Below are 57,671 nucleotides of genomic sequence, written 5' to 3'. Positions count from 1 at the left end.
AAGCTGCCCGGCCTGGAGAACGCCGAGGTGTCCACCAAGGTGACCTCCACCAAGCCGGTGGTGGCGGAGCGCGCCGTGTACTTCAACTTCTTCGGCAAGCAGGGCGGGCACGACTCGGTTGGAATCCCGGGAGGAATCATCGAATGAACTGATCGGTCCGCATCCACGACGGCGCCGCCGTCACGGGTCGCGGGGCTCTAAGAGGACATGGTATCCGGGGGTGCCCGGAAGGGCACCCCCTCTCGTGAGCGGCCACGGCGGCTTCCGTACTGGTAAACCGAGGGGAGCGGGAAAAGGTCGGGAAACGAAGGCTGATATAATGAGCGCGAGATGGAGCTCAGGGATTATCTTAACGTAATTGCCCGGCGGAAGTGGATAATCATCGGGGCCACCGTTCTGGTTGTGGCGGCGGCGCTGGTCTTTTCCCTACTCCAGAAGCCGCTCTACGAGTCGCGGGTGACCATCCTGGCGGACATCAATCGGGCTGGCGAATCGGCCACCCAGGCCCTCTACAGCTTGGCCTACGGCGACCCCAACACCTTCATCCAGACCCAGGCGGAGATCATCAAGACCCGTACCATGGCCCGCGACGTCCACGACCGGCTGGAATACCTTTACGAGGAAGCGGAATATGACCGCCGGGAGGGCAAGGATGTCTTCATCCCCTCCTCCCTCCCCTCCCCCGAGGACATGCTGGCCAGGGTGAAGGTGGATCGCACCCAGAACACCAACGTCTTCCAGATCATTTTCACCGACCACAACCCCATGCTGGCCCGCGACGTGGCCCAGGCCTACGCGGACGAATACATCGAGGACCGCCAGCTCTCGGCCATCAAGCAGATCAGCGAGGCCCGCCAGGAGGTCTGGAACCGCATAACCGAGCTGGAGGCCCAGATACAGGACATCGCCCAGCGGGTGAAGCAGTACACCAAGGAGACCATCCCTCCCGAGCTGGAGGCCGAGGCCAGCCAGGCTGTCAACCTGTGGGCCACGCTCTACGAGAAGTACATGAGCCTGCGCATCGCCGAGGCCCTCGAGCAGCGCGGCCTGGAGATCATCGAGACCGCGGAGCCGGGGGAGAAGGTCAGCCCGCGAACCACACGCAACGCCGTGCTGGCCCTCTTCCTGGGGCTCATCCTGGGGGTAGGCCTTGCCTTCCTGGCCGATTACCTTGACGTCACCCTGAAGACGCGCGAGGACTTCGAGCACCACTACGGCACCTCCATCATCGGCGAGATACCCGGGTTCGGGACCTCGCCCGAGGAGGAACGGGAGATAATATACTTCACCGCCCCGGACAGTTCCGCCGCGGAGGGATTCCGCAACCTGCGCACCAACGTGCAGTTCCTCAACCTGGAAGGTGAAACCCGGGTGATCATGGTCACCTCTGCGAGCCCGGAAGAGGGAAAGACCTCGGTGGCCGTCAACCTGGGCGCGGCGCTCTCGGAAATGGGGAAGAAGGTGCTGGTGATGGAGGCCGACCTGCGGCGTCCGGTCCTGGACGAGTTCATGGTGGAAAAACCTGCCAAAGGACTCACGGAGGTGCTCGCCGGCGCGGCCGGGATTGAGGAGGCTGTCATCTCCGTCGGCAATACCAATTTTCACCTCATGATCTGCGGGGTGAAACCCCCCAACCCCGCCGAGATGGTCGCCTCCCAGTCCATGCGCAACCTCCTCGAGCGCCTGCGCGGAGACTACGACTACGTCATCGTGGACTCCCCGCCCGTGCTCTCGGTCTCCGATTCCGTGGCCATGGCCCCCATGATGGACGGGATTATCCTGGTGGCCAGTCACGGCATCGCGGAGAGGGAAGCGGCGCGACGGACCGTGGAGCTTCTCTCCAAGGTGAATGCCCGCCTCTTGGGCTTGGTCATCAACAACGTGGAGGCCGCCGGCCGTTACGGCTACGGATATTATTACGCCCCCTATTACCGCTATTCGTACGGGGCCTCTGAGAAAAAGGGGACATCCGCCTCCGTCCGACGCATCATGCGGCGGAAAAGAAAATGACGCGGTCCTCGCGGTGACGTTTCGTGACTCTCTCGTCCGGCCTCCGGAAGTCCGGGTGTTGTGCCCGAAAGCCGGAAGGCTCATGGTTAAAACGAGACCTGCGATCCATCCCTGTCGACTGCGTAGCGTCCCACCGGATACGGGCTTCACGGCGTGGCCTCCGCGCGGCGTTGAAAAGAGGGAAGCTTAATCACGGCATGTCCCCACAGGTCATCGCGGCCCACTGGGCACTCACACGGTCGAAAGGTCGGGGCTCAGGGCCTGCGCCGCGGGTGACATTGCGTTGAGGTCAGGTTGTATTAACCACCTGCAATGGATGTCGTTCCAGGACTCGGAGGTGCTGCCGCCACCGGGGATAAGCGACCGTCCGGAAAGCCGAGGATGCCTCAAGCGTCGCGATGGAAGGCGATTCCGACAGACGAGGAAAGCGGCGCATCCGCCACTGGACACTTTACATCCCGAAGGAACCGGAAAGGAAGGCCAACCGAAAAGACGGATTGGGCACAGGTTTCTCCGATCGAATTCGAACCCTGGAGATCGGCACCGCTTTTTATTCCGGACAAGAGACCGACCTGAAGCCCGGGCCGATAATTAAAGTTTTTTCCGTCTCGGAAGGATAATATTTATGAAAACATTCCTTGGAAGAAAATCGTCAAGAGAACGCCGGCCCTTACACGGAGAGTGGAGATGAGCCACAAGCGTCTCAAGGGCAGAATTTCCGCCCTGTTCCTCTGTTGCGCGGTCTTCCTGCTCGCCACCTTTCCCTCCGCGGCGGATCCCGTGGTGAAGGACACGGCCGCCGGAGATGCCAACTCTTACCTATACGGCGGCAACGCCGGCGAGGTGCTCATGTACGCCTCCACGGCCACCGGCGACGTGAACGGCGACGGCCTCTCGGACCTGGTCATCGGCCACGACCAGGGAGGTGACGACTTCCCCTATCTCTACACCGGCAAGGTCTACGTGTACTTCGGGCGCACGAGCCTTGACCCCGAGGTGGACCTGGGAACGGGAGCTGACCTGGTCATCAACGGTTACTACGGTAGCTTCCTGGGCAACTCGGTGGCCTGCGGGGACATCAACGGGGATGGTGTGGACGACATCCTCATGGGCGCCATTTGGGACAACCCCGGCGGAGCCATGTTCGCCGGCGGCGTCGCCGCGGTGTTCGGCCGCCCGGACCTTGGGGACTGGTCCCCCTGGGACTTCAATGCCCGCCCTCCCGACCTCTACTTCTCCAGCGCCAACGGAGGGGAGATGTGCGGGATGAGCGTCATCTCCGGTGACATCGACGGCGATGGGTTCGACGACGTCCTCTTCGGCGCCCACCTGGGGAACGGCGGCATACATCTCTATGACGGGACGGACTGGAAGGCACAGGGGCGCGCCAACCAGGACTTCATCCACGACCTGCACCTCATCGACGCCAAGCACGGTTGGGCGGTGGGGAAATACATCAGCGCTTACGATACCATCTACCGCTATGACGGGAGCGTATGGCAGGCGGACACCCTCTTCAACAAATTCAAGGTGGACCTCCACGGCGTGACGGCAACCGACACCACCCACGCTTGGGCGGTGGGAGCGGGGGGAAAGGTGCTCTTCAACGGCGACTTCAACAACACCAAGGGCTGGGCGGAGCAGAACAGCGGGGTTGCCGCCACCCTGCGCGACGTCGACGCCCTGGATTCCTCTCGCCTTTGGGCGGTGGGGGACGGGGGGACCATCATCCATACCGAGGACGGGGGTTCCACCTGGACGGCCCAGGCGAGCGGAGTTTCCGTGACCTTGCGCAGCCTCTCTGCCGTGGGCCCCGGAGACGTGTGGGCGGTGGGGGACGGGGGGACCATCCTCCACTACGACGGCGCCTCCTGGTCCCGGGTGAGCCCCAGCCCCACCACGCGCGACCTTCACTCCGTGCACGCCGTGGACGCCACCCACGTCTGGGCGGTGGGGGACGGGGGGACCATCCTCCACTACGACGGCGCCTCCTGGAAGGCCCAGACCAGCCCGGTGGGGGTCAACCTCCGCGGCGTGTCCGCCTCCGGGCCTACTTCCGTCTGGACGGTGGGCGATTCCGGCACCGTGCTCAGGACCGCCGACGGCGGTTCCACCTGGACCAAGGAGGCGGTCCTCTTCACCCAGGACCAGCGAATCGTATTCGCCCTCGACGCCACCCACGTCTGGACCGCCGGGGACGCGGCCACCGGCCGCGCCTATATCGTCTGGGGACGCTCCCTCTGGCCGGAATGGGATTATTACACCAACCCCATCAAGCCCAACAAAGTGATCAACGGGGTAGACCCGCTGGATTCCGCCGGTTTCCCGGTCAGCCTGGGGGACCTGAATGGCGACGTCTGTGCGGACATGCTCATCGGGGCCTTTGATGCCGACGGCCCCGGAGAGCAGCGCGAGGGGTGCGGCGAGGCCTACGTGGTCTACGGGCGCCCCAAGGGCTCCTTTCCTTACTTCATAGACCTAGGCTCGGAAAGCGACTGCACCGTCTTCGGAGCCTCCCCTATGGACGGGCTGCCCTCTTCCGTCTGCCGGCCCCTGAAGGACGTGAACGGCGACCGCTACGACGACCTCCTGCTGGCGGCCATGTGGGCGGATGGCCCGGGAGAATCCCGCCCGGGATGCGGGGAGGCTTACGTCATCCCGGGAGGGAACCTGCCTCCCGTCCAGGACCTCTCCCAGTCCCCGCCCCAGGTGACCTTGTACGGGCCGGAGACAAACGTCGGCGCCGGATACAGCGTGGAGGTCCTGGACTTCAACGCCGACCTCCTGCCGGATATTGCGGTGGGAAGCACCAGCGCGGGTATGGGGACGGAACGCCCCAACTGCGGGGCGGTCTGGCTGGTCAACGGGATCTCTTCCTGGCCTTCCCTGGTGGACCTGGCCGTCTCCTCCTCCCTGGCCATCTACGGCGCGGAGAGCAACGACGCCTTCGGGTTCTGTCTCACCTCCGCCGACCTGGACGGCGACCCGCAGGGTTACCAGGACCTGGTGGCCAGCAGCCCCATGGGTGACGGGCCCGGCAACACGCGGCCCGGTTGCGGTGAACATTTCGTCTTCCTGGGCCACGACAATTTTCTTCCCACCTGCACCGTGACCAATGTGGCCGAGGGAGCGGTCCTGGCCGGCACGGTGAACGTGGAGGTGGAGGCCTACGATTTCCACGGCATCGACCGCGTGGAGTTCAGGGTGAACGGCACCCTCCGCCATACGGACAACACCGCGCCCTATACCTGGGGGTGGGACACAAGGCAGGAACCGGACGGGGCGGGGTACGGACTGCAGGCCACCGCCTACGACGTCAACGGCAACGCGGCCTCGGATTCCCGCCTGGTGAGCATCAACAACGCCGTGCCCCCTCTTTCCAGGACCTGGTACCTGGCGGAGGGGACCACCGCTTGGGGGTTCGAGGAGTACGTTCTTATCCAGAACCCCAACCCCGAAGGCGTCCAGGCCACGGTGACCTTCATGAAGCCGGGCGGCGCCGTGCAGACCGAGGTCTTCCAGGTGGGCGCGGAATCCCGTTTCACCATCTTCGTCAACAACCTGGTCCCCGGAAGCGACGTCTCCACCCGGGTGGAGGCCACCCTGCCGGTGATCTGCGAGCGGGCCATGTACTGGAGAAACCGCTCCGGTGGCCATGACTGCATAGGCGTGACCTCTCCCTCCCGCACCTGGTACCTGGCGGAGGGGACCACCGCTTGGGGGTTCGAGGAGTATGTGCTCATCCAGAACCCCAACCCTGACTGGGCGGGCGTCACCCTGACCTTCATGAAGCCTGGCGGCGCCACCCAGAACCACTCCTTCTCCGTGCCCGGGGAATCCCGCCACACTGTGTATGTGAACGACCTGGTGGAGGAGAGCGACGTCTCCACCCGGGTTGAGGCCACCTTACCGGTGATCTGCGAGCGGGCCATGTACCGCTACGGAATGGACCTGGGACACGATACCGCCGGGACGCCTTCCACCTCCACCGAGTGGTACTTTGCCGAGGGGACCACAGCCTGGGGGTTCGACGAGTACCTGCTGGTGCAGAACCCCGGCTCCCAGCAGGCGGTGGTCAGTTTCCAGTTCATGCTCCCCGACGGCACCGTCCACCCCCATGGCGCGGTGGTTCCGCCCAGTTCGCGCTATACCCTACCCGTGGATTCCATTCCCGGCCTTGAGAACACCGACCTCTCAGTAAAGGTCACCTCCACCCGCCCGGTGATCTGCGAACGGGCCATGTACTGGCGTGGAGCATCCTCTTATGGGGGCCACGACACCATCGGCACCCCCCTGCCCTCAACCCGCTGGTACCTGGCGGAGGGGACCACCGCTTGGGGGTTCGAGGAGTACGTGCTGGTGCAGAACCCCAATCCCGCCCCGGCGACCGTCTCCTTCTCCTTCATGAAACCCGACGGCAGCACCCAGTTCCTCTCCTTCCAGCAGCCCGGCAACTCACGCTCCACCCTCTTCGTGAACGACGTGGTGAAGGAAAGCGACGTCTCCATTATGATCAGCGCTACCTTACCGGTGATCTGCGAGCGGGCCATGTACTGGAGAGGTCGCGACGGGGGACACGTCTCCATAGGCGTGCGTGGATATTGAGCGGGAATCCGGACCGAGTGGCGCGCCCCATTTCCCCAATGGTCACTTGACACGGAGGTGTTTAGACATTGGGTCGTACCGGGCGGGAAAAGGAAGGTCGCCCAGGTCTGGGCCGGGTTCAGAAAACGGGGGGCGAACCCGATAAACCCCATGAAGACAGAAACGCGAGAAGGCGCAGAGGGGCAAGCGCAAGGCCTTCCTCCGGGAAGAGATTGTTTGCAGGGAGACCGGCCCGGCGGGTAATCTGAAAGCGCAAGGCCCAGCATATGATCCTCCGAGACGAGGCGTGCGGAGGAAAGCCGGCCGGTGAACTCGAATTCTCCGGAAAAGCGCTCCGGCGTGGGAAGTGGACGGCGAAGGCATGGAGCTGAAGGATTATATAAGCGTGCTGGTAAACCGGCGGTGGATACTCCTGGGTACCCTGGGGGTCATCGTGGCCGCCACCCTCATCTTCACCTTCCTGCAGGCTCCGGTCTATGAATCGCGGGTGGAGATACTCAGCGAGGTCAGCTCGGCCAGCGAATCGGTGCTGGGGAGTTTTTTCACCTCCGCCCTCTTCGACCCCGACCGCTACATCCAGACGCAGACGGAGATCATTAAAACGGACACCATGGCCCAGGCCGTGGAGGCCCACCTGCAGCTCCTTTACGAGCAGCGGGCGCGGGAGAGGGAGGCCGGTGAAGACGTCTATATCCCGGAAAAGACCCCCGCCTCCCTCGAGCTGGCCTCCATGGTCAAGGTGGAACCGGTGCAGCGTACGAACATATTCGATATCACCGTGCGGAGCAACAACCCCCAACTCTCACGGGACATAGCCCAGGCCTACGCCGAGGAATACATCGCCAGCCGCCAGCTGGCGGCCATCCGCCAGATAAGCGAGGCGCGCAAAGAGGTCTGGAACCGCATCCAGGAGGTGGAGGAGCAGATCCGGGAGGTGGCGGAGCGGGCCAAGCAGTACACCGCTGGGAACCTTCCCGCCGAGCTCCAGGCGGAGGCCCAGCGCGGGGTAAACCTATGGGCAGCTCTCTACGAGAAATACATGACCCTGCGCATAGCCGAGTCTCTGGAACAGCGGGGCCTGGAGATCATCCAGCCGGCGCAGTTGGGTACCCGGACGTCCCCCCGGCCGATGCGCAACGGCGTGCTGGCCTTCTTCCTCGGCCTCATACTGGGAACCGGCCTGGCCTTCCTTGTGGATTACCTCGACGATACTCTGCGCTCGCGGGAGGATTTCGAGGAACACTACGGACTGCCCATCATCGGGGAGATACCCATGGTGTCACCCGAGGACCTCCCTCCCCGCCACATCGTCTACCAGGAAAGGCCCCGCCACCCGGCGGTGGAGGGGTACAGGACCCTGCGCACCAACCTCGATTTCCTGGACCTCCAGGGGGAGCGCAAGGCCATCCTCTTCACTTCCGCCGAACCCGAGGAGGGCAAGTCCACGGTGATGGTCAACCTGGGCGCAGCCCTGGTGGAGACGGGCAAGAGGGTCGTCCTGGTGGAAGCGGACCTCAGAAAACCGGTCCTGGACAAGTACTTCGACGTTCACCCGGAGAGGGGGTTGAGCGGTGTCCTGGCGGGAGGCATACCCCTGGAGGAAGCCCTATGTGAGGTGGGAGGCCGCGGTCTGCTCGTCCTCCCCTCCGGAGTCAAGCCACCCAACCCCGGGGAGCTGACCACCTCCGGAGCCATGAAGGATATCGTCTCCAGGCTGCGTGGGGAGGCCGACTACGTCCTCCTGGATTCCCCGCCGGTGCTGGTGGCCTCCGAATCCATAGCCCTGGCCGCCATGTGCGACGGGGTGATCCTCGTGGCCCGTTACGGGAGATCCAACCGCAACAGTGCTCGCCGCGCCGTCGAGCTCCTGCGTAAGGTGAACGCTCACCTGCTCGGCTTGGTCATCACCGGCATCGCTCCCGCCACACGCTACGGCTACTACCGTTATTACTATTACCAGCCCTCTAAGGAATGAGGAGCTATGGGCTGACGCCACACTAGCCTCGCTACGAATCACCCCTTTCGCCGTAGTGCCGCCGGCTCACTTATCATGGAGCTTCGTCCATGGATAAGCAGGGCGACCTCACACCTGCAACAGTCGCTTCGGCCATAGCTAACGACCCCCCCGCCAAGCGGGGAGGTCCGCCGGCGGCGGAACAAATTGAGCCCACGGTCGCCACAACACCTCGTTCGCCCACTATACGTAGGCTTGAAAAACGTTGGCAGCCACATTAGATGAGGCCTAAAGCCGCGCCAGAACCTACTGATTGATTTACTTCGAGGGGGGGAACGCGGGGTTAGGGCCCCGAGAGGACCTCCAGGGCCTCCACGTCGATGAAGGTGAAGTTGGCCGAGGGATTGCGCCTCCCCGTGCATACCAGCTTTATGGTATGCGCCCCAGGTCCCAGACCGGAGGCCTCGAACACCCTCTGTTTTACGAGGGTCTCGGTGGCGAAGAGGTCCACCACCGCGCGCAGCTCGCCGTCCACATAGACCTCCATGATCCCGTAATTCCAGTGCCGGGTGGAGATGACCGCCACCCCGTCCCCGGCGAAGGTGTAAGCCAGGTAGCTCCCCGCATATGGGGTGACCATAAGGGTTCCCCCGGTCACCTCTGCGTACCTCTCGAGGTACCAGGTGCCCACGTAGCTCATCCCGTCCGCCGTGCAGTCCACTGCCTTGGGGGGGAGCCCGTCCGGGGCGGGCTGACCGCGAAAGGTCATGTCCTCCAACCGCACCGGCCTCGCCACGGGGACCAGGGCGTTTATGGATTTAGGCTCCGCCACGGGGGCCACGGGTTCGGACTTCCTCCCCTCCCTGCCGTTCTGGTCCACGGGAGCCACCGCATAGCTGTTGAACATGGTGCCGTCATCATCGTGGTAGACGGTATCGGACACGATGGCCGCGTTCACGCGTTCGCCGCTATCCCCCTCCCCGCTGTAGCGGTAGATGTTGTACCCGATGACTCTCATGTCCCCTTCCTCCCCCTCCCAGGCGACAGTGGCTCCCTTGTCCACGCTCACCCTTACCTCCCGCGGCGGCGGGAGGTCGGGGTTGAGTATCAGCGCGCGGTCATCTTCGGAAAAGTCCGTTCCGCTGTCCTTGCCCGTCTCCCCCAGACGCAGAAGATAGAGGGATGCAGAAGCGAGCAAAAGCCCTCCCAGAATTGTGAGAAGGAACTTTATCCAGCGAGGTTCAAGCCTGAGTCTCAAAACACCCCACCACGTTCCGTCCAAGCTCTACGATCGTGTCTTGCGAGCCGATTAACTTGTCCCAAGGCCGTAAGACGGCCTTTTAAATTATACCCCGAGGATGGCTGGGCCGCCCATGACGGGCGGCCCTTCTTGTGGGCTACGTTTTTGCGTCCTGCTCTTTTCCGAAAAACCTGCCTTCTCGTCCTTAACTTCCTCGTCCGCGCTACAGCACCTCGAATGCATCCACGTTCACGAAGTAGAGGTTCGTCTCCGGATTGCCGGTGCCCAGGACCTCTATGGTCAGGGTGTGCTCTCCGTATACCAGGCCCGGGACGTCCATCGTCACCGAGCCGAACACCGGGTCGTAGCTGTAGAGGTTCACGGTGGTGATGTACTCACCGTCGATGTACATGGCCGCCGAACCGCATGTCCAGTACATGGCCGAGATCACCTTCACCTGCCGCCCCGTGAACTTGAAGTGCAACCTGTCTCCCGCGCTACCGGCCACCAGTATCCTGCCCCCGGAGGCCTCGGGGTATGCCTCGGAGACCCACAAGCCCTCCACCATCACCCCTGCGGCGTACTCCTCGAAATAGGAGGGTGCGGCGGGTGACGCCTCGGCCACCGCGTACCCGGATTCCGTGCCGAAGACGTTGACCGCGGTCACGGCGTAGACGTTACCCGCAACTCCGGTGGGGTGATAGAAGTGATTTTCCGTTACCGGTTGAGCGGTCAGCTTTTGATAGACACCCCCGCTCATCATGTAGACCATGTAGCCGATCACGTCCGATTCCGGGTTGGGCAGCCAATCCAGGCACACCCCCGGATCGATGGCCGCCGCCGTGAGGCCCTGCGGCGTCTGGGGTGGCAGGTTCTGGTAGGTCACAACCTCCACAGTGTTGGAAGGCGCACTCTCCTCCCCGCTCTTGGAGACCGCGGTCACCCAGTAGACGTAAGTCTTTCCGAGCTCCAGACCGAAATCCTGGTACTGCTCCTTCTTGGTGCTGTCTATGGGGGCCGGATCCCCCACCAGTTCCTCGCCTGCCACCACCCGGTAGATCCGGAACTCGCGCAAGAACTTGGGATGGTTGTTGCCATTCCATTTGAGCAGCACATAGGGCTTCTGCTGGGGCACGAAGGTCCCGGCGAGGTCGGTCGGCGGGTTGACCCCCGTTTCCGGTATGGGGATCTTATCCGGTGGTATGGCCTTCTGCGCTTCGCCTCCATCCACCGGCTTGGATTCCGCGTCGCCTTCCGAGGGCTGCGTTTTCACGCCCTCCTTCACCTTCGGGGAAACTGCAAGAGCAGAAGTCCCTTCGGGTATCGTCACCTCGGGAATCCTGGCGACTTCCCTGCCCGTAAGGGTCACCTTGTCGGCTACCGGTGCCGCCACACCGCTGACCTGCTGCCCGCGGGCGGCCGCCACCGGAACGCCCTCCCTGGCCGCCGGCCCGGTGAAAGCAAGGGAAAGGGAGGCGATGACAAGCAGGGCCGTGAGCGTGGCCCCCGCAAGCTGGTGTTTCCGGTAACCTTTCATCTTGGCTCGCTTTCCCTCGGGGTTCATCTTTTTCTGACTGTCCCTTCCGTCGATTCTTTCTCCGTTCCTCGCTTCAGAGAACGGCGAATAGTTTCTGGGACTTTCAAAAAATCCGGCCATCGGAGCAATATGCCCGTCAGCGGTGTGCTTGGGAGGTTGAACGGGAACCCCTTTCCTCAAGCGAATAAACGGCCTTTTTATGTTCGTTCAGGCTGCCTCGCGCCGCCTTTCACAGCGACCATGACGTATAGGGTTCATACCGAACTCATGTGCCCGTTATGTCCAGATAAAAAGCCTTATGGATGGCGGAAGGAGGGAGATGGCCATTACGCTGCGGGGCCAGGTACGGCGGAAAGGGGGTTCCATATCCTGAACACATATACCCGTTATGTTCGTAAAGACGCTTTGGTGGGCATATCTTCGGAGGGAGAGCGGGTATTTCCCGGCAAGATCAGCGGCAGCGAGCGGCGCCGGGTATGAAGAGGAACAGGGAATAGCAATTGGGCCAGATGTTCTGGCATCCGCCGAGGAAGAACCGGTTGATGCGCAGAACGGTCATGTCCGGTTTACGGTACTCTTTCCTCTTTCCGGCCTGCTTTTTCATGTTCCAAGACCTCAGACAAGACTCCGGTCATGATGTGTGTCTGCCGGCACCGCTCATGGTTCCTGGTTATCGGTGCTCCGTCCTCAAGGTAGGAAAGTGCTCTGCATAATGGACAGATGCTCAAATGCGGGCAGTCCTCGCAAGAAGAGGGGATCTCCTCATCGCTTTTCCTTATCATCCGTAGCACCGAAGAGTTCTCCCATACCGCGGCGAAGCCTTCCTCCGCTACGTTACCTACCACAAGGGGAAAGGCCACGCAAGGATATACGTCACCGTAGGGGTTGACGGCGAAGACGGTGCTTCCGCAGCCGCAATGGCGCCGTCCGGAGGCATCCCCTCCGGGTAGGCCGACAAGGCACCCTTCCATGGCGGGGCCGAGGAAAGAAGGGTCACCCTGTTCCCCGCCGGTGAGAGCCCGCCATCGTGTTAGCCAATACCCGCATTCCAGGCGGTAGAAATCCTCCAGACCGCGATCGTCGAGGCGGAGCCCCGTGGGGGCCGGGTCCCCGTCATTGCGCGGGAATATCAGTGGAGAGAAGACCACCTCCGCCTTCAGGTCCTCAGCGAGGGCGGCCAGGTCATTCATCTCCGGGAGGTTGAAGTTGCCCACCGTCACCTTGAGGATCACGGGGACTCCCGCTTCCCTGAGGAGGTTCAGGGACCTGAGCGTCGCAGCGAAGGAGCCCGGAACGCGGGTCAGGAAATCGTGAGTCCCGGGTCGGGCCCCGTAAAGGCTCACGTCCACCCTCACATTGGGCAGGCCCCGAAGGATGCGTACCATCTTCCCGTCAACCAGCACGGCGTTGGTCTGCACAGTCACCGCGAAGTCGAGTTCCACCGCCCGCTCCAGGAGCTCCGGCAGGTCGGGGCGCAGCAGGGGCTCCCCGCCGGTGAAGGAAAGGTGGAGGCACCCCAACCTCGACAGCTCTTCCAGGAGCCGGTCCCAGGCACGGGTATCCAGTTCCGCATGGCGCGGCGGCAACTGGTAGCAGTGGCGGCACGAGAGGTTGCAGCGGTGAGTCAGTTCCAGGCTTCCCGAATAAGGCACCCGCGAACGGTAGAGCCTGTCCGCGAATTCCCGGTCTTCCCGCCGCAGGACTTCCGTCCCCTCTCCTTTCGGTGTCCGCATTTCGTATCCTCTCCCTTGCCGGCCGCTTTCCACCATCTTAGATGAATTCTTCGACGTACTCCATGACATCGTCCTGCAGCCCGGCGCTCAATCTGCATATCGGGACCGCGGCGCACAAACTTGAAAATACTTCCAACAGCTTGCTTTCCTCATCCGGCATCTCCAGACGGGGCGCCTCGGCAGCGAGAAGCGACACGGCTTCTGCCGGAGCGCACGCGGCAACGCCCTTCTCCTCCCCAGGCCGGAGGACGAAAACCGCCCTGAGGGGCACGCCTCCGTAGGACACCGGGCCCCCTTCCCGGCCGGGCCAAGGGGTCCCGTAGAGCAGGAAACCTTCCTCCGAAGGCGACACGGCCACCAGATCGTCGCCCAGCACCCGGTTCCTGGGAAACCTCCGGGCAAGGGTGGTCTTGCCGGAACGGGTATGGCCGGTGAAGGCCAAGCCCCAGCCCTTCAGCTCGATGCCCGCCGCGTGGAGCATGGTCCCCCCTGTTTCCAGGAGGAGGGCCTGCAGAAAAGCGCGCAGGAAGGCCTGCAGGGCCTCCCTCACCCCCTCCTCCTCCTGGTCCACGCGCCAGGCCGTCCCCAGGTCGGGAAGCCCGAGGCGAGCCTCGCCCCTTCCGGGATGCATCGTCCCCAGGACCTCGCCGCGCCCCGCGCGTTTCACCATGGCCAGTCCTCCGTCGGGAAGGGCCCTCAATCCGAACTGCGGCGGCGTAAAACGTCTCAGGGGGTCAGCCTGGGCTACCTCGTCCTCCGCCAGCTCCACCCACGCCTTGGGTACGCCGTCGTGGAGGAAAGCGGCCAAATCCGGGGAGAGAAGGGGGGAGGGGTCTCCCACCCGCGATCTTATCCGCACCGTGATTCCCGCTACCCGGAGGGTCGCCTCCCACTCAGACAACTTCCGCGACCCCCTTCTCCAGCAGCCGGGAGGCGAAGTCCATCACGTCCCGGAGCGCCTCCTCTTTCTCCACCTCGAACTCAAGGGTCATGGCCTCGGCGATCTCCTCCAGGCTCCTCTCACCGTCCAGCCTGGACCACAGGTAAGATGCGGTGGGGTTGAGATGGAGGACCTCGTCGCTCCGCACGTTCACCAGCACGGCTTCGTCCTCAATCATCCTCCAGGCGATCCCTTTCACCCTCCTCAGCTTCCATCCCGGCTCGAGCATTCCTCCGGGCGATCCAATCTCAACCATCTACCAGCTCCTGGTAACCCTTGGCTTCTCCGTACACCACACGATCCCCCACGCATACCCAGCAATGGCCGCCCATTCCTTCCCCCTCTTTCCTCGCTCCAAAGGCAATCCTGGCCGGATGGCCCTCATGCCTCAGGAGGGCGGCGACGATGAGGGAGCGCACCAGGCAGGAGGGCCTCCTTCCCAATTTCTCGGAGAGGGCGAACCATTTTCCGGCGCACTCCAGAACGGCGCGCTCCCCCGCCCCCGCTCTCCCGGTCTCGATCCTCTCCAGCCTGCGGAGCTCGGCGGTAGGGGAGATACATGCCCTCGCCAGGCGATACGCGGCGAGGCCATGAAGGCGCGCCTTATATGCGAGGCTAATTGCCTTATTTTTCCATGTAGTAAGCGCGAGCTGCTCTTTCATGCTCTAAGTATAGCGCAGCCCCCACCACCACACCTTGAGCCTCATCCCGGGGCGTTTCCCGGGATTCACAGGAAGCCGTCGGTCCCTCGGGATCCGGACGCGGAAAGGGGCGTTAAAAGGCGGCGGTCGTGTCCAGGGCACCCCAAGCGACCTCCGCTCTCGTTCGCGGTCCGCTCTCATTACGTCGGGCGGGAACGATCCCTATCTCGCGGGCTGCCGATTCTCGGGCTCCCTTACAACAGGCCCTTGGCCCTGTGCGCGCACGGTCACTCACCGCCTCGGAGGCCTTACGGCCGTATGTAATCAAGCATGACTTACGCTTCTGCTGCCGCCAAAACCGCATCCTCACAATGCGCGATCCAGGGGAGGAGTTTCAGCATCTTTCCGGCAGGTGCCGTTAGAGTCTCCGGCAGTGGTGTATAAGCCAGAAATCCTATGACAAAGAAAAACCGCCGTTCCGTCCTTTTCTCGAGGTATCCGCAGGAGAGATTGGAGACACGATGGCCTACAGGGACACCGTGAACCTTCCGGAACTGCTGTGCCGGAGACTGGAGGAGGTGGACGCGGACTTGCCGAGGGAGATGATTATGCCGACGGCGCAGGTGCTCATGGACGCCGAGGTGACCTCCATCTGTGGTGCGGAGTACCGGGAGTGAGCGGATGAACGCACAACTCGTGGAATGACCACGTCCGGAAGGCCGCTCCTATATGGGTATAATGCCACTCAAGGCTATATAATTCTGGGTGAGGCTTCGGATGTCCGCGGTTGGCCACGGCGCCCGGGAACGGAAGGTGGTCCTAGGTAGGTGTGCGTAACGCCCGTTCATAAGAAGGGGACGCCAGGCCCCTCACCGCGTGGGTATGGTCACGGCGGGGATCGGTGTACGGCGCAAGCCGTATTCGCCCCATGGAGCAGGGAGGGGTGCTCCCTCCCGTGTCTCAAGCGTCTCGCGTCCGGATCCGGCAACACCAAAGGGCCCCCGAGACCTTAGAGGCGGCGACCGCGGAGCGCGGAATGCCGCGGAGAGGCTCACCCAGGGCTCGACAGAGGTTACACCGGGAGTAAGCGGAATGACGAGTAAAGGGAGGTAAGATCATGGGTTACGAAATCGTGCGCGGTTTTCCGTCCACCTCGAACAACGACTACCAGCTGAACGTCCCCACCATCCTCAGGCATGCGGCGCGTTCCTACGGCGAGGTGGAGATCGCCTCCCGCAACCTGGACGGGAGCGTGTTCCGCTATGATTACCGGGGATGCTACCGGCGGGTTTGCCGCCTGGCCAACGCCCTGCGGAAACTGGGGGTCGGCCCTGGGGACCGTGTGGGGGTCCTGGATTTCAACACCCACCGTTTCGCGGAGCTCTTCTACGCCATCTCCGGACTGGGAGCGGTGCTTCTGCAGATCAATCCTCGGGTGTCCACGGAGGACCGAGCCTACATAATCAACCACAGCGGGGCCAGGCTGATATGCGTCTCCGATTTGCTCATTCCGCTCATCGAACCCATCTCCCAGCAACTGAACACGGTGGAGGGATACCTGGTCATAACCGACCGCGCGGCGGATTCCCTGCAGACCCAACTCCAACCCCTCTACGCCTACGAGGAGCTCCTCCAGGGCGAGGGGGAGGATATCCAATGGCCCATGGTGGACGAAAAGGCGGCCTGCTCCGCTTGCTACACCACCGGAACCACCGGTAAGCCCAAAGGTGTCTATGTCTCCCACCGCGCCCTTTACCTCCATACCCTGGCCGTGGCCATCAACCTCAACCTCACCCGGCACGACGTGATGATGCAGATAACCCCCATGTTCCACGTTCTGGGCTGGGGGGCATTCATCACCGCGCCCCTGGTGGGCGCCAAGCTGGTCTTCCCGGGCATGTACACCCTGGAGATGGCCAACGTGCTGGTGGACATGCTGCTCGCGGAGAAAGTCACCGTGACCTGCGGCGCGCCGGCCATCTTCATGCCCATGCTGGAATACATCCGCAAGATGGACCCCAAGCCCGACCTCAAGGGCTGCCGCATGGTCTCCGGAGCCAGCGAACCGCCCCTGGCCATGATGAAGGAGTACTGGGAGCTGGGCAAGGCGGACGTCATCCACGCCTACGGGGCCACGGAGACCACGCCCCTGGTTTCCATAAACTTCCTGAAGGACTCCCTGCAGGACCTCTCCGAGGAGGAGAGGTGGGACCTCAAGAGGAAGCAGGGCATCCCGGTGGTGGGCATTGACGTCAAGCTGGTGGACGAGGAGGGCAATGAGCTGCCCTTCGACGGCAAGTCCGTCGGAGAGCTGTACATAAGAGGGCCCTGGGTGACCTGTTCCTACCATGAGGACCCGCGCAGCGCGGAGGCCTTCACCGAGGACGGCTACTGGAAGAGCGGCGACGCGGCGGTCATCGACCCCAACTGCTACATCAAGATCGTCGACCGCTTCAAGGACCTGGTGAAGAGCGGCGGCGAGTGGATCTCCACCGTGGACCTGGAGAACGCCATCATGGCTCACCCCGCCGTCCTGGAGGCGGGGGTCATCGGGATACCCCATCCGGAATGGGAGGAGAGGCCTCTGGCCCTGGTGGTACTGCGGGAGGAACACAAGGGAAAGGTCTCCAAGGAGGACATCCTCGACTTCATAGCCCCCAAGTTCGCCAAGTGGCAGCTTCCCGACGAGATCCTCTTCGTGGAAGAGATTCCCAAGACCTCGGTGGGGAAGATCGCCAAGAGAGTGGCCAGGGAGCAGTTCGGGGATTTCTACATGAAGAAGTAGGGAGATCGGCGATCTCCGGCGGACGGGCACTCGCCTTCCGGACGGCCTCCGAACGGCACGGCTTTGACGACACCCAGGTTGCCGCATCCGGACCATACGCCGCGTCGTCTAGCCGGAGAACACCGCGACCCGCCAACGGGAAGGCACGAACGGTGCGCGGGGAGGTCGGCAGATGCGACTCTCTTCCAACGGTGCGGGGGCGAATCCTCGGGCAGGGGACGACTTCCCGGGAACGAACGGGCGGGAAACGGCTGTGTCTCCGCCGCCGGGTTTGCCCGACGAACCGGGCACGTAAAAGGTGTCGCATTGTTCAAGCGGGCGTTCCCGCGCCCGGGTCGATCCAGGAGACGACCTTGCCTTCCGGGAGCGACAAACAGGCCGAACGGGACGAGCTCTCGACGTGCGTCTCCGAGTACATGCCGTGCCGACCGACATGGAAGGCGAAGGGTCCCTGGAAACGGGGTGAGTAAGCCGGCCATGGCCCGCAATCCGGAGGGGCACCCGACCCGGAAGGCGCAGAGGTATTCCGGAGGTCTAGAAAGGTTGGAGCAAGAAACGATGCCCTTCCTTTCGGTGGGCACTTCCGGATCCAAAAATATCGGAGAGGCCTTTGCGGTAAAACATGGGTATCGAGTGTTTGCAGGCGATGATCGCTATACTCCGGTCCGAGGTGAAAGGCGCCACTCCGGGCACATGTAGGGAAGAACTTGGAGCAAGGTGAAGCACGGTTAAGTTGAGGTTCTCCATGTGAGTCGTTTGGGGTTCTCCCGCACGAACGATATAGGCGATGCCGACGGCTTTCTCCTGGCCGCCGTCTCCTACCGGTTCGGCGATGTTGGGGATGCCCGCAGCCTCTCCCGCCTCTCAAGCCGTCTGGGCCCGGGAGACGAGGAGAGGCTGAGCGGGCATGCCCGCTATCACGAGCTTCTTCCGCTACTCCACCTGGTGGCCGCGGACTGCGCCTCCCTCGGCCATGCCCTGGGCCTCCCATCCTCCACCTTGCGTCTCTGGGAGGAGGAATACCGGCGGGAAACGGTACGCTCCTCCTTGGTTATCCACGGCGCCAGAGCGGCGCTTACCGCCCTGTCCGAGTCCGGGATAAGGGCGATCCCTCTCAAAGGCGTCTACCTTTCCGCGCGCTACTACCGGAAGCCCGGCGCCAGGCCCTTCCGGGACTTCGACCTGCTGGTGAGGGAGGAAGACCTCCGCGGGCTGCACTCCGCCCTGTGCGGGGCCGGTTTCCGGCCCCTGGAGGGCAGGCCCACCTTCGTCCCCGCCCCCGCCTGTACCGTGTACTCCCTGGTCCTGGAGGATGGGATCACCGCTGTGGAGGTGGACGTGCACGTGGGCATGCACTGGCCGGCCGAATACGAGAGGCGCACGCGGTTCCGTGTGTCCGACATCTGGAGGGATGCGCGAGGGGAGAGTTGGGAAGGAATCCCCATCCTGGCCATGCGGCCCGAGCACCTTCTTATCGTCACCCTGCTGGACCTGGCCGTCAACCACCGCTATGCCCGCCTCATCAAGTTCCGGGATCTTCTGGAAATAATTGACAGGATGGATATAGACTGGGAGGAGGTCTCCCGATGCGCAAGGCGCTGGGAGGTGGCCAGCCAGGTGGGGCCGGGCCTGCTCTACCTCCGCCACCTGGAACCGGCGAACCGCGTCCCCGCCTCGGTGGTCGGGGAGCTCACCCCGGGGTACCTCGCGGGGAAGCTCTTCATCCGCTCCCTTCCCCCATGGAATCTCCCCGCTCACCGCTCACGTTCCTTTTCCCCCGCCAACTTTCTCTTTTTCCTGCTCGCCGACCGGCCCGGGGAGCGTCTCCGCGGCCTGGCATATATTCCCGGACACATCAGGCGAGGCCTCAGGCGCTTCTGACCCTCTTCGCCGACCCGCTCCTCATCCACGCCGGAAGGAGAACCTCCGCGGGATTCGGTCCCGTTCCCGGGCACCCCTTCTTGGGCTCAGGCGCATGGGCGACTTCAAGAGCGCAAGAACGGCGCGCAGAGCCGCATGTCGTTTCCTGCGCGAGGGCGTTGGATCTTGCTCCGCTTTCAGAGCACGGGGATGCCGATGGAGCAGTGGGAGCCCTGCTTGTTGTCCGCCGTCCACATGTACATGGCCCGCTCGGAGAGGATGCCCGCCTCGTCGAGTGACTCCACCACCGCGGCCAGGTCCTGGAACGGAGCCAGGTCGTTGGGATGCACGTTGAAGCGGCTCTGCGGAAGCATGACGAAGGTCTGCTGGGCCACCGGCCCCGAGGGCCCCAGGAGGGTGACCCTGACGGGGACCTCCGCATCGTTGGGGTTCTGGACCAGGATCCACTCGTCGAAACCGGGGCGGGTACAACCTTCCGGCAGGTACCACAACCTCTCGGCGCGGAAGGAACCGAGGGAATCGTGGGCTCCCCGCTTCCCGTCCGGGGTGTTCATGTACATGGCCCGCTCGGCCAGTATCCCCGCCCCGTCCAGGGAGACGACGGTCACCGAGACGTCGTTGCCGGGAACGACCTCGTTCACGTGCACCGTGGCTCGCGACTGAGGGTTCATGCCCATCTCGCGCACCGCACCTATTCCCGAGGGCGTCAAGAAGAGGACGCGCACCCAGGTGCCCGTCTCATTGGGGTTCATTATCAGCACCCACTCATCGAACCCGGGACGCGTGCATCCCTCAGGCAGATACCACTCCGGCGCGGGCGTGGAGGAGCCGATGGAGTCGTGGGCTCCCCGCTTCCCGTCCGGGGTGTTCATGTACATGGCCCTCTCGGCGAAGACCGGCAGAGGGACGCCGCCCTCCCGGGTGAGGCACTCCACGCGGGTGGAGAACTCCGTGGCCGGCACGTGATCGTTGGCGTGAACGGTGTAGCGGCTGCGGGGAGCCACCTTTGCCTCCAGCGACTTGGCTATCCCTCCCTGGGTGTGAAAGGAGACCTTCACCGTCACCTCCACGTCGTTCGGGTTCTGGACGAGCACCCACTGGTCGAAGCCGAAATAGGTGGCCCCTTCCGGCAGATACCACAGGTGGCTGGGGGTCATGATGCCTATGGAGTCGTGGGCTCCCCACTTGCCGTCCACCGTACCGTACATGTACATGGCCCTCTCGGCCATGATGTCCCCCCCGTCCATCGCGGTGACCATGGTGGAGACCTCTTGCCCCGGCGTCCAGTCGTTGACGTGGACGTTGATTCGTGAACCCGGCATCGCCGTGAAGAGGGGGCCCTCCACCTCTCCCTGAGCGGTCTGAAAGAGCACCCTGACCTGCACCCCTTCCTGGCTGGGATTCATGATCAGTATCCATTCGTCGAATCCCTGTCCCGTATACCCCTCCGGCAGGAACCAGGAATAGGTCTGGAACTCGTAGACCACGCAGTCCCCCGCCTCGTTGTACCAGGCCACGTTGTAGACCTCCATCCCGGAGACCTTGTACAGGCCGGTGAGGTCGTAAGAGAAGAAGCCTTGGGAATCGCTGGCCGTCTCCACGGTCACGGGTTGTCCGTAGATGTCCATGGTGATGCGGATCTCCCTACCGGGAGGCGCCTTACCCTTCACCAGGTCGGTGAAGGGGTCCGCGGATGCCGAGACATCCCCAACGGTCACGGAGCGTGACCCGCCCAGGTCGGCGCTCACCTTATCCCCGGGGAGTATGTCGTGGTCCAAGAACCAGGCGTCGAAAAACCCGAGCCGGGAAACTCCCACCGTGCGAGAGGCCGTGCCGGCCTCCACGGTGACCGTGGACCCGGGGAGGTAAAAGCCCATCACCTCGTCGTACTGCGGGTAGACAACCAGCGCGGGACCGGTCCGTGCCACCTCCATGACCGTGTTCCCCGCCGCGTCGCTGGAGAAGACATAGGCCACGTCCCCGTCCCGGATGTCCAGGCCGGTGAACGAGGCCTGGTAGGTGCCGCCGGTGGCGGCTGCTGTGCTTTTCGCCGCTCCGGGAGGCACGTCCTCGTAGTACAGTGAGGGGGTCTTTATGTACACATCGACCTGGTTCCCCGCCGCCGCGGTCCCGTACACCCGATCCTCCGCCGTATCGGCAACCGCGGTGAGCAAGCATTCCACCTCCACGGGCAGCCCTCCCGCCAGGTCGGTGACCCTCACGCGGTCTCCGGAGCTTATCTCCGTGCCCAGGGTCCCGAAATCCACGGAGAACCATCCTCCCGGGGTGGTGGTGGTCTCCAGGGTCCACGTCTGTGGTTCCCGGATGAGCTCCACCCGCACTCCGGAGCCGGGATGGGTGGTCTTGCCTTCCACGGTGTCCTGAGGAAGGGAGACCAGGAGTCCCGATTGCACCTCGGCGGCTAAAAACGGCCCCTCCCCTCGGCCGGTATCCGGCCACTCTCCATCAAAAACCTCACCTTCGCCGCCGCCCGGACGTCGGTATCCAGGTCCTTCCAGGCGTTTGTGGGCCGCCTGCGGACTGGATGGAAGCCTTCCCAACGGATCCACTGGGAAGTCGGGGGGGACCCCCTCGCGGGCAGCACTCCGGGTTCCGGCGGGAAGTACGACGAGCGTCAGGCACAGGGCCGCCGTCCAGGCCACCGCTGCCAGGCTACGCAGGTGACGCCCGGAGTTGGTGCAGGCCATGATGCGCATTCCCCTTCTTCTGGAAGTTCTTTCCATCTTCCTCGATTACCGTCCCCCTCTCCCCTTCTGCCGGGCGCCCGATTCCCTGACCTCTTTACGCGCTCTTCCCTCCACGGGCTCATCCCCCGCAAGGCCAGGCCCAGGGACTTTTGCGAAACTTCCTTCGCCGCCACGGCGGTACACGCTCTCCAAGGCCAGGCGGACCCGCATTCCCTCCCCCCGGCAAGCACTGCCTTCCTCTCTCCTCCGGATACCGTGAAGGAGAGTCGGCCCTGCTTCTCTCTCCCTGACACCTTGAAAGGGACCCGGTTCTCTCACGCCCCTTCGGGCACTTGCCGGGAGGGTCGGTAACACTTCTCCTCCTCCGGACGACGTCAAGGGGGGTTGGTGATAAAGGTGATGTGCCATATCCCGTAGTCGCGCCGGAGGCGCATCTCCGATGGGACCACCCTTCCCCCCACCCCAGCCACCACCCCGGTGAGCACCGACTCGTTCTCGGAAGGGCGGGAAACTGAGTACACGGCCAGGTAATCCAGCCTTCCTTCCGCCACCTTGGTCAGGAAGGGCTGCAGCTCGGCTATCTCCCGGGCCAGGTCCTCCTCGAAGCTGGAGGGGACCCGGTAATCGGTCCCTCCTCCCAGATCCCCCCTGAGCTGGTTCACCGCCGCTATCCTCCACATCCCGTCCTCGAACCTCATGACCATGGTCCCGTTGCTGGTCCCGCCGTCCGTGGTGGAGAGGGTGAAATAGACGTAGGAGGTGTTGGGGTCCCCCACCGGCCGCACGTCCGTGCTCACCACGTCCAGGCGGGTCACCCTTCCCTCGGCCACCGCGCGCAGGAAGTTCTGGTGTCTCTGGGTCTCGGTGACATATCTCTGCCCCGGTGAGGTGTAGGAGAAATCCTCGCCCGTGCGGCTGTCCGCCGACTGGGCTCCCTCCGCGGGAGCCTCTGCCGCATCCGCGCTTTCCGACGCGCTCGGGGAGACTTCCCCCTCCGGCGCCAGTGTCTCCTGGAGGCGCTCCTGAAAGCTCCCTTGGGACTCGGAGGAGGGCTCGGCTTCCGGGGTCTTATCCTCTTCCGCCAGCCTCCAGGAGGCCACCGCCGCGCCCCCCGCCAGCAGGGCGACCACCAGGACCAGAATCGCCGCTTTCTTCCACATCACCGCTCTCCACCCGGAAAAGGTGACTTCCCGCTCCCCGCCAATATAGCATGGCGAGCGGGATTTTCTTATGACCATTATCGGCTGGTCCCGTCAGGGGCTGAAACGTAGCATGGGAGGAGCGTGAAGCGATGCAAGCTCCAATACGCCCATTGCCGCTCTCATATGGGTGAACCGAAAACCGCCCTTTGGCATGGCCTCCTGCGGATCGCCCGTCGTCCACGTACGGTCCTTCAGAGGGCTTTTTCCTCCGAGAGCTCCATCATGCGCCTCATCTCCCGCTCCAGGAGCGGGGGGAGTCCCTCTATCTTCACGTTCAGGAAGCCGCGGACGATGGTGGAGACGGCCTCCTCCTCGCTCAACCCCCGGGCCATGAGGTATTCCACTTCCTCCTGGGCGATCTTCCCCACCGCGGCCTCATGGGACATGTCCACGTCCTCCGCCCTGCCCTCCAGTTCGGGAACGGCGTGAATCACCCCCCGCTCGTCGAGGATGAGGCCCCGGCACTCCAGGTGGGCCCTCACGCCTCCCACCTCCCCGCGGATGTGTCCCCTCGCCGCTATGTAACCTCCCTTGGTGATGGCCCTGGACACGATCTCCGCGCTGCAGCGGGGAGCGCTCAGGATGACCCGGGAGCCCACGTCCATCTCGCTCCCCGGCTGAGCCACCAGGATGGAGTGGAAGCGGGCCGTCGCCCCCTCTCCCACCAGCCTCGCCGTGGGATAGAGCTGCAGTGAGCGGACGGGCTCCATGACCACGTAATTGGACATGAAGAGCCCGCCTTCCTCCACCACTATCCCGCTGCGGGGCCGGACGTCCATGCCCTCCGCCCAGTTATGCACCATGGTGAAGGTTATCCTGGCGCCCTTCTTCACGTAGAACTCCGAGACGCCCAGGTGCAGCCCGGCCTGGATGCGGTGCTCGCTGGCGCACCCGGTGATGATGTGCAGCTCCGAGCCCTCCTCGGCGATGATGATGTTGTGCACCCTCTGCACGAAGCGGGGCTCCCGGATGTACAGGCAGGCCTGCAGGGGATAGATGGTCCGCGATCCGGGGAGGGCGCGCATGAAGTAGCCCTCATAGGGCCCCATCTCCACCGCCGCCGTGTACTTGTCGGAGTCCACGGCCACGGCCTTCCAGTAATAGCCCCAAAGCCAGTCATATTTTTCCAGGGCTTCCCGGGTACTCAGTATCTCCAGCCCCTTCTCCAGGGCCTTGCGATGCACCACCGAGCCGTCTATCTGCACGAAGGAACCCGACCGCTGGCGGCCGCCCTTCACTACCCCGGCTCGCGCCAGTTCCTCCTCGCCGAGCTCCTCAAGCTGCTCCAGGGAATCTACGTAGGAACGTTCGGGGGCCTCGTCGATGTAGGCCGCGAGGTCGAGGTCGCTCCCGTAGGGAGCGGGTTTGTCCGCCGCCGCCCTGGCCCTCTCCTCGATCTCCCTCAACGTGTGCATCGCGCGCACTCCTCGAACCCGTAGCGCCGTATCCCTTCCAGCTGTTCCCTCGGGTTGCCGGAACAGACGATGGCCCCGTCGCAGAGCACGTGCCCCACGTCAGCCTCCACGTAATCCAGGATGTACCCGGTATGGGTAATGATCAGGCCGCAGCGGGTGCGGCGGCGGCGGAGGTCCTTCTGCAGCAGCTTGCGTATGGCCCTGCCCACCAGCTGAAGGTTCTCCATGTCCACCCCGGATTCCGGCTCGTCCAGGAGCACGACCCGGGGGTCCTGGGCCAGGAGCTGCAGGAGCTCGGAGCGCTTTATCTCCCCTCCGGAGAAGCCGTGGTTCACGTCGCGGGAGAGGAAATCGCCCAGGTTGAGGTCCGCCGCCAGCCCCTCCACGTCCACGCTGTCCCGCGAACAGAGGGCCACTATCTGGGCCAGCGAAACCCCCCTGACCGTGGGCGGCCGCTGGAACATGATGCCGATCCCCCGCCTGGCCCTCTCGTTTGGCGGTAAGCCGGTTATGTCCTCCTCTCCCAGGAATATCCTGCCCCGGGTCACCCGATAGCGGGGGAAACCCATGACCGCCATGAGCAGGGTGGTCTTGCCCGAGCCGTTAGGCCCGAAGAGCACGTGGGTCTCGCCGCATTTGATCTCCAGGTTGACCCCGTGAAGGATCCGCCTTCCCTCCACCTCCACGTGAAGGTCCTCCACCCTGAGGACGGTCTCCTTATCCTCCCTTGCCTCCTCCAAGTCGCCACCTCCCAATCCAAGACGCATGGTGTCCATTGTGTGGAGGCTCCCGAGTCTTCCTCCAGGTCTTTGCCGCGACACCTGCTGCCCGTATTCCCCGATCCCTCTTCGTCCCTCACACTCGGCTCGAAAGTGCCTTCGTCACCATTTTACTCCCGGCGCACAAGCGCCTGAGAAATCCCTTCCGCCACCGGAGAGACCCTGCCCATGCACCCCGACGTCTCCGCTCTTCAAGGGGTGGCTCAAGAAATCGCCGCCGCTTCCCTAGAGCCACCGAGGAAAAGGCTCCCATTCGGAGGCTTGAAACACCCAACCGGGGCTCCCCTCTTCGTCTAGAAGGGAAAATCCCATCTCCCTCAACACTGAACCACGAGGAGAGTCGGGCCTTCATGAATCGGAAGGAACGCGGGGATACGACCTGGATAACGATCTCGCTTCCAGGAATACCCACTGGGCACACGGTGCACGTCCCGCCCTACCGGCGCGGCTGCATTGAGCGCCACCCGCCCTCCTTGCCTCTCCCCGGATCACGGGAAAGGCCCGTGAAAACCGGACCGGGGCGGGTTCAGCCCCCGCTACCCGTGGCCTTCATCCCGGCCTTGAGAAGCTCCTGGACGTGCTTCTGCACCTGGGGGAACTGCGGGTGGTTGTTGCAGGTCAGGAAGGGGCAATCCCGGCATTCCCCCCGCGGAAACAGGTTACACAAGATAACCTCTCCCTCCCTCGGCCGCCTTCTATCCCAACATTCCACGCCGCGAACCGCATTCCTTCCCGCGCCGCGAACCCCGTGCCTACGCGGTCCGACATCATGCGGAATGCGCCCTCGCGAAACCCTGGCCTGCGGAAGCGTTCCGCATCCCCCTTTCTTCCCCAATCCTCCGTGCCTTTTTCCACGCCTTCTTGCCCGCATTAAGAGGATAATCGGTGGGGGTGACATCGGTGCTGCCCTTCTTACCCCGGAAAAGGAACGCCGACATGACCCCCTGAGGCCCGGAACGGATGCCGCTGGAGAGTGTGTCATCAATGGCAACCCCGCTCCTACCGCCGCTCAACCCTGTGAGCACCGCACCACTATCGCTTCCTCTCCGGTCGATCGGTTCCCGGACGCAACCGGATAACGGGAAAGCCCGGCAGTGGAGAGCTGCCGGGCTTCGTTGATCCCCCGCGATCCACGGCTCGATGAGGGCCTCTTTCCTTCCCCTCAATCCTGGATGCCGGCCAGGAACTTGGCGATTTGCTTCTTCTCCTCGATGTTATAGGTCCCCAGGATGGCGATGTCCTCCATGATCGGCGAACCGCCCCCGTGCACCCCGGCGTACTGCATGACCCCGGCCATGGAGGAGCAGGAGAGGTCGCTTATCCAGGCGAAGCACTTGTAGATGTTCTCCGGGCTCACGCCGTCCTTGCGGGCCAGGTATTTCTTGACCAGCTCCCCCACCTCCGGGCTGGCGAACTCCTCGCTGTAGGGGAGGGTGGCCGGGAGCCCGCCCGCCACCTCGGCCAGGATGTCGTATTCGTGGTAGAGGTTCACTCCGGCGTGTTTGCGGGCCACGTTGCAGAACACCACATCCGGTATCTGGGTCCCGGAGGGGGCCTTGGAGGACTTCACCGCCGCCGCGATGCCGCACCCGTAGACCAGCTCGGCCACGCTGATGAGCTCGGCCAGGTTGTGGCGCACGTGGGGCTCGCGCTCAATGCCGTTGTATTCGGCCACCAGCGCCGTGGTTCCCATGATGACGTCGGACATGGCCGGCTTGCAGCCGGTGTAGGAATGGCGGTGGTAGAGGGCGAAGAGCAGGGCCAGCTGCCCGCCGAACTCCGTCTCCCCGCATAAAAATACCCTTTCCCAGGGCACGAAGACGTCGTCGAAGATGGTCAGGGACTCGATCTCCCCCTTGCCTGAGAGGGGTGAGGCCACCTCCGGCACGCGGTCGCGGTAGCGCGCCCCACGGCACACCAGCTTGACCCCCGGCCAGTCCCCGGGAACGGCGAAGGCCACCGCCCAAGGCCCCTCCTCGGGGGTCAGGAAGCGGGTAGGGATGGCGATTATCTCGTGGGCCAGGGGGGCGAAGGAGTTATGGGCCTTGGCGCCCCGCACCACGATGCCGTCCTTCCTCTTCTCGATGACCCGCAGGTAGAGGTCGGGGTCGGTCTGCTCGTGGGGGCGGCGCTTGCGGTGCCCCTTGACGTCCGACTGGGCGCAGCAACCCACTATGTCGTTGGCCTGCCAGTATTTCAGGTATTCCAGCCACCGCTGGTGGTACTCCGTGCCGTGCACCTGATCGCACTGGTAGGTGATCACCGATAGGGCGTTCATAGCGTCAATGCCCATGCAGCGGGCGATGCACCCGCCCACCATGCGCGCCGCCACCCGGGTCATCTCCTGCTTGGCCAGGAGGTCCTGCTCGTTCTGGTGGATGTGGCAGAAGCGGTTGATGGTCTCCCCGGTGAGGTGAGACTTGGCGGTCGTCAGGTGCTGCAGTTCCTTGTTATGCGCCAGCTCGCATGTCAGCTCGAGGATCTCCGTGCCCGGGAGGTTCTCCCGGCCCAAGACTTCCCCGCTCATATAGATGTTCGGCCTCATGGACTTCAGGCTCTCCCGATATTCGGCCCCGGTACGGATCATCTTCATCCCCTCCCAAGTCGTGGTTTGCCGATTGCCTTTTCAATATAGACCAACTATAATAATCATGTCAATTTCATAATTAATATTTAAATTGGGGTTAATCAATGGGGAATGATTTTAAAAGCCGCGATAAATTCACAACCATCATAGACGCTGCCCTCAAGGTCTTCGGCGAAAAGGGCTATTATAACGCCACCATCTCCGAGATCGCCCGCGCCGCCGGCGTCTCCGAGGCCACCATCTACGAGTACTTCGGGAGCAAGGAGGACCTCCTCTTCGCCATTCCCGGCGAGATAACCCGGCAGGCGGTGGACTTCCTGGAGGGTATGGCACCCTTCATCAGGGGAGCGGCCAACAAGATCCGGGCCATCGTCTACGGCTATTACCGGCTGTACAAGGAAAACCCCTATTATTCTTCCCTGGTGCTCCTGAACCTCAAACACAACCGCAAGTTCATGGATGCCGAGGGCTATCAGGCGGTGAAGAAAGCCGCCGCCATCCTCCTGGAGGCCATCAAGGAGGGGATGGAGTCCGGCGAATTCCGTAAGGACATCGACCCTTACCTGGTGCGCTCCATCCTCCTGGGGACCATCGAGCATATCTTCTTCCGCTGGCACCTCAAGGAAAGGAGGGAGGAACTCCCTGATTTCGTGGACCCTCTCATGGAAATCCTTACCAGAGGAATCGGAAAGCCCCCCGAGCCCCGGACCTATCAGATAAACATCTCCATTCCCTCCGAAGGCGCCTCCGGAACGCCGCCGGCGGGCTGAAGCCCAGGCCGCGGAGCCTGCGCTACACCCAGAGGACCCGACGGGGGAAGATGCAGTCCAAAAGTGCTTCCTTCTCCGGGCCGGGAATCCACCCGGATACTCATGCCCAGCATCTCGGCGGTCAGGCGTACGATGTACAGACCGAGCCCTATGCCCTCCTTGTGTTTGTCCGTCTCCTCCAGACGGGTGAAGGGCTCGAACATCCCCTCCACCACCTCCGGCGGTATCCCCTCGCCGTGATCTTTCACCGTTATCCACGTCCCACCCTTTCCGCTTCCCCCACTCAATACCACCGGGGTACCGGGTTCGCTGTAGCGCAGGGCGTTCTCCAAAAGATGCCTCAGGCACAGCAACAATAGGCGGCGATCGACGTAGATTTCCTTGTCGCCCTCCTCGAGCATTACGCGCACGCGGCTTTCCCCCCTCTCCTCCAGACTGCGCACGGCATCCTCGAAGATGTCCGAAAGCGCATGTCGCGCGGGAGAGGGGCTCACTTTTCCGCTTTTCAAGAGCGAAACGATGTAAAACTCGTCCACCAGCCTCACCAGGCGGCGGCAGGCCTGCAGCATGTAGTCAAGGAAATCCTTTTTCTCCTCGTCTTTCAGGTCGTCGAACCTCTCCGCCAAGAAACCGGCGAACCCCTGGAGAACGGTCAGAGGTGTGCGGAACTCGTGAGAAGTGAGATTGATGATGTCCGTCTTGAAGCGATCCGATTCCTCCAGCAGGTCTCTGGCCCGGGTGAGCTCCTCCACCTTGGAGATCAGCCTGAAGGAGAGCAGGTAATGTTCGACGAACAGGCCTATCCTTCTTGCAAAATCTTCCAAGAACTTCAAATCCAGAGGGTCCAAAGCCAGTCGGTTGGGTTTCTCTCCCACCAGAAGCGTCCCCTGGACGCCGCCCGGACCCCATAAGGGAATGGCGGCCACCATCCCTGTCGAGGCCAGTTCCGCCCTCGCCGCCCGCTCCCTGGAATCCTCCGTTGCGGAGCCCCTGTCCTCGAAGAGGATGGTCTCCTCGCGCAGCCCGTAAAGCGGTGAGTTGTCCCGGGCGACCTCCACGAAACCCTTTGGGCCGTCACCTTCCCAGCGGGCTCCCATGAGCCACGTCCCTCTCCCCTCGGTCACGGTATCGGGGACAACGGCCGTCAGCTCTCGAAGCCCAAGCCTCCTGCAGACCAACACCGCGGCCTCCGCCACACCCCGGCGGACGTCCTCCTGTTGCATGATTGTCTCCGAGGAACGGTGCAGAAGCTCCACCTCGTCATAAAGCCCGGCGAAGAAAAGGCGGGAGGCCAGGCGCCCAGACCAGCGCAGGACCGCCGGGGTGAGGGTCACGGCCAGGGCCAGGATGGAGGCCGACAATGCCGCATATACTCGTGAGTCGTACCTCCAGAGGGAACTGAAGGCCAAGTATAAGGAAAGGAGCGGCAAGCCGAAGATGAGGATGGCCACGAGGTAGGTGAAGGAGTAGCGAACCGCTAGGCGCACGTCCAATAGCCTATGTTTGAGGAGTGCATATGCGGTGCATCCCAGGGGCAGGACGGACAGATAATAGGCGTAGATGGTGGTGACGTCCCTCTCCATGAGGCCCGGGAGCACCAGCGCCAGGAGGATGGCCAGAGGTATATAGACCCCGAAGCCGGCCAGGATGTAGGTGACGCGGGCGCGGTCGGTCCCCCGGCTGCGGCGGCGCTTCATCTCCAGACAGAGGAGGGCCCCACCTCCCAGAACCGCTTCCGTAAACACGAAGACCGCGTACAGAGGACCGTTCTTCTGAGTGTAGACGCCGGCATGATATGTAGCTCTACGCAGGGTGAGGCCGGTGAGGTTGAGAAGGGCCAGGGACAGGATGGCCGCCGCCATAATCCGTATGGTTCTTTTTTCCGGCCGGCCGTCCCTCAGAAAACCCAAGGCGAAAAGGAATAGGAAACCGGTGGCCAGCACCACCAGGAAATAGCATATCCGGTACATCCTGGTGACGAAATAGGGACTGGGGTCCACCAGAAGAAGGTGACAGAAGGAACAGGCGATCCACGCGCCGAAGAAAAGGAACGCCGTCGCCAGCGTTCGGTTGAGGAAAGCATCCGGGCGGGCCCGGTAAACGGTAAGGGAAAGGAAAAGGCTGAAGGTGGAGGCAAGGACCGCGAACACGATCTCCACCATCTCATCTACCCCTACGCACTTCGGCGGCCTTGAACCCTCCCCGCTCGGGGACGCTCAAAGGCCCGGGGCCATGAGTAATGGGCACCCATTCCCTTTAAGGTCACTCCTGTTTCCGCTCTATTCCCCTGCAACCTTAAATGAAAGTCTTTGGCTTCCTTGCCGAAGGATGGCCGAGGCTCGATTCTTCTCAAGTTCCAAGGATGTTTCCCGCAAAGACCCGTTTTTCGCCATAAAAGAGTTGGTATGTGCTCCGGGAAGGCGCAGGGGGAAGGTGCGAAGAATATTATTCAGGACGAGGCGGTCAAACCGGAGGGTGACCCTCTCCGGCGGAGTTCATCCGTGCTCGCGAGAAGGCCGGCGGCAATGCTCGAGGCACGCCGCGTGGCGTGGGGGTAAAGGCGGCGAGGGGCAAGGGGTATCCACCGTCGTGCTGCCACGGGCTGGAAGAACCGGCTAGCGGCTGGGGAGGTCGAGGAGCGCCGGAGGATAAAGAGGTCGGAGGTGCGCCCCTTGAAAAGGACTAAAAGGGCAGCGGGCGGTCCCACCCGTCGTCAGGCACTCCATCCCCTTTTTGCCCCGCGCTGCCGGCTCGGTAAAAGCGACACGCGGTACCGCGGATTCTGGAACCTTCTACCAGTCGCGGGCCTGATACTCCTTGCATCAAGCTTGCCCTGCCTGGGCCAGGATGTGGTCTCCGTCACCCCCACCCACGTATCTCTGAGCCTTGCCCCGGGCGAGGCGGCTTCCGTGAAGGTGAGCGTGATCAACCAGGGGAGCAACCGACTTCTTCTGCAGCCCAGCGTACTGGAGGTCTTGTCCGGAGAGGGGGATTCGACGGTTCTGAAGAGGAGTGAGCGGTGCCTCTGGGTGGAGCCGGAAAGCGATGAGCTCTCCCTGGAGCCGAATTCCAGGGGAGATTTTTCCTTCCGTGTCCAACCCCCTCCCGCCTCTCCAACGGGCGGCTACCGCTTCGCCCTGGCCTTCATCCCCAAACAGGAAAAACCCGGGGGCATAGCCTTCACCGGCGGCCTGGCGGTGCTCCTCGAACTCGAGGTCCTACCGCCTCCCCCCGCTCCAGGAGGTCCGATATTCCCGTACGTTTTGCTCGCCACCTGTTCGGCGCTCGTCCTCGCCACGGCCATCCTCGTCATATGGAGGATAAAGAGGAGGGCAAAAGGGACGGTGGGGTGAGGAGATGAAGTCATTCATGTGCCATTTTCGGCCGCAAGTCGGCCACGTTTTGGAGGGCACCGGGGATGTGAATCCTATGGGAGCCCCGCCACCTGCGCATGGTCTCTTCAAGGCTCCCGGCGACCGAACGCGGAGGGTGCGAGATCGGCGCTTCTATAGCATGGGCAGACATTCCCCGGAATGGCCTCCACCTCGATGTGGCCAGGCAAGGAACGGCTCCTCTCCCTCCCGGAAGGGAAAGGAAACACGAACACACCCCGGCACGGCCATGCGGATGGGAGGCGGTCAGGCCGGCGAGAAGACCGGTCGTCCTCGCTTTTCGCCCGCTGGCCGGCGGAAAGGCTCCTCACGTCGTGGGGAGTGTAAAATCGCCCTCCGGCGACCGAAAAAGATAATGGAGGAATATGTCCAGGACAAGAAAACCGGACCAACCAATTAAGGAGTGTCGCTATGCCGGCCAAGCCGAGAGGCGAAACACATGGCAGGCGATGTGGGGATAAAGCGGTGAATGGTGTGAAAGTGCCGGAAGAAGGAAAAGAGCGGCATACGCGTCGAAGGTTCGAGGCGATGAGAGGGTTCGGTAAGGACATCTGGGAGCGGACGGCGGCCATTCTGGCGGGGGTCCTCCTGCTTTCCGCCACGCTTTTGCCTTCTCCGCCTCCCGCAGGCGCCGACTCCGCATACAAGCTCATAACCGCCTTGCCCTCGATCACCATAGGCCAGCGGGTGTCCGGCACATTCCAAGACACCTGGACAAGCGACAACGCCTATCTGCAATACCGCGAGAGGTTAGACATCAACGGCAACGCGCGCCTGGACATCAGGTTCAACTCCTGGCAGACCTTTAGCGAGGCCCCTCTGGAGAAACTCTTGGGCCTTCGCGTGGATCTGGAAGGCTACCAGAACGATGCCGTCGAGTCCTGGTACGTACAGTTCTACGACTTCACCGCTGGCAACTGGTACAACTTCTGGTATTTCCTGGGAAGTTTCCCCACCACTCCGGACGGGACGCTCACCATGAGCGTGAGCGACCAGGCCCTCGCTCGACGCTTCGTGAGCTCGACAGGACAGTTCCGGCTCCGCTTCGCCGACGCCGGGACGGCCGTGGGGTCCTATGAACTGACGAGAACAAGGGTGTACTTCGACCTCATCCAGGCCGTCTTCATCTACGATATCACCCCGCCCGTCTCCACGGTGACCGCACCGGCGGACATGGAATACACCAACGCCAATACCTATATCGTTCGTGGCGTTTCCTCCGATCCGCTTCCCGATCCCAGCGGGGTCGGGGGGGTCGAGGTATCGACGGACGGAGGAGGCAGCTGGCATGCCGCCGACCCTGTTGCCCCGGGGGATTACTCCTCCTGGAGCTACCAGTGGGACATCCCCGCCGAGGGCACCTACAATATCCGGAGCCGGGCCACGGACCGGGTGGACAACCAGGAGGTACCCGGAGCCGGGGTGACCGTGGTGGTGGACTGGACCCCGCCCCAGGTATCCTCGGTATCTCCCCCGCCGGGCAGCCTGAACCTGCCCGTGGATTCCCTCATCTCCGCCACCTTCTCCGAAGCCAACGGCATGTCGGCGGCGTCCATCAACGCGAGCACCTTCACCCTGGTGGACGAGGAGGGGATGCCCGTGTCGGGCACCGTGACCTACGACCCGGTGAGCATGACCGCCACCTTCGACCCCGACGGGAACCTCTTCTATGGATATGTCTATACCGCAACCCTCACCACGGGCATCACCGACCTGGCGGGCAACCCGCTCCCCGCCGCTTACTCCTGGTCCTTCCGCACCGCGGACATCCTCTCCCTTTCTCTGGTGGGGACCTACAACCGAGACGGCACCCCAGGCGGAGGAAGCGTGAGTTTCGGGAGCATCAGCCCGGAGAGCTCACCCTTCGTCATCGGCGGGGGCACGCCCCCCTACGCGGTAAGGCTCAACATCCTCAGCTCCACCGGGTGGAACCTCTTCCTGCGGGCCGACTCCGACCTCACCGACGCCTCGCAGGACCCGCCGGCGGTCATCCCCATATCCCACCTGCAGTGGAGGACCAGCGGCGCAGGCACATGGTCCCCCTTCACCCTTGCTGAGGTACCGGTATACGACCCCGCACCGAACCGCACCCCGCAACCGGGAGGAAGCTACGTGGACCTGGACCTCCTCCTCCAGCTGGCCTGGGAGGACTTGCCAGGTAATTATTCCGCCACCGTGGTCTGCATTCTCATGGTCCAGCCCTGAACGGCACCCGGCCGGGCCCAGGGTCGTTTCGGCCAAGCACAAGCTTTGTCGTATCGATGCCGCGGTGGGATCGGGGACGCGCTCATTACACCCGTATGCCCGTTTATAATCCGAAATCAACGTGGGCACAGGATAAGGGCTCTGTCCGTTGAAGGACGGGTGGTGGATAAAGACATATGACCATATATGGTCCATCATTTTGGCCACACATGGATCCTTCGTTTCTTCTACCCGAACTCCGGAACCGCTTCGGGAAGGGATCGTTGGCCACCGGACAGCGAGGCCAAAAGCGCGGGCTGAGACGGATTGCCCGTCTTAAGGACGTTCCCGAGTGCGGCGCAGGGGGACGGCGAAGCTAAAGATCAGGATGTCCCGTAGGGCCGGTCCAGGGGGACGGTGAAGCGGAAGGCGGAACCCCCTCCTGGTCGCGGCTCATACCATATTTTGCCGCCGTGGGCCTCGGCGATGCTCCTCCCGATGTACAGCCCCAGGCCCAGCCCCGGCCCCGCATGGTGCATGACGTCCTCCACCTGGTAGAAGCGCTCGAAGATGCGCTCGCGGTCTTCCTGGGGCACTCCCCGCCCGCGGTCCAGCACCGTGAACCGCACCGCGCCCTCTTCCCCATCGACCTCCACCTCCACGGGGGTCCCCCGGGGGGAATACTTCACCGCGTTGTCGATGAGGATGACCAGGAGGCGCAGCAGCCTCTCGGCGTCGGCCCGGAGCGTCCCCAGGCCAGGCGCCACGCGGACTTCCATATCGCGGTCCGGGAACCTGGCCCGCATCTCCTCCACCGCCCGCCGCGCCAGCTCTCCGGGTTCCACCTCCCTGAGGTCCAGCCTCATGCGGTCCCCTTCCACCCGGGCGGCCTCCAGTAGCTCCTCCACGACACCTACCAGCCGGTCGGCCCCCTTGTCTATGGCCCGCAGCGCCTCGGAGCGGATCTCCTCGTCCATTCGGCTCCAGTTCTCCCTGAGGGTAACGGCATAGCCTTTGAGCAGGGTGGCCGGATGGCGCAGCTCGTGGGCGGCGATGTCCAGGAAATCGCGCATCTCCTCTGCTCTCCTCTTCAGCTCCTGCTCGTATTCCTCCTTCTCCGAGATGTCCAGGAGGGAGACGACGCTCTCCTCCAGGCCCGGGAGCATGGCCACGGTGATCAGGGCGGGGATGGCCCGGCCGGAGCGGTGGCGGGCCAGAATCTCCACCTGCAGGGGGCTGGACAATTCCCCGGAGAGCAATTTTCTGGAATATTCTTTCACCCGTTCAACGTCTTCGGGCACGAGGAGGTCCATATAGCGCATCTTCCCTACCATCTCCTCCCGGGAATACCCGAACACCCTCTCCGCCTCGCGGTTGGCGTCGGTTATCACGGCTTTCCTGTCCACATGGAACATCACCGTCCCGGTAGCCTCGAAGGTGGCGCGGTAGCGCTCCTCGCTGCGCCGCAGCGCCTCCTCCGTCCGCTTGCGCTCGGTGATGTCGCGCCCCACGTTGACGATCTCGATCACCCGGCCCTCCTTGTCCAGCAGGGAGGCTCCGGTGACCTCCACCAGCATCTCCCGGCCGTCCCGGCGTATGAAACGTATCTCGTCGCTATTGATGCCCCCGCTCGCCAGGAGGCGGCCTATATCCTTAAGGACCCTCTCATAATCCGCGGGGTGGACCACCCCGAGCTCCAGGACGTTCTTCCCCAGCAATTCCTCACGCGAGTAGCCAATCATCTCGCAGGCCTTCCGGTTCACTCCCGTCACCTTTAGGGAGCGGTCGTAACTGAAGATGGCCTCGCCCGCGAACTCCAGGAGGAGCCGGTACCTTTCCTCCGATTCACGGAGCCTGTCCAGCAGCCTGTGCCGGCCGCAGGTCTGAGCCATCTGCGCCGCCGCCGCCTCCACGAACTCTACGGTGGCCGGGGACATCCCTCCTCCGGGAGCCCCGGCGAGGAGGCACCCCACGGTCCTCCCCTCCCACCGCAAAGGCACGAGGGTCACGGCTGACGGTTCCTCTCCCGTCGGGAACCCGGCCTTCCTGCGCAGTTCGGCCCATTCCGCCTGGACGGTCTCCCCACGCTCCAGCGCCTCCGCCAGCTCCCCGCTCCCGCACAAGAACCCCGCCTCCGCTGCCGCGGCCTCGGAAAGGCCGCGGTGGCCGAAAAGCCGGTAGTCGCGCTCTCCCTCCACCAGGTAGACAGCACAGCGGCTTATCTCCCCGAGCTGGAAGATTATGTCAATGGCCAACTCCATGAACTCGCCGAGCCCAAAGGTGGATGCCGCCGCCTGGGCCAGGTCGCGCTGCAGGCGGGTGACCCTCTCCGCCCAGACCCGTTCCGTGACGTCGGTGATGAAGCCCTCCAGGTGCAGGAGCTCCCCGTCGTCGGAGAAAATACCCCTCCCCTGCTCCCACACCCACTTCCTCTCGCCGGCGGCGGTGCGGATGCGGTAGAGGAGCCGGAAGGGCTCTTTTCGTTCCACTGCCCACTGAACCTCCTTCCACACCCGGTCCCGGTCCTCGGGGTGGATGAGCTCGGCGTAGGACACCACGGCGTTTTCCCGGAGCTCCTCGGGAGAGTAACCTGTGAGCTCCCGGCAGCCCTCGCTCGCGAAGAGCATGGTCCACTGTGGGTCGTTGCGGCAGCGGTAAGCCATTCCCGGCAGGTTGGAGAGCAGGGTGGCCATCTCCCTCCGGCTCTCCCGCAGCTGCTCCTCCAGGCTTATCCTCTCCGTGACGTCGCGGGAGTTGATCACCAGACCCCCTACCCTTGAATCACCGAGGAGGTTCAGGGCGCTGGCCTCGTGGTACCTCCAGGTCCCGTCCCTGTGCCGGATGCGCTGCAGGGAGTACTGGGTGACGCCGGGCCGTCTCAGGGCCGTCTCCAGGTTGGAGGAGCTCCTCTTCCTGTCGTCCGGGTGGATGAAGTCCATGATGTTCCGGCCTAGGATCTCCTCCTCGTCGTAACCGAGCAGGCGCTTCACGGAGGGGCTGACGAAGACCACCCTTCCCTCCCCGTCCAGGACGGCGATGAGGTCCAGGGCGTTCTCCACCAAAAGGCGGAAGAATTCGCCCCCACCCGAGAGGCTCAACCGATTCTCTGCCTTCTCCATGCGCTCAAAGTGACGCCGTATGGCATCCTGCACTTCCGTCCTTGCCAGGAACCGCGCATGCCTTAAATGGAATACGTCACACGGACCCTTCCCTGGACAACTGGACGCGGGTTCAGCAAACCGTAGGTACCGCCGTTTGGTTCGATTTTACAACTTTTCCGCTCTTTGGCCTACGAGTCACCTCCCCACGAGTTCCTTCCTTCGCCGGCTCGCGTTCCCGTCCCGGCAAGCAACTTACTCCTCCACGCTCGCCTGACCGACGCGTCCGGGCTCGACTAAAATGTTCGTGGGGCGATCCGCAAGGCATATCACACGGCGGGAAGGCATGTTCCCCTTTTGCATATGCCTTCCGGAGCCTACCCGCTCACCCTCCCGTCTTCTCGATCCCGGCGCCGGCCTCCAGCGCCTCCCCCCGATGCGGGCACGGAGCCCTTCGCCTCTTTCGGCCTCTTTGCCCGACTACACCCATCTCCTTGAGCATCGTTTCGTACTCCATGGCCCGGCTTGCGCTGAGGCGTGCAGCGTTTCCGCCCATTTGATTCAAGGTCAAGCCTCGCTCTTGTTTAAACTCCCGGCTCACCAGCCATAATGACCCTATGAGGAAAGGAGGGAACGTCAGATGGAGGTGAGGTTTCCGGCTTTTCGGGCCAAGGCCGAGGAGGTTCTCGCAGGAGTCTCCGGCCTGGATGGCGAGGAGGATTACCGCCGGCTCCTCTGCGGGGATTGCCCTTTCTACCACCACGGGGAAAAGGAGAACGAGGAGTGCGGCAGTTACCGCATCCTTCGGAAACTTCTCGAGGCGGGAGCCCTGGACCTCGGGAACGCCATAAAGGCCTTGAGCTGAGGAGAGCTTCGAAACGGGTCGACGGAATAATGTTGCTGTCCAACCTACTCCCTTATAGGGCCGAATCCAGAGCGCCGGCAGGGCTCGGAAGGAGAAATTCCGGAATCGCCAGCGCCGGCCGCAACGGACTCCTGACCGTACATGGCCTCGTGGACACAGATTTCTATGACGATTCAGGGAGGGAAGGGTCATTGTTGCCGTTTCCACGCAGCGAAGGTTTCCTCCTATCGGGCAGAGAAAGCGGCGCCCTCCGGCTCCTCGAGGGCGGTCCTGCGTGAGCGAAAACCCTTCACGGAGGTGACATCGGTTGGACTTGAGGCCCGCATATCCCCGGCTTCAGGATGGCATATACCTGAAACAACTGGAAAGGCCCTGCGTGTACGATACCCGAACCGATGAGCTCTACGAGCTGTCGCCGGAAGCCATGGTCTTCCTCTCTCATTGCGATGGCGCTCACACCATCTCAAACCTGCAGCCCGAGGAGCACTTCCTGGCCTACTGCCTGGAAGAGGGGATCCTGGAGCTGCTGTCGCGAGCGGAGCCCACCGTGGTACGGGTGGGCATCAACGAACTCCCCTCCCTCCGCTACCTCATGGTGGAGGTGACCGAGCGCTGTAACCTCCGCTGCCGGCACTGCTACCTGGGAGAGGCAGGGGAGAAGGACATGGACCCTGATCTCCTGCTGCGGTTGCTAGACGATCTCGACGATATCGGAGGGCTGCGCCTCATGATAACCGGGGGTGAACCCGTGCTCTACCCTCATTTTCAACGCCTGAACCGGGCCCTGGCCGGGCGGACCTTCCGCCCCGTGCTCATCACCAACGGCACGCTCATCGACGGGAGCCTGCTCTCTACCCTCAACTTCCGGGAGATACAGTTCTCCCTCGACGGCCTGGAAGAAGGCCACGATTTCCTGCGCGGGAAGGGGAGCTTCCGGCGGACCCTGGAGGCCGTGAGGGAAACCCTCGTCTCCGGAAAAGAGGTCTCCGTGGCCACGGTCCTGCACCGGAAAAACATGCATGAACTAGAAAAACTTGGCAGATTTTTGCGGGATATGGGGGTCCATTCCTGGACCCTCGAGTACCCGGTGGCCATGGGACGCATGGCCGCCAACCAGGGCCTCATGCCCAAGATCGAAGAGGCGGCTCCGTTCTTCAGTCTGGAATGGGGCTCCGGCCCTCATGCCGGGGAAAGCGGTTACGCCTGTGGGGCTCACCTGGCCGCTGTGGACGTCTCCGGCCGCCTTATGAAATGCGGTTACTACCGCCAACTGAGCGGGGGGTCGGTCAACGGGGGCCTGCGTTCCGCTTGGCGCGCCCTCCCCAAGATGCGCCTCGAGGGCGTTTGCGCCTCGTGCACCGAAAGGGAGGGCTGCGGAGGCGGGTGCCGCTTCCGCGCCGAGCTCATGGACGGACCGGGCGGAAGGGACCTCCTGATGTGCGCCCGCCTGGGAATGCTCTCCTGAAGGGTGTTTATCCGACCGCGTCGCGGTGCATAATTGTAGGTGGAACCCACTACCAAGGAGGTGGTGAGATGAGGATCACGAAGATCCCCAAGAAGAAGGGCGGAACCTGCAAATGCAACAAGAGTTGCGGCTGAAGACGCCCGGAAAAGGGGAGGCCTGAGGGCCTCCCCTTTTTTCTCGGCGCGCTTTCTATTTCCTATGCATGGCGTCCAGGAACTCCTCCCAGGTCGGCACCAGCGTGGTCTCGTCACGCCTCCGCAGCGCTATCGCTCCACCCGTGCAGTTTGGAACGCACACCCCGCAACCCAGGCACAGCCTGCGCTCCACGCGAGCCAGCTCATGCTCATCCAGGCCCGCCGCTCCCACCGGACATCTTTCCTCGCACTCCCCACATCCCACACACGACTCCCGGTCCACGCGTGCCAGGTAGCTGGAGGTGCTCACGGCGCTGTCGAATTTCAACTCCAGCCTGCCCCGCAAATACACGCAACAACACGAGCAGCAGCAGCATAGGGTGGAGACCTCCCCCTGGTGGTTCTCGGTCAGGAAGACCAGGCCCGCCTCGTGCGCTTCCTCCAGCTTGCGTACCGCTTCCTCCAGCGATATCTCCCGCCCTATCCCCTGTTCCACCAGGGACCGGCCGAGCGAACCCAGCCGGAAACAGTTCTCCCTCTCGTGCTCGCAACCTCCACCGGCGTAGGCCGCTGCAGTGCGGCAGGCGCATGGGACAACGGCTCGAAAGGTAGACCTTTCCAGCAGCTCCTTAGCCGTCTCGAAGGGTAGGATCTCCGCGGTTTCATCGATATCCTCCTCCATGGGGACCACCCTCATCAGGGGCAGTTCCCGGTCGGCGATCTCCTTTCCCCAGGCCGCATAGAAGTAGCGCCGCCAGAGATCCGCCAGACGTCGGGCCGCTTCAGCATCCCTGCCCGTCCAGAAAGGGGCGTCCCTGAGGCCCGTAGGGCCGGAGGGCAAACAGTACCTGGCCACTCCATCCCTCATCTCCTTGTACACAAGGCCCCTTGAGGACATGGCATCCAGGAGGCCCTGGAGCTCCTTCTCCGGCATCCCCAGCTCGGCGGCCATCTCCGGGATGGGGGTTTCCTTGCAGAGAAGCCTGGCCGCCAGACGGGCCTCCTCGGGCTTGAAAAGCAGGCGGAGTATCTCCAGAAACTCGTGGCTGGGCGGAAAGCCTACCGGCATGTGTTCGAGATGTTCTGCAAGAGCAGAATAGACCTCATCCTCCAACACCATCACCCCCCGACTCCGACTCCTTAAATTTTAACATCCCGCTATCGCAGTCAAGCAAAGCCGGGGCGGATGGTGTCGTGATCCGGCAAAGCCGGGGCAGAAACTCCCGCAAAAGGATCCCACCTGACCTTTATGGAGACCCTCTTTGGCCGCGCCTTTCAGGTTGTCGAATGAACCGAGCAGCGGCCCACCCGATTCGCGGACCCGGCGGCCTAATGTTGTTCCACGCGGAGAAAAGGGCGTTGTTGCTCCGCTTCCGGATTGCCTCACCGCACCATCTTCGGGCTTCATTCCGCGCCGGTAAAGACCTGCTCCGTGAAGCAAGAAGACGGGTTGAGCCGTCGAGTTTCCCGCCGGGAGTGCCGTCGTCTCGTGTTCCAGGGTACGGGCATCGGTCCGGGGACCGAATTTTAAAATTCTCCTCCGGCCACGGACCTCAGGTATTCGGAAGCCGTCAGTCCCTCCTTCCGCGGCCCGGTCGCCTCACCGCTCAAAGAACCGCCCCATGTCCCTGAGGCCGAAGCGTATTCCCCGGCGTCGAAAAGGGCGGTCTGGCCGGTCGCCTCTCCCCTTTCGCCGCCATGTCCCCCGGACTCCAGTTCCCGGCGCAGGCCATCCGGCTCCGGATCCCTCTTCAGGAAATACCTTCCATTGCAGGTTATGAACCATCTTGCCCTGCTCACCACCACTCCCAGCCGGGATAGTGAGTGGAGGTCCAGAGAGTGAAGGCGGCGGGCGGAGATTATCCGGCGAGCGGAACGCGGGCCGATCCCGGGGACGCGTATCAATTCCTCGTATCCTGCGCGGTTGACCTCCACGGGGAAGAAAGCCGGGTTGCGAAGAGCCCATGCCGATTTGGGGTCCAATTCCTTTTCCAGGTGTGGCCGTTCCCCGCCCAGGAGTTCCTCCACGCGGAACCCGTAGCGGCGGATCAGCCAGTCAGCCTGGTACAGGCGGTGTTCGCGCAACAGGGGAGGCTCCCGAAGGGCCGGAAGGCGCGGGTCCTCGGAGACGGGGAAGAAGGCCGAATAATAGACCCGTCGGAGGCCGTAATCTCTGTACAGCCCCTCCGCCAGCCTCAGTATCTCCAGGTCGTTCTCCGGCGTGGCGCCGATGATGAGCTGGGTGGTCTGTCCGGCCCGGAGAAAAGCAAAGCCATGCCGCGGTCCGCGGGGAACCCCTGACTCGCGGTGGGCTTCCTCCTGCCGCCTTATCTCCCCCATGGGAGAGAGGATGTCCTCCCGCCTCTTGTCGGGAGCCAGGCGGCGGAGGCTGATCTCCGTGGGGAGCTCGATGTTCACGCTGAGGCGGTCGGCATAGATGGCCGCCTCCCGCACCAGCTCCGGCGAGGCGCCCGGGATGACCTTGAGGTGGATGTATCCCCGGAAACCCCTTCCCAACCTCAGTTCCCTGGCCGCCAGCACCAGCTTCTCCATGGTATGGTCCGGACTCACCCACACCGCCGAGCTGAGAAACAGGCCGCGGACCAGCCCTCTCCGGCAATACTCCATGGTGACCTCAGCCACTTCCGAAGGGGTGAAGGAAGCCCGGGGCCTGTGCGCCGAGGCGCGGTTGACGCAGTAGGCACAGTCATAGACGCACCGGTTGCTGAGCAGGATCTTGAGCACCGGAAGGCATTTGCCGTCTTCGGACCATGTGCGATAGATGCCGGGAAAAGAGAACCCGCCCTTCCCGGCGGCCTCCTCCAACATGCGGGAGTTCCTGGTGGAGCAGGTCACGTCGAACCTGGCCGCGGCTCCCAGTATCCTGAGCTTCTCCTCCAGATCCAACCTCGACCCCCGCTTCACTCGTCTTACCGCCTGTATAAGATTATGAACCCCGGCGACGACAGGGGTGCGCGGCTGCCCGTGACACCGTCAAGTTCACGAGGGGCCTTCATCTCACGAGCGGCGAGGGCCCCTCTCCCAGGGGATTCATACGCAGGGCCAGGGAATAGAGGTAGGGGTAGTCCTTCTTGAGGTGCTCAAGATAAACAAGCCACTCCCGGATGAGCAGCCGGTAGGCGCGGGCGATGTCCATGCATAGGTGCTCCATGTCCATCTCCGGCAGATTGCTCAGGATATCGCGATACTTGAGCTCCTCCGTGAGGTGGAAGACGGACCAGAGCAGGTCGGTGAAGGTCTCGTGCTCCAGGAGGGCGGGGTTCTCCAACAGGGACAGCAGGAACTCCCGCTTGGCGAGGAGGAAAAGGCGTATCTCGTCCAGGAGGTCCTCCCGGCCGGCGATCTCGCACTCGTGTCCCTCCACCCTTGAGAGAGCGCGTCGGAAGTCTTCCTCTCCCCAGTCCGGCCCGGCCTGGAGGCATTCCCGTATCTCCCGGCAACGGGCGTCGAACTCGGCGAAGTGACCCAGGAGCTGCATCCCCATCTCACTGAAGAAGGCGCCGATGACCATGTTCAGCTTCTCCATGCGCACCCGCTTCTCCCTCACCTCCAGGAGGCGGTGCACGATGACCGTCACCAGGAGCACCTCGATGGGCATGAAGGCCAGGTCCCCCAGCAAGTAGATGAAGATATGGTGCGCGTCCCGGAATATCAGGTAGTGCAGGAAATAGAGAGCGGCGGAACAGAGGATGAGGGCCGTCCCCAGATACATGTACCACTCCCGGTACCACCGGTTCTCCCTCTTCACTTCCAGCTCCCTCACCTCCCGGATGGCCTTGCTCCCACCGCACACCGTCTCGCCCAACCGCTCGAGCCATCGCCGCGAGCCGTGAATATATTATCCCATCCGTGGCCGCGGTCTTTATGGGATTCTCTCACATGTCATGCGAGGGGTGCTCTTAAAGCTTCTGAGGCTCGTCTGTAAATGGTAATTATTACCTTTTGCAATACAACTGCCCCTTTTCGGACGGGGTGAAGGGTGCTGGGTGGCTTCATTTAATCAACCCCCCGAAGTCTTCGCCATAAGCGAATCCGGATCGGATACCGGAGCGGTGTGGGCAGCCTGTCAACGGTCAGGACAGCGACCGGCCCGCCTCCGGCTCACCGGCGCGAATCCTCATCCTGCAAGCGCAATAATGCCCGTGCTTGCCCCGGATCGTGCGCCGCGCCTTGGCCTGAGAAGGGATTTGTGGGCCTCTTATCCCCGTTTTTGCTATCATGTAGTCGGTCGGCGGACAAGGACGTGTCCCGAGGGGGCTGGGAGATTATCCAATTTCGCAATCTCGCTCCGCGGTGAACCGTCCGATCCATGCCGAGAACGGAACGGGATCCGGAATCCGGGGAGGAGGAAGATGGGGGAGGAAAGGTCCGGTTTCAGGGATGCCGAGGTCGCCGCCCGCGCCTACACGGTCAGGAGGATGGGTATGGGCGATACCTCGGCGGCGGAACGGTCTCCGGGAGACGAGCCGCAGCGAGAGCACGGCGACGCCGGGGAGAAGGACTACGACGTCATCGTGGTGGGAGCCGGGTTCGGAGGCCCGGTGGCCGCCTACCGCTGCGCCCGGGCCGGGCTGCGGGTCCTCATGCTGGAGAGGTCGGCCCGAGTGGGAGAGAAGGTCATCTCCGGCCTGACCATCCCCTTTTACGGCTTCCTTTTCGGGCCGGACTTCATACGCGACGGCAATCCCCCCATAGAGCGCCCGGTGGACGGGATAATCAACTACATCATCAAGGACATCGACGCCGGGGACATCGAGGTGGACGACTCCCTGCGCATCCCCAAGCCCCTCTCCCCGGTGATCTCCTTCGGGTACAACGCCTACTGCCGCCCCTTCTGCCAGTGGGAGGCGGAGAAGGCGATGGAGGCGGGAGCCGAGCTGCGCACCTCCACCACCGTCGTCGACCTCATCCGGGAAGACGGCAGGGTGGCGGGCGTGGTCACCGACAGGGGAGAGAGGATAAGGGCCCGTCTGGTCATCGACGCCGAGGGCTCCCAGGGGCTACTGGCGGTGAAGGCCGGGGTGCGGGAGAAGTATCCGCCGGAGGTCATCTCCCTCGCCGACGTCTACGATTACCGCATGGACAAGGAGGACGTGGACCGCGTCCTGGGCTACACCCTGCGCTTCTGCTGGGGATGGGACGAGCAGCGCATCGCCCCGCCCCTGGGCCACGGCAACGGGCTAATGGTCTGGCCCTACCGGGAGAGCGTGCACTTCTGCCAGGACCAGTGCCTCCGCTTGGACGGAGGCGAAGTGCCCAACCTGCGCCGCCTCTTCCGGGAATACCATGACAACATCACCGGGAAGCTGCCCTGGTGGAGGGACGAGGTGGCGCCCCGGGCCGAGCTGCGGGCACATATGTGGGAGGGTTTCGAGATCTTCGTGGGGCTGGACCGGAGGCTGCGGGAGATGCCCAGCGTCACCGACGGGATGATCCTGGTGGGGGACGCGGCGGGACTGGAGGGCACCGAACTCTGTGACGGCGTCCCTGCCGCCTGGTTCTCCGCGGACATCGCCGCCCAGGTCGCCGTGGAGGCCCTGCGCGCGGGCGACGTTTCCAGGGATTTCCTGCGTCGCTACGAGGAGCGGATAAATGACCATCCCATCATCCAGTGGTCCATCACCGCCACCAACCGCTACAACCTGCGCTACGCCCAGGAACATCACGACCTGGAGGAGCTGAAGAGATACGTGCACAACGGCTGGGGCCTCGGCGGGTTCACCCACATGAGCACACCCCTGATGAAGGCCATCCTGCGCTCCCTTCAGGAGAACCCCGCTGTCCTGAGCTCCTGGATCCGCATGTACTTCCGCTACTTCTACAACTGGCTCCACGAGCGTTACGACTACAGCGAGGGCAAGCCCGCTCCGGACCGCGCCGGGGTGCGGGAACCCGTGGTCGCCCAGTTCATCTTCAAGGCGGGCCTGCGGGGACTGGATACCTTCCTCCGTGCGGGAGGTCCTTTGATCCGCGCCGCAGCCCACCTCCTGGAGCCGCTTTCCATCTTGGCCAACCCGGTCATGAAAGCGCTGCTCCCCCTGGTGGAAGCCCTGGTTCGGGGAATGGTCAGGTTGGAGCCGCTCCTGCAGCCGGTCAGCGACAGGGTCATCGATTTCATCCGCCGCGCCGACCCGTCGACCTTCGACCAGCCTCACGGCTGACCCCTTTGCGGCGCCGATTCCTGTAGCCGACGGTGCAGGACAGCCGGGTTCGGATGTACACCATCCGTGAGTGCCGGATCGCCGCGCATTACGCGCCCGCCGCGGGGTCAGGAAAGCACCTTCCTGACCACCTCCATCACTTTGGCCGGTTGGAAGGGTTTGGTGATGAAATCCTTGACCCCGGCCTCCAGGGCCTCCAGCATGAGGTGTTTCTCCCCCAGGGCGCTGCAGATGATGATGCGGGCCTGGGGATCGAGGGCCAGGATGTTGCGCACCGCGGTCATGCCGTCCATTTCCGGCATGTTGATGTCCATTATCACCAGGTCCGGTTTCCAGCGGTTGTAGGCCCAGATGGCCTCCGTGCCCGTCTCCGCCTCCACCACCGCGGTGTACCCGTTCTCGTTGAGTATGTTGCGCAACATCATGCGCGTGAACAGAGCGTCATCGGCTATGAGTATGGTCTTGGCCATTGTCTTCGCCTCCGCCTACCCGCCTTCCGCCCGTTGGAACAAGACCCATCGGGCTTACGCCATCATGTATCGGTAAACGCGGCGCGGACATTGAGGAGCGTGCCGTACCGCCAACGCTCTCACGATGTGGAGGGGATCAAGCTCCGGCACGGCATGGGCCCAGAAAGGCGGCGCCCCTGGGTGATGCCTTCTCTCCTCGGGAAGAACGGAGGGAAAACATCAGACACCGGGCTTCTATGCCCGGCTGTCCATGCGCGTATCGCAGGATCGGCGGCCGCAAACAGGCGACACGCGCGTCGCTCCTCACCCTCCACTTATGCTCCACCCGGCCGTGAGGAGTGCCGGGAATCGCCTGCGAAAGCATCGTGCTTCGAAATCTTGCTGCCGTGCTTTCGTGTCGCGAGTCCGTTGCCCGCGCACGGTCATCGGGCGGATCGGCGTCCATTCCGCCTTATGCGGGCGCCGTCGCAGCCCTGTGGAAGGGCGGGAAACCTGCTCTTGCGGCATTCGGCGTCCGCCCGATTTCCATTTGCCCTGCTGAGAGCGGGCGAGCGCGCTCATCAGGTCACGGCCTCTCGCAACCCGGGTAGGAGCGCAGGGTGAACTCCAGGCAGGCCCCGCCGTCGTTATAGGCCCTTATCTCCCCGCCGTAAGTCTCCACCAGCCTCTGGACCGTAGAAAGGCCCACCCCGGTCCTTCCCTCCCTTCCCTTCCAGAAAGGCTTGAAGAGGTTGGCGAACTCCTCGGGTTGGAAGCCGGGGCCGTTGTCCCTGACCAGGTAATGGATCGCCTCGCCATTCATCCCCAGCTTGCGGACCTCCACCAACCCCTCGTCCCGGGGGGCGAAACGCAGGGCGTTGTCCAGGAGGTTGGCGAAGAGCTGGTAGAGGTGGGCGCGGCTGGCGCGGAGCTCACCCAGGTCATCGTCCACTTCCACGCGCACCCCCTTCTCACGGATGAGGTCCTGACGTTCCTCCACCACTTCCCTGACCAGGGCGGAGACGTGCACCGGGCCCACCCTCCCCGAGAGCTCCCTCTCTCTGGCCATCTTGAGGGTCTCCTCGATGAGCTCGATAGCTCTTCGCGAAGAGGAGGTGATCATCTCAGCCAGCTCCCGGAGAACGGCGTCTTCCCCCCCTTCCGCCTCCAGCATCTTCTCCATGGTCTGCGCCGCGGATTGGATGTTGGCCACCGGGCCCCTCAGGTCGTGGGATATGGCCCGGGCGTAGGCTTCCAGCTCCTCGTTGACCCGGCGCATGATCTCCTCCGCCCGCGTCCTCTCCGTGACGTCCACCCCGAGCCCGTAGAAATACTCCAGCTCCCCGTCTTCCCGGAAGACCGGCTTTCCGTGCCACTCCACGACAAGCTCCTGGCCGTCCCTGGCCTTCATCAGACTTACATTCACCGTAAGGCTCCTCGTTCTCATCAGGATGTCGAAGATCCTTGCCAGCGCAGGCCGCTCTTCCGGGGGCACGAAAGTTGCCGCAAACTCCCTCCCAACCACTTCCTCCCGGGTGTAACCAAGCTCTTGGAGCATCATGGCGTTCATGTTCAGAACCCTACCCTGGGGGTCGATGGCCACGAAGAAGAGGGGCAGGGAATCGATGAGCTCCGAGCTGAACCTCCTCTCCATGAGCAGGTCCTCGCGCACCTTGCGGTGGGAGGCCAGGTTCCTGAGCCAGTGTTCCAGCCTGGATTCCTCCAGGTCCGGGCCCAGATACTCCTCCGGCGGTATGTAATAGAAGTTCTCGTAGAGGTGCTCCCCCACGACCACCAGGGGATGCGTGGTGACGACCTCCAGGAGCAGCCCGGCACGGAAGACCCGGCGGTCGTACTGGCAGAGGGCCAGGCACCCGCTGCCGGGGAAAAAGAGGTTGAGCTTGGCCTCGTACTCTATGAGCCTCTCTGAACCGGGTATCCCTTTTAGGGCCCAGCTCATCTCCCCGCTGACCCGGAGGGCGCGATAGCCCTCCATGAGAGCCCGTTCCGTCTCCCCGCGCAGGAGCTCTATCATACGGTCGGGGTCGAAGGACCCTCCCTCGGTGTAAGCCTCGTCGGAGGCGAGGATGACCAGCTGCCCGCGCTCCAGAAAAGGCGCGGCGTCCAGGCCGTCCACATGCAGGTAGGCCAGGATGTTCGAGGCGGTGTGGGCATCCGCTATGTACAGCACCTTCTGTCCCCGTTCCAGGCCGCGCCGCAGGAAGGGAGCGAGCAGCGAGCGGTGTTCCTCCTCGCTGCGATAGATGCAGCAGAGGTGGTCCCCCGGCTCCAACTCCTCTAATCTGCGCAAGGATTTATTGGCCATCCTCCACCATCCGTCGCCCTGCAGCACATGGTCTGCAATGACCGGCCGACAATGATATGAATGTCCATCATCTGTTACCCGTAAGGGGGAGGGTGAAACGGAAGGCGGTCCCCCCGCCCGGCCGGGACTCGTTCCAGATGCGGCCGCCGTGCCCCTCCACTATCTCACGAGCTATGTACAGTCCCATCCCCATCCCGGGCATGGAGTGGTGTAGGGCATCCTCCACCTGGTAGAAGCGCTCGAAGACCCTCTCCCTGTCCTCCTCGGGTATGCCCATCCCCCGGTCCAGCACGGAGACCAGTAGCTCTCCCTCCTTCTCCGAGAGTTCTACATCGATCACCGAATCTGGTGGCGAGTAGAGCGCAGCGTTCTCCAGGAGGATGCACATGAGCTGGCGTATCCTCTCCTTGTCCGCCTCCAGGCGCCGTTCAGTGCCGAAGGCTGAGACCCGGAAGCGGTGAGCGAATCCCCTTCCGCGCATCTCCCCCACCGCTTCCTCCACCAGGGAAAGCGGGTTCACCTCCCCTTTCTCCGGTCGGAACCTCCCTCTCTCCATGCGCGAGACGTCGAGGAGCATCCCGGACATGCGGGCCAGGCGGTCCGCCCCTTCCTTAAGGGCCCTGAACATCCGCATACGCTCCTTTTCTCCAAGCTCATCCCAACGCTCGCGTAGGGTCACCGCGTAGCCCTTGATCACCGTTGCCGGGTGACGGAGTTCGTGGGAGGCTACGTCGATGAAGTCCTTCAGTTCTTCCTCGCGCTGCAGGCGTTCCTGTTCGAGGGAAAGAGCTCGGGCGAGCATCTCCGCGGCCTCGACCTCCTCCGGGGACCAGCCGCGCTCGACACGGTGGTAAGCAGCAAGGCACCCCGCAACCCTCCCCCTCACCGTCACCGGGAAGAGAAGGCAGGAGTGGAAAGCATGCCCGGAGACCAGAGGATCCCGTTCCGCCCCTGGAACGCCTGAGAGGTCCTCAAAGGCGAGGGGCTCTCTCCTACCCTCCCGGAGATAGCGCGTGCAGAGCGAGCCCTCCTCCGAGCCCTCCGGGAAGATGATGAACCTCTCCTCGCCGGAGAGCGTGGAGAGTATCGCCATCTGGCCCCTGACCCGGAGATAATAGGCGGCATGGTCGCAGCCTAAGATCTCCCGCATGCCTTCGAGTATCCTGACCATGTTTTCCATGGCGTCCGCGCCCAATCCCAGGATGACGCGGTCCGCCCTCTCCCGGTATTCGCGCATCTTCTTCATTTCCGTCAGGTCCACGGCGGTGAACACCGTTCCCCGGTAAGGATCGGAAGGGTCCAGGTAAGTGGAGCTCAGGAGGATGTCCAATATTTTTCCGTCCCGCGTGACCCATTTGGTCTCTATGGAGCCGATGCCCGATTCCTCAATCTTCCGGTATTTCTGCTCCCCGACCCTCATGTATTCCTCCTCCGAGGCGTAGAGCATCCTGGCGCTCTTTCCCGTCAGCTCCTCCTCCCGGTACCCGAGCATCTCGCAGAGCCTGGGGTTCACCCGCTTGATCACCCTGTCTGGGTAGGAAACCGTCCCGATTCCCACCGGCGCGGCACGGTAGATACCTTCTACCTCCTTCTCCAGTATATTGAGCGATTCTTCCGCCCGCTTGAGCTCCGTGACGTCCAGGGCCAGCTCGAAGCGCACCGGCCGGCCGTCCGGCCAGTGGATGAGCCGGTCCACGATGATGTAGTCGCGGTCCAGCAGCGGGTTGTGGTATTCCCAGCTATATGGCTTGTCCGGCTCCTCGAGGATCACGGGGTTGGTGCAGAAGTCGCAGGGGGCATCCCTCCCCTGAAACTCCCGGTAGCAGAGGCCTCCCGTGGGGTCCTTCCCGAAACGGTTCTTCAGCGTCTGGTTAACGTAGAGGATCTCGTAACTGAAGGGGTCGGACACGTAGATTATCTCGTCGATGCTGTCCAGGATGGCCAGGAGCTGCTCGTGCTCCCGGCGCTCTTTCTCCTCTGCTTTCCTCGCTCGCGAGGCCGCCTCCTCCAGCTCCGCCGCCTTCTCCCGAAGCACGGCCAGCTCCTCAAGGAGATCCCGATAGCTCTTTCCTTTACCTTCTCCCCACATAAGCCATCCCCGGGTCATGATCTTTCCGACTTAAAGCCGTGTGTCCTCGCTTGATCTCTCCCCCGCAACGGCTAAGACTCAAGCGCAAATCGCGGAACGGTTGTGGTTTCCGCCTTCCTCTGCCGTCATACCTGGTTTCCAGGCCAAGGCCCTTCCGGGTCTCCGTTTTTTCCGCCCTTTGATTCTATTATCAACCATCGGGAAGCTGCCTGGAAAGCGAGATCCGCATTACGTTCGGGTGTTGGATCCCGCTTTCCGCTTCTCAAATGCAGGGACTTCGAATCACGAGCCTCCCGTTTCCCTGAGGGCTGCGCGTGTCCCTCCGCTGGGTTAAAATTTATGTCATAAGTAATGCAAACGCTCTGGGCAGCGCGGAGAAACTTCGTTCCGGTCAGAGGTAGAAAATGGAAGTGGACCCGAAAACCAAGGCGGCAAGGAAGTCGGAAGGCGGTTACTGTTTTCCGGCCGAAGGGGAACAGGCCTCCGGGGAAGGGGAAGCCCCCGATTCCAAATCCCACCCGGATTTCCTCCGCCGCCTGGTCGAGTATACGCTGGACATGATCTCCGTCCTGGATGCCGAGGGACGGGTCGTCTACAACAGCCCCTCGCTGACCCGGTACCTTGGCTACCTCCCCGAGGAGCTCGAGGGCCGTTCCGCCTTTGAGCTCGTGCATCCTGAGGATCTGCCCCGTGTCCTGGAAGCCTTCCGCAAGGGGACGGCCGCCCCAGGCGTCACCGAGAAGGTGGAATACAGGTACCGCCACAAGGACGGGAGCTGGCGCTTCCTTGAATCCGAGGCCGTGAACCTGCTCCACGACCCCGCCGTCCGGGGCATGGTCATCAGCTCCCACGATGTATCCGACCGCAAGCGTATGGAGGAAGAGCTGAGGGAGTCCGAGGAGATGCACCGCAGCCTGGTGCGGGCTTCCCCCGACGCGGTGACCGTATCCGACCTGGAGGGGAACATCACCTACGTCTCCCCCCAGACCCTCCGCCTGCACGGCTTCGAGAGGGAGGAGGAACTCCTGGGACTCAATGCCATCCGCCTGGCCGCCCGTGAGGACCGCGACAAGGCACTGGCCATCTATCGCCTGGCCATCAACGAGGGCATGGTGCGCAACGCCGAGTTGACCGCGCTGAAGAAAGACGGCTCGCGCTTCCCGGTGGAGCTCAGCGTGGCCGTCATCCGGGACACGCAGGGAGAGCCCCGTGGGCTGGTGGCCTTTACCCGGGACATAAGCGAGAGGAAGAAGATGGAAATGGAGCTCCGCAACCGGAACGAGGAGCTGGAGGCATTCGCGCACACCATATCCCACGACCTGCTCACTCCCGTGGCCATCGTTGAGGGCTACGCCAAGGCCGCCCTGGAGGCCGACGCCGAGGGGCGCCCGGAAGCGGAGCGTGAATGCCTGGAGGCCATCGCCAGAGGGGCACGTCGCATGAGCGAGCTCATCAACTCCCTGCTGCAATACGCGCAGGCCGGACACGCGGAGCTGGAGGAGCTGACTGTGGACTCCGAGGAGGTGCTCCTCGAGGTCCTCATGGACCTGGAGGAGGAGATACAGCGTAAGGGCGCCTCGGTGAGGATATGCGACCGGCTCCCGGTGGTCAGGGCGGAAGCGGTGAAGCTGCGGCAGGTGTTCTTCAACCTCATCGGCAACGCCCTCAAACACATGGGGGAGGTGGAGGACCCGCGCGTGGAAATAGGCGCTCAAGACCGGGGGGACATGGCCGTCTTCCGGGTGAGCGACAACGGCGTGGGCATACCCTCCGCGCTGCAGGAGCAGATCTTCGAACCCTTCAAGCATTTTTCCATGGACGGCACCCCGGGGCTGGGCATAGGTCTTTCCACGGTCAAGCGCGCGGTGAGATCCTGGGGTGGCAGGATCTGGGTGGAATCAAGTCCCGGCGAGGGCGCGACCTTCCTGTTCACCGTCCCGGTTGCCGGAAGCTGAGACGACGAAAGGAGGAGGGCTTTGAACGCCAGACATAGAAGGGTCCTGGACGCCCTGGAGAGGAGGGAGCCGGACCGCGTCCCGGTGATGGACCTCATGCTTGAGTACACCACCTGCAACGCCATCCTGGGAAAAAGGCCCAGCCCGTTGGGAAGGTGGCTCGCCAACCCGCGGGCAACAGGTCTTCTGGACGCCCTCTTCTCCCGCCTCGACACCGGGGCCGCGTTGGACCTGGAGCTGGAGCGTTTCCTCTTCCTGGGAGCGGAGGCCGCGGAGAGGATGGGCTACGACGCCGCCTGGCTCACCTACTTCCCCGTCCTGCATTACCGGGACTCGAAGAGCATGGTGGACCTCTTCGGGCGCCTGAGCGACGTGGTGGTGGACGAGAGCGGGAACCTTACCAACCCCGTTTACCGCGAGGGCCTCATCAAGGGTCCCGAGGACTGGAAGGCCTGGGACAAGCGCCCCCTCCTGCGCCTCCCGGAGAAGGTGAACCGCGCCTTCTCCAGGCTGCACAAGAAATACGGTGATTCCTACTTCATCTTCGGGTTCTGCAGCTACGGGCTCTTCGAGAACACCTGGCAGCCGCTGGGCTTCGAGCGTTTCGCGGTGGCGGCGCGCAAGGAACGGGGTTTCCTGCGACGCATGATCGGCTTCCTCACCGACCTCTACTGCCTCCTTTTGGAGGCCATGGCCGACGCCGGTCTCCCCGGCGTGATCTATACCGACGACCTCGCCTACCGTACCGGGCCCATGCTCAATCCCCGGACCATCGAGGAACTCTACGGGGATTCCTACCGCCGCATCGTGGAGACCGCGCACCGCGCGGGCATGAAGATAATCATGCATTCCTGCGGCAACACCACCTCCCTTCTGCCCTGGATAGCCGATTGCGGGTTCGACGGCGTGCACCCCCTGGAACCCACCGCCAGGGTGAGCCTCTCCGAGGCCAAGGCCGCGGTCGGCGACCGCATCTGCCTGGTGGGCAACCTGGACGTGACCCATATTCTGGTGGACGCCTCGCGGGAGGAGGTCTTCGAGGCCGTTCGCCGGGCCATCCATGAAGCGGGTCCAGGAGGGGGTTTCATCCTGGCACCCGACCATTCCCACCCCCAGGTCTCCGTGGAGCGGCTGCGCTGGATGGTGGAGGCGGCGGAAAGACACGGCCGCTACCCCCTGGAAGCGGATTAAGGCACCGACAGGCCTGGCTCCTAAAACCTGTAGCTCTCGGCGAACATCACCGTGGCCGGACTGACCACCGTGGGGTCGGTGAGGACGTTCACGCAGGCCGGCTTCCCGGAATCCAATGCCCGTCGCAGGGCGGGCAGGATGTCCGCCTCGCGTTCCACGAACTCGCCGTGGCCGCCCAGGGCCTCTACCATCCTCTCGTAGCGCACGACCCCCAATTCCGTGCCGCATACCCTGTCCTCCGCGTAGCATATCTCCTGATGGTGCTTGGCCATCCCCCAGGCCTGGTCGTTGCAGATCACCGCGGTGACGGGCACCCCGTGGCGGCAGGCGGTATCCATCTCCATGGCATTGAGTCCGAAGGAGCCGTCCCCGCTCACCAGGACCACCCTCCGCTCGGGCCTGGCCAGCTTGGCCCCTATGGCGAAGGGCACGCCTATCCCCAGGCAGCCGAAGTGGTTCCCGTTGCCGATCACCCCTGCCGTCTCACCTGCCCGCAGTCCCACCAGGCCGAAATAGGAGGAATCGCCTCCGTCCACTATGTAGATGGCCTCGTCTCCCGTGGCCTCGCGAATGCACCGCATGAGGCGCAGGGGATGGATGGGGTCGGCGGGCGTCTCCGCGGCTTGCCTCTCGCTCTCCGCCAGGGAGGAGGTCGCGCTCCGGAGCGACTCCACCCACGCGGAGCGGTCCCTCTCCTCCACCAGCTCCAACAGACGCCCCAGGACGGCACCGGCGTCCCCGGGTAGAGCCACGTCCGCCCGGCGGTTACGGTCCAGTTCGGAGGGCTCGACGTCCACGCGGATGACCCTGGCGTTTTCCAGTATCCGCCCGTAATTGGTCACCCAGTTGAGGCGCAGCCCCACGACCAGCGCCACGTCGGCCATAGAAGCAGCGGCCAGAAGCCCCATGACCCCGCCGCTCCAGAGGGATAAGGGGTGGTGGTCTGGAACCGCCCCCCGGCCGTAGTTCAGGAGGAGGTGGGGAATGCCCGCCTTCTCCACCAGCGCCCCGAGCTCCGCGGCGCAAGCGCTGTGGGCGATGCCGCTCCCTCCGAGCAAGATGGGCCTCTCCGCGCGGTTCAGCAAGTCCGCCGCCGCCCGGAGGTCTTCCTCCCGCGGCAAGGCTCGGAACTTTCGGCATCCCTCCGAAGGATAGGAGATCTCAGACTCCTCGACCCCGGCGAAGAGGCATTCCGGTGCCAGCTCCAGGAACACCGGGCCCGGCCTCCCGGAGACGGCACGGCGGAAGGCCGCCTCCAGGTATTCGGGAATGCGCCTCATATCGTGGCAGCGCGCCGCCCACTTGACCGCCGGCTTTACCATGGACTGCTGGTCCATGTCCTGCAGGGCTCCCCGGTCCAGGTCGCGCAGGGAGACCATCCCGGCCAGGACCACCACCGGCGCCCCTTCCAGGTAGGCGTTCACCACGCCGGTCAGGGAATTGGTGAAGCCCGGCCCCGCGGTCACCGCGCAGACCCCCGGTTTGCCGGCGTAGACGGACCAAGCGTGGGCCATCATCACCGCCGCCTGCTCGTGGCGCACGTCCACGAGCCTCACCCCGTGGTCCAGGCAGCCGTCGAAGATGGGAGCGATATGCCCTCCGGAGAGGGCGAACAGGATGTCCACGCCCTCCACTCTCCGCAGGTATTCGGCGACCACGTGTCCCCCGTGCACCTTACCCATGGTTTCCACCCCCTTCTCGGCGTCAAAGACTACTTTCCATTTAATACCAGAACATCAGGAGCCTCTCTCGCGGGGCGGCCTGTACTCCTTCTTCACCCACCGCTCTATGGATCTCCAGGCTTCCTCCCAGGGCACCCGCGTCCTCCATCCCAATTCCTCCCACGCCCTCCGGGTGTCCACATCCAGATCCCGTCCCATGACCCCCACCGCCAGCGCAGTGGCGGGGCGCCTGACGTTGAGCGGCGCGAACAGCGCGTCGCAGACCCTCCCCAGCTTCCAGGCCAGGCCGAAGGGGAGCGAGCCGCGGGGCCTCTTCCCCACCAGCGACCCGAGTCCCTCCAGATATTCCCTCCAGGTGACCCGGTAATCGTCGCGCAGGTTGTAGGTGCGTCCCGCGGCAATCTCGGCGTCCAGGGCGAGGAGTATCCCGTCCACCAGGTTCTCCACGTAGATGAGGCTGGCGCTGTGCGCCCCGCCGTCGATGAGGGGGAGCGGCCCCCTGTACATGGCGTCCAGGACCTCCCTGACCCAGACACTACCCGGACCGGTGACGTTGGAGGGGCGGACGACCGTGGCTTTCAGCGCGTCCCGGGAATGGTAGGCGCGTACCAGCTGTTCCGCCTCCGCCTTGGCATCTCCGTAATGGATGCCCGTCTTCACCAGAGGGGTGTCCTCATCGAAGTCCTTCATGTGCACGCCCAGTCCGTAGGCGGCCACGGAACTTATGAACAGGAAGCGCTCCACCTTTCCGGCGCATTCCTCCAGCAGGTGGCGCGTGCCGTCAACGCCAATGGGGTAGAACTGCCTCTTCGTCCCCCAGTCGAGGGTCCGGTTGGCGGCATGGACCACCTTATCGCATCCCTCGGCCACCCCTCTTATGGTGGAGGGGTCGGTGAGGTCCCCCCGGAAGACCTCCATCCCCAGGGAGGCCAGCTCCCGGTCGGGTTCCCCGGGCAGCAGCAGGCCCCTCACCATGTCTCCCCTGTCCAGTAGCCTTCGGACGAGATGGGAACCGATGAACCCACCGGCCCCGGTGACCAGGACTTTCATGGCATCCCCCTTTCTTCGGCAAGAAATGGAAAGGCGTTTCGTTTGTCGCCGCGACAGCCATATCGACCTTGACGAAACCATCCACAATTATAACCTCACGGATGGCAACGGAGCCTTCAACAGTTCACGGCCGCGAAGTCGTCCCTCCCCGACGAGGGACTTCGGCGATGGGCGAAGCCGGGAGAAAAAGCCGCGCCCTGTTCGAACGAGAACCCGAACGCCCGTAAAAAGCCCGAGCGCATCACGCTTTCCGAGTCCGCGAGGCACCGCAATGAAACCCGCTTCGGAAAAGGTTTTCCGACCCTTCACGGCGGGCAGGATATGAATGAAAAGCATTAACTTTTTAAAAAATGGGGACTTCAGATAATCTCCGGCTCTTGCGGCGTAAAAGGAGCAGCCTGTCTCACTCTGGGACGGCTCTGCGATCCTTAAGGTATTGTCCGTTCACGGAATGCGAGAATGTTCGGGGTTGACCCCAAGGATCGCCTGGTTTCTTGGCCCACAAGGTAAACTGCGTTCCGAAGTTTTAAAAGATTAGGCGAAAGATCCTGGGGGCATCGTGCTCCTCGAGCAACCAGCATCAGAGCCGAAAGAGGCCAAACATTCCGATGAACACACGTTGAAATGTTTGAAACCGCCTTTCGAAACAGCCTTGCAACCTCATAAGATCCGCCGGATGTCTGATGCCGCCGCGCCGCCGCGGCGTTAACAACGGTCGAAAGGGGAAGGGAAAATGTCGCTGTATCGTTTCGGCAGGCGTTTAAGGTCGAAGAAGGTTCAGAGATCACCCTGTCACTCCTTTAATAACAAGCAAACAGACAG

37 protein-coding genes and 1 pseudogene (1 of these 38 running past the window's edge) are annotated in these 57,671 nt (G+C 63.4%); 15 read left to right on the top strand and 23 right to left on the bottom strand.

The annotated features are described in order from the left end of the window. The 4 genes and pseudogenes from H7007_RS00650 to H7007_RS00635 all read left to right on the top strand — a co-directional run. Nucleotides 1-147 (top strand): annotated as a pseudogene (locus H7007_RS00650) (hypothetical protein) (its annotated part extends 329 nt beyond the left edge of the window); the annotation flags it as partial. Between the two features lie 183 nt (nt 148-330). Next, a complete protein-coding gene (locus tag H7007_RS00645; protein ID WP_287152552.1) occupies nt 331-2,010 on the top strand; it encodes a tyrosine-protein kinase domain-containing protein in 1,680 nt (559 codons plus the stop codon). A gap of 687 nt (nt 2,011-2,697) precedes the next feature. Further along, nucleotides 2,698-6,615, top strand: coding sequence for a DUF5719 family protein (locus H7007_RS00640; RefSeq protein ID WP_287152551.1), 3,918 nt, complete (start codon nt 2,698-2,700; stop codon nt 6,613-6,615). Between the two features lie 346 nt (nt 6,616-6,961). Continuing rightward, on the top strand, nt 6,962-8,590 hold the full coding sequence (locus H7007_RS00635; protein WP_287152550.1) for a polysaccharide biosynthesis tyrosine autokinase: 1,629 nt from the start codon (nt 6,962-6,964) through the stop codon (nt 8,588-8,590). Nucleotides 8,591-8,912: 322 nt separating this feature from the next. Here H7007_RS00635 and H7007_RS00630 read toward each other — a convergent pair whose 3' ends face one another. The 7 genes from H7007_RS00630 to H7007_RS00600 form a co-directional block, all read right to left on the bottom strand. Beyond that, on the bottom strand, nt 8,913-9,827 hold the full coding sequence (locus H7007_RS00630; RefSeq protein ID WP_287152549.1) for a rhamnogalacturonan endolyase family protein: 915 nt from the start codon (nt 9,825-9,827) through the stop codon (nt 8,913-8,915). A 205-nt stretch (nt 9,828-10,032) separates the two neighbouring features. Next, on the bottom strand, nt 10,033-11,346 hold the full coding sequence (locus H7007_RS00625) for a fibronectin type III domain-containing protein (protein ID WP_287152548.1): 1,314 nt from the start codon (nt 11,344-11,346) through the stop codon (nt 10,033-10,035). A gap of 451 nt (nt 11,347-11,797) precedes the next feature. Beyond that, nucleotides 11,798-11,950, bottom strand: coding sequence for a hypothetical protein (locus H7007_RS00620; protein ID WP_287152547.1), 153 nt, complete (start codon nt 11,948-11,950; stop codon nt 11,798-11,800). Next, nucleotides 11,913-13,079, bottom strand: a complete 1,167-nt coding sequence (locus H7007_RS00615) for a radical SAM/SPASM domain-containing protein (protein ID WP_287152546.1) — start codon at nt 13,077-13,079, stop codon at nt 11,913-11,915. Before H7007_RS00615 ends, H7007_RS00620 begins: the two co-directional genes overlap by 38 nt. Nucleotides 13,080-13,116: 37 nt before the next feature. Then, complete coding sequence (locus tag H7007_RS00610) at nt 13,117-13,980, bottom strand: hypothetical protein (protein WP_287152545.1); 864 nt, start codon at nt 13,978-13,980, stop codon at nt 13,117-13,119. Then, the gene (locus H7007_RS00605) at nt 13,973-14,275 is read right to left on the bottom strand and encodes a PqqD family protein (RefSeq protein ID WP_287152544.1); all 303 of its coding nucleotides are present in this window, start codon (nt 14,273-14,275) and stop codon (nt 13,973-13,975) included. The genes H7007_RS00610 and H7007_RS00605 overlap by 8 nt, the downstream gene beginning before the upstream one ends. Next, nucleotides 14,268-14,681, bottom strand: coding sequence for a lasso peptide biosynthesis B2 protein (locus tag H7007_RS00600; RefSeq protein WP_287152543.1), 414 nt, complete (start codon nt 14,679-14,681; stop codon nt 14,268-14,270). Before H7007_RS00600 ends, H7007_RS00605 begins: the two co-directional genes overlap by 8 nt. Before the next feature lie 500 nt (nt 14,682-15,181). Here H7007_RS00600 and H7007_RS00595 point away from each other — a divergent pair, with 500 nt between their 5' ends. From H7007_RS00595 to H7007_RS00585, 3 genes are all read left to right on the top strand, one after another. Next, on the top strand, nt 15,182-15,337 hold the full coding sequence (locus H7007_RS00595; RefSeq protein ID WP_287152542.1) for a hypothetical protein: 156 nt from the start codon (nt 15,182-15,184) through the stop codon (nt 15,335-15,337). A gap of 440 nt (nt 15,338-15,777) precedes the next feature. Then, the gene (locus H7007_RS00590) at nt 15,778-17,445 is read left to right on the top strand and encodes a long-chain fatty acid--CoA ligase (RefSeq protein WP_287152541.1); all 1,668 of its coding nucleotides are present in this window, start codon (nt 15,778-15,780) and stop codon (nt 17,443-17,445) included. 747 nt (nt 17,446-18,192) lie between these two features. Next, entirely contained in the window at nt 18,193-19,326 is a 1,134-nt protein-coding gene (locus tag H7007_RS00585; RefSeq protein WP_287152540.1) for a nucleotidyltransferase family protein, read from the top strand. 176 nt (nt 19,327-19,502) lie between these two features. Here the strand turns inward: H7007_RS00585 and H7007_RS00580 are convergent, their stop codons facing one another. From H7007_RS00580 to H7007_RS00555, 6 genes are all read right to left on the bottom strand, one after another. After that, nucleotides 19,503-22,070, bottom strand: coding sequence for a hypothetical protein (locus H7007_RS00580; protein WP_287152539.1), 2,568 nt, complete (start codon nt 22,068-22,070; stop codon nt 19,503-19,505). A gap of 338 nt (nt 22,071-22,408) precedes the next feature. Beyond that, nucleotides 22,409-23,194 carry a hypothetical protein gene (locus H7007_RS00575; RefSeq protein WP_287152538.1) on the bottom strand — a complete coding sequence of 262 codons (786 nt, stop codon included), beginning with the start codon at nt 23,192-23,194 and terminating at the stop codon, nt 22,409-22,411. A gap of 233 nt (nt 23,195-23,427) precedes the next feature. After that, entirely contained in the window at nt 23,428-24,651 is a 1,224-nt protein-coding gene (locus tag H7007_RS00570) for a SufB/SufD family protein (protein WP_287152537.1), read from the bottom strand. After that, a complete protein-coding gene (locus H7007_RS00565; RefSeq protein ID WP_287152536.1) occupies nt 24,639-25,391 on the bottom strand; it encodes an ABC transporter ATP-binding protein in 753 nt (250 codons plus the stop codon). Before H7007_RS00565 ends, H7007_RS00570 begins: the two co-directional genes overlap by 13 nt. Before the next feature lie 565 nt (nt 25,392-25,956). Continuing rightward, nucleotides 25,957-26,097, bottom strand: coding sequence for a hypothetical protein (locus tag H7007_RS00560; protein ID WP_287152535.1), 141 nt, complete (start codon nt 26,095-26,097; stop codon nt 25,957-25,959). A 495-nt stretch (nt 26,098-26,592) separates the two neighbouring features. Then, entirely contained in the window at nt 26,593-28,023 is a 1,431-nt protein-coding gene (locus H7007_RS00555) for a 4-hydroxyphenylacetate 3-hydroxylase family protein (RefSeq protein ID WP_287152534.1), read from the bottom strand. A 98-nt stretch (nt 28,024-28,121) separates the two neighbouring features. Between H7007_RS00555 and H7007_RS00550 the strand changes: the two genes are divergently transcribed. Then, nucleotides 28,122-28,787, top strand: a complete 666-nt coding sequence (locus H7007_RS00550; protein ID WP_287152533.1) for a TetR/AcrR family transcriptional regulator — start codon at nt 28,122-28,124, stop codon at nt 28,785-28,787. Here H7007_RS00550 and H7007_RS00545 read toward each other — a convergent pair. Beyond that, nucleotides 28,730-30,949: a sensor histidine kinase gene (locus tag H7007_RS00545; RefSeq protein ID WP_287152532.1), complete on the bottom strand. Its 2,220-nt coding sequence runs from the start codon at nt 30,947-30,949 to the stop codon at nt 28,730-28,732. The genes H7007_RS00550 and H7007_RS00545 overlap by 58 nt on opposite strands. A 747-nt stretch (nt 30,950-31,696) precedes the next feature. Between H7007_RS00545 and H7007_RS00540 the strand changes: the two genes are divergently transcribed. Together H7007_RS00540 and H7007_RS00535 are read left to right on the top strand one after the other, a co-directional pair. Beyond that, complete coding sequence (locus tag H7007_RS00540; RefSeq protein ID WP_287152531.1) at nt 31,697-32,140, top strand: hypothetical protein; 444 nt, start codon at nt 31,697-31,699, stop codon at nt 32,138-32,140. Between the two features lie 567 nt (nt 32,141-32,707). Further along, complete coding sequence (locus H7007_RS00535; RefSeq protein WP_287152530.1) at nt 32,708-34,384, top strand: Ig-like domain-containing protein; 1,677 nt, start codon at nt 32,708-32,710, stop codon at nt 34,382-34,384. A 362-nt stretch (nt 34,385-34,746) separates the two neighbouring features. Here H7007_RS00535 and H7007_RS00530 read toward each other — a convergent pair whose 3' ends face one another. Next, on the bottom strand, nt 34,747-37,461 hold the full coding sequence (locus H7007_RS00530) for a PAS domain S-box protein (RefSeq protein WP_287152529.1): 2,715 nt from the start codon (nt 37,459-37,461) through the stop codon (nt 34,747-34,749). A 640-nt stretch (nt 37,462-38,101) separates the two neighbouring features. Here H7007_RS00530 and H7007_RS00525 point away from each other — a divergent pair. Both H7007_RS00525 and H7007_RS00520 read left to right on the top strand, forming a co-directional pair. After that, complete coding sequence (locus tag H7007_RS00525; RefSeq protein WP_287152528.1) at nt 38,102-38,326, top strand: hypothetical protein; 225 nt, start codon at nt 38,102-38,104, stop codon at nt 38,324-38,326. A gap of 307 nt (nt 38,327-38,633) precedes the next feature. Further along, entirely contained in the window at nt 38,634-39,791 is a 1,158-nt protein-coding gene (locus H7007_RS00520) for a radical SAM protein (RefSeq protein WP_287152527.1), read from the top strand. Nucleotides 39,792-39,980: 189 nt separating this feature from the next. Here H7007_RS00520 and H7007_RS00515 read toward each other — a convergent pair whose 3' ends face one another. The 3 genes from H7007_RS00515 to H7007_RS00505 form a co-directional block, all read right to left on the bottom strand. Beyond that, entirely contained in the window at nt 39,981-41,045 is a 1,065-nt protein-coding gene (locus tag H7007_RS00515; protein WP_287152554.1) for a 4Fe-4S binding protein, read from the bottom strand. A gap of 407 nt (nt 41,046-41,452) precedes the next feature. Further along, the gene (locus H7007_RS00510) at nt 41,453-42,832 is read right to left on the bottom strand and encodes a putative DNA modification/repair radical SAM protein (RefSeq protein ID WP_287152526.1); all 1,380 of its coding nucleotides are present in this window, start codon (nt 42,830-42,832) and stop codon (nt 41,453-41,455) included. Between the two features lie 106 nt (nt 42,833-42,938). After that, on the bottom strand, nt 42,939-43,751 hold the full coding sequence (locus H7007_RS00505; RefSeq protein ID WP_287152525.1) for an MJ1433 family protein: 813 nt from the start codon (nt 43,749-43,751) through the stop codon (nt 42,939-42,941). A 547-nt stretch (nt 43,752-44,298) separates the two neighbouring features. On the opposite strand from H7007_RS00505, the gene H7007_RS00500 reads away from it, so the two are divergent. Then, nucleotides 44,299-46,107, top strand: a complete 1,809-nt coding sequence (locus tag H7007_RS00500; RefSeq protein ID WP_287152524.1) for an NAD(P)/FAD-dependent oxidoreductase — start codon at nt 44,299-44,301, stop codon at nt 46,105-46,107. A gap of 107 nt (nt 46,108-46,214) precedes the next feature. Here H7007_RS00500 and H7007_RS00495 read toward each other — a convergent pair whose 3' ends face one another. The 3 genes from H7007_RS00495 to H7007_RS00485 all read right to left on the bottom strand — a co-directional run bounded on the left by H7007_RS00495 (nt 46,215) and on the right by H7007_RS00485 (nt 50,917). Next, entirely contained in the window at nt 46,215-46,577 is a 363-nt protein-coding gene (locus tag H7007_RS00495) for a response regulator (protein WP_287152523.1), read from the bottom strand. 565 nt (nt 46,578-47,142) lie between these two features. Next, nucleotides 47,143-48,849, bottom strand: a complete 1,707-nt coding sequence (locus H7007_RS00490) for an MEDS domain-containing protein (RefSeq protein WP_287152522.1) — start codon at nt 48,847-48,849, stop codon at nt 47,143-47,145. Between the two features lie 100 nt (nt 48,850-48,949). Continuing rightward, nucleotides 48,950-50,917 (bottom strand): sensor histidine kinase, encoded by a 1,968-nt coding sequence (locus H7007_RS00485; RefSeq protein WP_287152521.1) that lies wholly within the window; start codon nt 50,915-50,917, stop codon nt 48,950-48,952. Nucleotides 50,918-51,375: 458 nt separating this feature from the next. Between H7007_RS00485 and H7007_RS00480 the strand changes: the two genes are divergently transcribed. Together H7007_RS00480 and H7007_RS00475 are read left to right on the top strand one after the other, a co-directional pair. Next, nucleotides 51,376-52,926: a sensor histidine kinase gene (locus tag H7007_RS00480; protein WP_287152520.1), complete on the top strand. Its 1,551-nt coding sequence runs from the start codon at nt 51,376-51,378 to the stop codon at nt 52,924-52,926. Between the two features lie 21 nt (nt 52,927-52,947). Continuing rightward, nucleotides 52,948-54,117 (top strand): uroporphyrinogen decarboxylase family protein, encoded by a 1,170-nt coding sequence (locus H7007_RS00475; protein WP_287152519.1) that lies wholly within the window; start codon nt 52,948-52,950, stop codon nt 54,115-54,117. A gap of 20 nt (nt 54,118-54,137) precedes the next feature. On the opposite strand, the gene H7007_RS00470 is transcribed toward H7007_RS00475, so the two are convergent. Beyond that, on the bottom strand, nt 54,138-55,799 hold the full coding sequence (locus H7007_RS00470; protein ID WP_287152518.1) for a thiamine pyrophosphate-binding protein: 1,662 nt from the start codon (nt 55,797-55,799) through the stop codon (nt 54,138-54,140). Nucleotides 55,800-55,853: 54 nt separating this feature from the next. Next, entirely contained in the window at nt 55,854-56,849 is a 996-nt protein-coding gene (locus H7007_RS00465) for an NAD-dependent epimerase/dehydratase family protein (protein ID WP_287152517.1), read from the bottom strand. Nucleotides 56,850-57,671: the final 822 nt, after the last annotated feature.

Origin of the sequence: Candidatus Solincola tengchongensis, from assembly GCF_015711935.1 — a bacterium.
Classification (GTDB): domain Bacteria; phylum Actinomycetota; class Geothermincolia; order Geothermincolales; family RBG-13-55-18; genus Solincola_A; species Solincola_A tengchongensis.
This window is presented reverse-complemented; position numbering and strand designations above follow the sequence as displayed.

Bases quoted from the DNA above. Each gene is read 5' to 3' on its own strand.
- H7007_RS00570 (WP_287152537.1), bottom strand. From the start codon at position 24,651: ATGCACACGTTGAGGGAGATCGAGGAGAGGGCCAGGGCGGCGGCGGAC.
- H7007_RS00470 (WP_287152518.1), bottom strand. From the start codon at position 55,799: ATGGGTAAGGTGCACGGGGGACACGTGGTCGCCGAATACCTGCGGAGA.
- H7007_RS00600 (WP_287152543.1), bottom strand. From the start codon at position 14,681: ATGAAAGAGCAGCTCGCGCTTACTACATGGAAAAATAAGGCAATTAGC.
- H7007_RS00625 (WP_287152548.1), bottom strand. From the start codon at position 11,346: ATGAAAGGTTACCGGAAACACCAGCTTGCGGGGGCCACGCTCACGGCC.
- H7007_RS00545 (WP_287152532.1), bottom strand. From the start codon at position 30,949: ATGGTGGAGATCGTGTTCGCGGTCCTTGCCTCCACCTTCAGCCTTTTC.
- H7007_RS00605 (WP_287152544.1), bottom strand. From the start codon at position 14,275: ATGGTTGAGATTGGATCGCCCGGAGGAATGCTCGAGCCGGGATGGAAG.
- H7007_RS00465 (WP_287152517.1), bottom strand. From the start codon at position 56,849: ATGAAAGTCCTGGTCACCGGGGCCGGTGGGTTCATCGGTTCCCATCTC.
- H7007_RS00640 (WP_287152551.1), top strand. From the start codon at position 2,698: ATGAGCCACAAGCGTCTCAAGGGCAGAATTTCCGCCCTGTTCCTCTGT.
- H7007_RS00515 (WP_287152554.1), bottom strand. From the start codon at position 41,045: ATGGTGTTGGAGGATGAGGTCTATTCTGCTCTTGCAGAACATCTCGAA.
- H7007_RS00590 (WP_287152541.1), top strand. From the start codon at position 15,778: ATGGGTTACGAAATCGTGCGCGGTTTTCCGTCCACCTCGAACAACGAC.
- H7007_RS00595 (WP_287152542.1), top strand. From the start codon at position 15,182: ATGGCCTACAGGGACACCGTGAACCTTCCGGAACTGCTGTGCCGGAGA.
- H7007_RS00615 (WP_287152546.1), bottom strand. From the start codon at position 13,079: ATGCGGACACCGAAAGGAGAGGGGACGGAAGTCCTGCGGCGGGAAGAC.
- H7007_RS00495 (WP_287152523.1), bottom strand. From the start codon at position 46,577: ATGGCCAAGACCATACTCATAGCCGATGACGCTCTGTTCACGCGCATG.
- H7007_RS00620 (WP_287152547.1), bottom strand. From the start codon at position 11,950: ATGAAAAAGCAGGCCGGAAAGAGGAAAGAGTACCGTAAACCGGACATG.
- H7007_RS00555 (WP_287152534.1), bottom strand. From the start codon at position 28,023: ATGAAGATGATCCGTACCGGGGCCGAATATCGGGAGAGCCTGAAGTCC.
- H7007_RS00550 (WP_287152533.1), top strand. From the start codon at position 28,122: ATGGGGAATGATTTTAAAAGCCGCGATAAATTCACAACCATCATAGAC.
- H7007_RS00580 (WP_287152539.1), bottom strand. From the start codon at position 22,070: ATGGAAAGAACTTCCAGAAGAAGGGGAATGCGCATCATGGCCTGCACC.
- H7007_RS00645 (WP_287152552.1), top strand. From the start codon at position 331: ATGGAGCTCAGGGATTATCTTAACGTAATTGCCCGGCGGAAGTGGATA.
- H7007_RS00535 (WP_287152530.1), top strand. From the start codon at position 32,708: ATGAGAGGGTTCGGTAAGGACATCTGGGAGCGGACGGCGGCCATTCTG.
- H7007_RS00575 (WP_287152538.1), bottom strand. From the start codon at position 23,194: ATGTGGAAGAAAGCGGCGATTCTGGTCCTGGTGGTCGCCCTGCTGGCG.
- H7007_RS00525 (WP_287152528.1), top strand. From the start codon at position 38,102: ATGGAGGTGAGGTTTCCGGCTTTTCGGGCCAAGGCCGAGGAGGTTCTC.
- H7007_RS00480 (WP_287152520.1), top strand. From the start codon at position 51,376: ATGGAAGTGGACCCGAAAACCAAGGCGGCAAGGAAGTCGGAAGGCGGT.
- H7007_RS00500 (WP_287152524.1), top strand. From the start codon at position 44,299: ATGGGGGAGGAAAGGTCCGGTTTCAGGGATGCCGAGGTCGCCGCCCGC.